The sequence below is a fragment of the Vibrio nereis NBRC 15637 genome (assembly GCF_001591105.1).
GTDB classification, from domain to species: domain Bacteria; phylum Pseudomonadota; class Gammaproteobacteria; order Enterobacterales; family Vibrionaceae; genus Vibrio; species Vibrio nereis.
In genome coordinates this window covers 1-46,313 of sequence record NZ_BCUD01000024.1, presented here as the reverse complement: position 1 = coordinate 46,313, position 46,313 = coordinate 1, and the positions used below count along the sequence as shown (strand labels likewise).

Sequence of the window (46,313 nt, the reverse complement as noted above, 5' to 3'; positions counted from 1 at the left end):
CTTGATTTTTCAAGCAATTGCTTTTCTCTTAGATCAAGCTCTTCTTTTGGCGCAACTAATACCACGTTGCCTTCCACACGCTTGTCCAAACCTTTCACTTGTAAAATGATATCTAACACTTGCTGCCAAGGCACACCGTCTAAACGTAACGTCAGGTTACCTGATACAGAGTCAGACACCACTAGATTGAAGTCGTTGTAGTCCGCGATCAGCTGTAACACATTTCGTACTGGGATATCCTGAAAGTTAATTGAAATCTTTTTACCTTCCCCTTCTAGGATGCTCTTCTGTTTAGGCTTTTCGTCCTTGGAAGGCTTCTTTACAATTACTTCTAAGTAGTTGCCGTTTAGCGTGTAGTCATAGCTGTATTCGCCTTCAATACTCGCCACCAGCAAGGTACTTGGCTCTTTACGAAACACTTCTATTGACTCGACATTGGTCGCAAAGTCTTTGACATCCAGCAGGTATATTTTGTCATCTACCACATTGGTGTTGATCAGCTCAATACTCAGCCCTTCTTGCGCTTTCTGAACGTCTACGGCAACTCTTGGGTTGGCTAATTGCACAATGATCTGAGCGTTTTGCTCGCTATCTACTCGAAAGTCGATGTTTTCCAGTTGGTTGCTTACATCTTCCTGCGCGGCTACTGCAACAGAAAAAAGCATACCTATAACCAGAAATATGCCTTGGGAGGCAAGTCTAGCTAATTGTTTCATTCCTAGTTCCATGATTTCATCTCAATCTACGACATCTATTTAAGCGCTAACTTAACGTTACGTTTATTCCAACAACCTAACCCGTCTGGCAGGGTTTCCTTTATTTGTAAATACTTGTCAGTTACTCGGGTAACCTTACCGTTATTCAAGCCGATATAATGGCCAGCATTGACTCGAACCACATTTCCTTTTGGTGTTTGCACCAAAGCGGAAATTTGCCCGTTACCACTCATGATCCCTGTTAAGCGCAGCTTACTGAGAGGGAACTTTTCCAGCTTACCCGTTTTCCTTCTCTTCGCTGGTTGCCAGCAATCCTTCTTAGCCAAAGGCTGATTAAGAACCAGTGCTGCTTGTGGTAAAACAAACGGCTCACGCGTTTTATGAGCCGCATATTGGGAAATTTTAAAATCGACAACTGGCTCAAGATCCACAACATCTTTACGTGCTTTGAGTTCCACTTGGGCCACGTATTCATCTAGTGGTTCTTGATTGGCTTTACACCCCACGAGAAGCAGCATGAGAGAAAACGCCGCAAAGCTACTATTTTTCATCTTCGACCTCCGGCTTAAATTGGTAGGTATAGGCGCGAACACGGAAATGAAGCGTGCTACTCTCCTGACTGACTCGTTGCCAATCAATATCATCCAAGTTAATGATCCGCGGCAGTTCAGCGATCGCCTGAGTAAAGTCACCAATATTGTGGTAATCGCCCGTTAACTCGATGTTGAGCGGCAGCCGATAAAGAAATTCTTTATTTTGTCTATGACCCCAATCGATTCGAGTAAAAGTCAGTGAGTTTTTTAATCCAACTTCGTTCACCGATGCCAACATGCTCGCCAACTCTTTCTGCACTGGCAGCTGACGCGACAAGAAATCATAACGCTCTGATAACTCATCCAATTGCGCTTTCAGCTTCGGCAGCGTCGCCACCTTGTTCGCCTTGATACGGATGGTGGTTTTTAGGGTTTGCTCTTTCTGAACCAAGCCGTCTAGGCGCTCGATTTGCGGTTTTAAGTAAAACCAATAGCCAAGGCCCTGAAGAAACAAGCCTAAAACTACAATCAACACCAACTGAGGCAAAATTGGCCAATCTGCTATTTCTTCAATATCAAGTTCATTGTACTTAGCCATTCTGGACTCCTTCGCTGGTTACTGTGGTTTCTGGTGCAAAAGAGAACGAGACTTTAAACGTCTGGAATTTCTTACCAAACCTTGGCTTATCATGAACAATGGAGTGCATCTCAACATCACGTATCACAGGAGAGCTTTCTAGATTATCCAACATGGTCGCCAAACGAGACGTTGTGTCACTGATGCCAGAGATCCGGACATGTAACCCGTTCATTTTGATCTTGTCGACGTATACCCCCTCAGGAATCAAGCTTGGAACAACATTCATAAAATCAGTGGCTTTATTGCGCTTTTCTTGCAGCTTCTCAACCACACTTAAGCGCGTTAAAAGGGCTTTATGCTCTTGCTCCACTTTTTTGAGCGCTTCAATCTCACGATCTTGCTGAGCAATATAGGAATTTAAATACTGCAAGCGAGCCTGCTGAGCCTGCTCTTGTTTTTGAAAGTAAACCCCTATTCCCCATTGCAGAAAGACGGCAATAAAAACCCCTAACACCAACATGGAGATAAATCTTTGTTTGTGGCGTGCTCGTAACTCTTCACGCCAAGGAAGCAAATTGACACTATGCAGCATGAGATCGCTCCATCCAGTCCAATCCTCTTAGTGCCAGCCCCGCTGCGGTGGTAAAGATATGACCATTAGACAAATCGATACCTTTTTTCAGGCTTTGAGCGGCAAAGAGGTTTAAGGGGTTCAACAACTCACATTCAAGACTTAAGCGGCGATTAATTTCTTCGGCAACCATTGGCGTTAGGGCACCTCCCCCTGATAGCCAAATGCCTTGAATGTCGGCTCCGCTAACCGATGTCAGAAGCTGAATGTGCCTCTGTAGTTTGTCCACTAAACTTTGGATAAAACGTTCGGTGCTTCCGTGAACGCCATGGGCGACATTTTCATCGGCCTCGATAAACTGAGTACCTAATGCTATTTCCTTAGAAAATGGGGCTTTATCCTTAAAGTCCATACAAACCGATGACTGACTTAAACCGATATCGACGAGCAGCCAATCTGGCCTGTCATAGACCACCGAGGCAAGCTGCCAGATATGCACCAAGCTGTGGGCCTGTACATCTAATAAAACGGGTTTAAAGCCAGCTTTGCTTGCGGCGTTCACACGGCTTTCTACGACGTCGAGTTTGGTCGCATAAACTTGGTAGCCCGCCATGGACTGATTCGGCCCGGAGGTTTTGATCTCGACAAAATCAAGACTAAGTTCTTCGATGGGGAAAGGGGATTGATGCGAAAAAGCCTGAGCGATGGCAAACTCCCGCTCTTGACCTTCTAATCCGCTATCTATCTGTAATACTTTGCTTATTACCGCATTATCGGGAATAGCTAATGCAACATTTTGACTAAATAGTGGTAAAGACTTCCTTAGTTCTTTGAGTTTCTTTACAATTTTCTGATAATTTAACACATGGTTGTCAGAGATAATGTCCGCATCAATTCTGATCTCTTTGTAACCAACAAGATTAAATGTGCCCTTTGATGGCTTGAGCGCAACTGCTTTAATACTGTGGTGACCAATATCAATGCCAATAACTAGAGATTTACCCATACCGCATAGTTCCTTAATATTGCCTAGCTCTATGTACGTAAATCGAAGTTTTATTCGCACATTAACCAAGAGAGCTAAGTTTTTAGCTTAAAGTACAAGGGTTTGCTCAAAGTAGACCTAATCAATCAGGGATTCTCCGGTGAAGTTCATAAAGCGTTTGTTCATTTTTACATTGGTTTGCATGATTCTTGGAGTCGGTACAATTTTCGGCTTCTATCTTTATGTAAAACCAGAACTACCAGATGTAGCGACTATAAAAGAGGTCGAGCTACAAACACCGATGCAGGTGTTCACTCAAGACGGCAAGCTGATCTCTCAGTTTGGTGAAAAACGTCGCATTCCAGTGACGTATGAGGAGATTCCTCAACACTTGATTGAAGCTCTGATCGCGACAGAAGACAGCCGCTTTTACGATCACCCAGGCATCGACCCAATCGGTATTACCCGAGCGGCCATTGTCGTTGCTATGTCAGGTTCGGCGAAACAAGGGGCGAGTACGATTACTCAGCAGCTTGCACGTAACTTTTTCTTGTCTAATGAGAAAAAGATTATGCGTAAGATTAAAGAGATCTTTATTGCGATCCATATTGAACAACTTTTGACTAAGCAAGAGATCATGGAGCTTTACGTAAACAAGATCTTCTTGGGTTATCGTTCTTATGGTTTCGGTGCCGCAGCACGAGTTTATTTTGGTAAAGAGCTGCACGACCTCACGTTGAGTGAAATCGCAACGTTAGCAGGCATGCCAAAAGCCCCTTCGACACTCAACCCGATTTACTCTCTTGAGCGCGCGACCGACCGACGCAACGTCGTACTGAAGCGAATGCTTGAAGAAAACTACATTACGCAAGCCGAGTATGAACAAGCGAAATCAGAAGCGCTTCTATCTCGCTACCATGGCGCTGAAATCGAAGTAAGCGCTCCGTACATTGCTGAACTAGCTCGCGCTTGGATGGTCTCTCGCTACGGTGAAGATGTGTATACCTCGGGGATGAACATCTACACGACGGTCGATTCAAAGCTTCAAGAAGCGGCCAATCGCTCTGCCGTTAATAACCTGCTTGGTTATGATGAACGTCACGGCTACCGCGGCGCAGAAAAAGTGCTATGGGAAGCAGATCAAACACCGCTAGAAGAAAAACAGATCAACAAAGCGTTGGATAAAATGCCAACGTACGGTGAGCTATACCCAGCGGTTGTCACCCAAGTGAATCAAAAAGATGCCACTCTAATCGTGAAGCACCAAGGCAACCAAGTGCTTGAGTGGGATGGTATGAAGTGGGCGAGAAAGTTCATTTCGGATACGCGCCAAGGTTCAGCACCGAAAAAAGCGGGTGATATCCTAGCAGTTGGCGAGGTCATTTTTGTTCGTCAAGCAAACGCAGAAGCCGAAAACGTTCAGTGGCATTTGAGCCAAGTTCCTAGCGCCAACACCGCGTTTATTGCCATGAACCCAGAAAACGGCGCCATCATTTCTCTGGTAGGTGGATTTAACTTCGAGCACAATAAGTTTAACCGCGTAACTCAATCGGTTCGTCAGGTAGGGTCGAGCATTAAGCCGTTCATCTATTCAGCCGGGATCGATAGCGGTTTAACCCTCGCAAGCCTGATTAACGACGCACCTATCAACCATTGGGACGAAAGCCAAGGAACTGCGTGGCGTCCAAAAAATTCACCACCGACGTATGTTGGCCCTACTCGCTTAAAAATCGGCCTAGCCCAATCGAAAAACGTGATGGCGGTTCGTGTACTACGTGAAGTAGGCCTCGAAGAAACTCGCCAATATTTAACCCGCTTTGGTTTTAAGATTGATGAGCTACCGCACTCTGACACCATTGCTCTCGGCGCGGGCAGTTTAACGCCGATGCAAGTGGCACAAGGCTACTCTGTTTTTGCCAACGGTGGCTACTATGTAGAACCTTTCTACATCAGCAAAATTGAAGGCCCATACGGCGATTTAGAGTTCGAAGCTCAGCCAAAAACAATTTGTAAACAAGACTGCGCTGCTCCGGTCACCCCGGCAGAGAATGAGTTCCAAGAGCAAGATGTGGATGTAAATGAAGTAGAATCCCCATACGCGCCTCAAGTGATCTCAGAACAAACAGCATTCCTAGTACGCGAAATGATGTACAGCAACATCTGGGGTGGCGGTGACTGGCGCGCTGGATCGGGCTGGAATGGTACTGGTTGGCGAGCACGTGCACTTAAGCGACGTGACATTGGCGGTAAAACAGGTACCACGAACGACTCTAAAGACGCGTGGTATGCGGGCTATGCTCCGGGCGTTGTTGCCGTTTCTTGGGTCGGCTTTGATAGTCACAACCGTACCCTAGGGCGCACTCGCTACAACAGTAACTTAGGCAAAAAACAAATTACTGGCGGTGAAGCAGGCTCAAAAACAGCACAGCCAGTGTGGATTGACTTCATGCATACCGCTCTTGAAGGTGTGCCAGAAGAGCGTAAGCAGGCACCATCCAATATTGTCCGTGTTCGTATTGATAGAGAGTCGGGCTTACTGACAAAGAAAAAAGACAGTAGCTCGATGTTCGAATACTTCCTGCGCGGAACAGAACCGAGAGAATACGTATCGAGAGAAACACCAGACAGTATCTATATGTCTGAAGACGGCAGTGAAGAGCTCTTCTAAGCCGAAAGATACGAAAGGGGGCGATGTGAATGCATCGCCCCCTTTTCTATTTCTGTAGCGTTTATGCGACTAGCCGAGATTGAATAGCAGCAGCAAGTTTCTCAAAGCGCTCTCTCAGCGGAGAGCCGGGACGATAGGCAAGTACAAGTCGACGAGAAGGCACCGGATTGGTTGCCTTGACATAACACACTCCATCTTTTTCCTTTTCATCTGGTAAAGAGAGCTCTGGCAATAAGGTAATCCCCGCCCCTGCAGCGACCATATTCCTTAACGTTTCCAGGCTAGTGGCTTTAAAGCGCTCATCATCTTTTGCACCTGCGGCAAAACAAAAGCCCAGTGCTTGGTCTCGCAAGCAGTGGCCATCACCAAGCGCCAGTACCGTGCGCCCATTGAGCGCTAACATATCCACTTCATCGAGTGTCGCCCACTCGTGATCACTCGGCACCGCGACACGCATCGGTTCGTCATAGACGTCAATTTCTTTGAACGGTGCGGTTTCAGCAACAGAAGCCAGTACTAAGCAGTCCAACTTTCCTTCCTCCAACTGACTCACAAGCTGATGCGTTTGCGCTTCATGCAAAAACAGCTCTAAGTCCGGGAATTGCTCTTTCAGGGCAGGAACAATGCGCGGCAAAATGTACGGACCAACCGTCGGAATAAAACCGATATGCATTGGCCCTGTCATTTCACCACTTTGGCCATTGGCCATATCCTTAAATGTTTTCACTTCATTCAAGATACGTTTGGCCTGCTCTACTAACTGCAAACCCGAGTCTGTAAACAACACTCGGCGACTGCTGCGCTCTAAAAGCGTGCTGCCAAGCTCATCCTCCAATTTACGGATTTGACCACTCAACGTAGGTTGGCTGACAAAACAGGCTTCTGCGGCTTTACGAAAATGCTTATGTTCGGCCAAAGCAACCAGATATTCAAAGTCACGAATATTCATTTCACTTTCCACTCATAACAAAGATAGAAATTAACTATCAAAACCATAGCATCAAACGATTAGAGCTATCAAAGAATTTTTTCAATAATGGGCTCAACAAAACGAAACAGAGCGAACGAAAGCGTTAAGCTCTAAACGAATCATTTAAAAATTAAAAGGAAATCATTTATGTTCGAATCAAAAGAAGGCCAAAACGTCCCTCAAGTTACTTTCCCAACTCGTCAAGGAGATCAATGGGTGAACGTAACGACCGACGAACTATTCAAAGGTAAAACGGTCATCGTATTTAGTCTTCCAGGCGCATTTACGCCAACTTGTTCATCAAGCCATTTGCCTCGCTACAACGAGCTGTTCCCGGTATTTAAAGACCACGGCGTTGATGAAATTCTGTGTGTATCGGTCAACGACACCTTTGTCATGAACGCATGGAAAGAAGACCAAGAGGCCGAAAACATCACCTTCATTCCTGACGGTAACGGTGAGTTCACAGACGGCATGGGCATGCTGGTTGATAAGAACGACCTGGGCTTTGGTAAGCGCTCATGGCGTTACAGCATGCTAGTGAAAGACGGTGTGGTAGAGAAAATGTTCATCGAACCAAACGAACCAGGCGACCCGTTCAAAGTATCAGACGCGGACACTATGCTGGGTTACGTTGCACCAGATTACAAAACTCAAGAGTCGATTACTGTCTTCACTAAACCGGGCTGTCCGTTCTGTGCAAAAGCAAAACAGAACCTAATCGATAAAGGCCTTCAGTACGAAGAAGTTATCCTAGGTAAAGATGCAACCACTGTCAGCCTACGTGCTATCTCAGGTCGTACAACGGTTCCTCAAGTCTTCATCGGTGGTCAACACATCGGTGGTAGCGAAGAACTAGAAACATTCCTAGGCTAAAACTCTAAGGCTTCGTTCTTCCAGTTCAACATGGATCGGAAGAACGTCGTTCAAATCCTGATATCCAATTCACTCCTCCAAGCATTACGTCATGCGGCTTGGGAATACAACACGAGAGTCAAATATGAAGCAGTTAAACGTTGATGTAGCCGTTATTGGTGGTGGTACAGCCGGTCTTGGTGCTTACCGAACGGCAAAAGCACACACAGACAGTGTCGTTATGATCGAAGGTGGTCCATACGGAACAACCTGTGCTCGCGTGGGTTGCATGCCTTCAAAGCTACTGATTGCCGCCGCAGAAAGTGTTCACCAAATAGAAAAAGCGCCAGGCTTTGGCATACACCCTACAGGTGAGATTGAAATCAATGGCCGTGAGGTGATGGAGCGAGTCAAACGCGAACGTGATCGCTTTGTCGGCTTTGTTTTGGAAGGAGTGGATGAGATCCCTGCAGAAGACAAAATTGCAGGCTACGCGAAATTTGTCGACGACAATACGCTGATCGTTGACGACCATACACAAATCAAAGCAAAACGCGTCGTTATCGCGACTGGTTCTCGCCCTGCTTATCCAGCAGTATGGAATGAACTTGGCGATCGTCTCGTGATCAACGATGACGTGTTTGACTGGGATGACCTACCTGAGTCTGTCGCGGTATTTGGACCTGGGGTGATAGGCCTTGAACTTGGCCAAGCACTGCACCGCCTAGGGGTAAAAGTGAAGCTATTCGGTCTTGGGGGTCAAGTTGGACCACTGACTGACCCAGAAGTCATGGCTTATGCCAACAAAGCGTTCCAAGAGGAATTTTACTTGGATGCGGACGTGCAAGTTGAAAGTATGAAGCGCATAGAAGGCAGCGACAAGGTTGAAATCCAATTCATCAACCATGATGGAGAACTGGAAACGTTCGTCGTTGACTACGTGCTTGCAGCCACAGGCCGACGCCCAAATGTAGATAAGCTCGCAATTGAAAACACCAATATTGCGCTTGATGAACGCGGCGTCCCAACCGCAGATCACTTCACGCTGCAAACATCGGTCGAGAGTATCTTTATCGCGGGCGATGCCAGCAATCAGATGCCACTGCTCCACGAAGCGGCAGATCAAGGCAAAATCGCAGGTGACAACGCAGGTCGTTTCCCTGATATTCGAGCGGGGTTACGTCGTTCTCCCATCTCGGCCGTGTTCTCCGACCCACAAATTGCGATGGTCGGCGAAAGCTACCAACAACTGCAAACACGCTTCGGTGCTTGTGGCTGTTTCGAAACCGGTGAGGTATCGTTTGAAGGCCAAGGCCGCTCAAGGGTGATGCTAAGAAATAAAGGATTGCTTCACGTGTACGGTGAACATGGTACTGGTCGATTCTTGGGTGCCGAAATGATGGGGCCAAACGCAGAACACCTTGCTCACCTACTGGCTTGGGCACACCAAAACAAGATGACGGTTTCCGAAATGTTAGATATGCCGTTTTACCACCCGGTGATTGAAGAGGGTGTACGCACCGCACTACGCGACTTAAACGCGAAGCTGCACTTAGGGCCAGAAATGATCAAACACTGTTTAGACTGTGGTCCAGGCTGTTAAACCGCACCCAACCACAAATAAAAACGAGCCAACTATGTGGCTCGTTTTTTGTTTTACTTCTCGGCTGCAATCACAGAGATTTCAACCAATAGCGCATCACGTGCCATGTCAGCAGTGACACACGCACGCGCAGGTGCGTGGCCTTCCGGTACCCATGCATCCCAAACGGCATTCATTTCTTGGAAGTACTGCATATCTTTTAGATAAATAGTGGCAGACAGCATGTGCTCTTTGTCACTGCCCGCCTCTAGCAGTAGCTCTTCCACTTTATCCAGCATAGTTTGAGTTTGCTCTGTAATACCCTGCGTCGCATCAGCACACACTTGGCCACAAAGGTAGATCACACCATTGTGTTTGACGATACGGCTCATACGCTGTTTAGTTTGTTGACGTTCTATCATTTTTCTCACTTTCACGTTGGGTTACGATATTCTAAGACTGGGTATGTTACAGAATATTTAATCACCATGACATGTCATTACTGTGAGAAACATCATTGGTTTTGGGAAAAAATCGGCCGATGCCAGCGTTGCATTAACCAACTTACCGTACTTTCAGTGCTTTGCTGGCTTGTGTGGTGGTTTCTTTGCCAAGAAAACCCTAAAACGATTGAGTCTATTGCACTGATCTTTGCAGCATTCGCTTTTAACACGTTATTAGCACTCCACCTTTGGATGCGCTACATCTTACTGCCTTGGCGGCAAAGAATCGGAAAGCGTAGATAGAAAAAAGCCCCAAAACCAATTTCGGTTCCGGGGCTCTCTTAGATTTGTCTAAGAAAAAGCAGTGGTACCTCTATAGACCCTGCCTTTTATTGAAGGTTCCCCAAATAAACGATCTTTTTTGATCTTTTCTTGAGCACCTTGCAAGTCAGATAGTTACGCGACGTTTGAGCGCGTAATCGCTTTTTCAACTAAGTTTACTTCTAAGGCCACCTCATCGCACGCATGCTGACGTGGGCATTGTTCGCAATCCTTGAGTACCTTTTCTGGCAACAGCGACTTCGACGTTGGTAAGAAACTTTGCTTCATAAAGAATTCTGGTGTGCGAGTTAACACAAACACTTTCTTGATCGCCATCTGGCGCGCTTTTTCCACCAGATACTGCACAATCGCAGTACCTTGCCCTTGATGCTGCCAGCCAGCTTCAACGCCTAAAGAGCGAATTTCTGCCAAGCCAGAGTCATACATATACAGTGACGCACACCCTGTGACTTCACCATGATGCTCCGCCACGGCAAACGAACCAATATCACGCACGAGCTCGTTTCTAGAACGCGGTAGGTTCTCACCCAAGTTGGCCCAGTACGCCACCATACCTTCGAGTGCTTCAATATCGGTTAAACGCGCAGAACGGACTTTGACGGTAGAAGTATCGCGCTTAATCAAACGCGACTCGGCTTGGTCAACCGCATACGCGACTTGCTTAGGCGATACGCCCCCCAAGGCGCTACGTTTCTCGAGGCACGAGTCAATTGTCAGGATGTCATACACATCGGCTTCAATCACATCCGAGAATTCTTTCAGTTCAGCGATAGACAACTCTTCTAGTGCGCAACCCTTCGCAATCGCGCCCACAACCGCAACACCTACAATATGGTGCGCTTCACGGAATGGAATGCCTTTCGCCACGAGGTAGTCTGCCAGTTCCGTCGCGTTAGCATAACCTTGCTTCGCCGCTTCTAGAGTACGCTCACCGTTAACCTTGATGCCATCAAAGCACAGGGCGGCCATTTCCATACAGTCGTTCCATGTATCCAGCGCATCAAACAGGCCTTCTTTATCTTCCTGCATGTCTTTGTTGTATGCCAGCGGCAGGGCTTTCACCGTCATCATCATGCTGGATAGCGCACCATAAACACGGCCAGTTTTACCACGGATCAACTCAAGTGCATCTGGGTTTTTCTTCTGCGGCATGAGAGAAGAGCCAGATGTCACAGTATCCGCCAACTCGATAAAGTTTGATTCACCCGAGTTATAGAAAATCATATCTTCAGCAAGACGCGACAAGTGCAGCATAGAGATAGACGCCACTGACATCAGCTCCATCACGTGGTCACGGTCAGAGACTGAATCCAAAGAGTTACGAGTTGCACGGCGGAAACCTAAGTTATGCGCTAATGCCTCACGATCGATAGAATACGCCGTACCAGCCAATGCGCCCGAGCCGAGTGGGCAAGTATCTAAACGCTCAATCGCATCGTTTAAACGCGAGTAATCACGTTCAAACATCTCAACGTAAGCCAAACACCAATGAGCAAATGTGACTGGCTGAGCACGCTGCAAGTGTGTGTAGCCAGGCAGAACCGTTTCTTGGTGCACTTTTGCCACTGAAACCATCTGAGATTGCAGACGGTCAAGCGCTATCAATAACTGCTGGCCTTGTTGACGACACCACAGTTTTAAATCTGTCGCGACCTGATCGTTACGTGAACGGCCAGTGTGCAGTTTTTTGCCTAGGTCACCTACTTTGCTGATCAGTTGCTGCTCCACCCATGAATGAATATCCTCAGCATCAGAACGTAGGATTTGATGCGGATCTTCCATCACTTCAAGTTTCAGCTCATTCAGCGCCAGCTCAAGTTTTTGTTGCTCTTCTTCACTCAGCACATCTACAGACAGCAGTGCTTTAGACCATGCAATTGAGCCAACAATATCTTGCTCAGCCAATCGGTAATCGAAGCGCAATGAATCGTTGAATTCTTTGAATCTAGTATCTGCTGCTTGGGTAAATCTTCCGCCCCATAATGCCATCGCGTTTCTCCTGATTACCAGTGTTCGCTGCTGTTACTGACAGCGATGTTGACTATACAATCTCTGAATTGAATTCAGTATTTTTTGATGGTTCAAAGTTACGGCAATTTCAGACAAAAATAAAGTATTAATTCATTATTTTTACATATTTATTCATGACAAATTCGTTCAGTTTTCTGTACGCTAAAAATGACAAAGCCCACCTGAGAACAGGTGGGCTTGATCGAGTAGCAAGAAGTCAGTATTTACAGAGCGTTACTTCTTCTGACTGTTTAGCGCACGGATGCGGCTAGACAGTGAGTAAAGACGGATGAAACCACCCGCATGGCTGTGATCGTAAACATCATCATCACCGAACGTTGCAAACTCTTCTGAGTACAGGCTGTTGTCTGAACGTTTCTGAGTCACTGTCGCTTGGCCTTTGTAAAGTTTAACCACAACTTCACCGTTCACGTCTTTCGCCAGCTCTTCTGTTGCCGCTAGGATGGAGTTACATAGCGGTGTGAACCAACGACCATCGTACACGAGGTGCGAGGCTTTAACGCCCAACTCTTCACGGAATTCAAACGCCGACTTGTCCAGCACCAATTGCTCAACCGCACGCAGTGCTTCCATGATAATGGTGCCTCCCGGAGTTTCGTAACAACCGCGAGATTTCATGCCAACCAGACGGTTTTCTACGATATCGATACGACCAACACCGTGCTTCGAGCCTTTTTCATTTAGGTAAACCAGCGTGTTGTATGGCGTCATTTTCTCGCCATCAACCGCCACAACTTCACCTTGTTCTACTTGCAGAGTGACATACTCCGCTTCATTTGGTGCTTGCTCAGGATCCACCGTCCACACCCAGCAATCTTCGTTCGGCGCATTCCAAGTGTCTTCCAGAACGCCGCCTTCTGTAGAGATGTGCCATGCGTTCGCATCACGCGAGTAGATTTTGGTGAGTGACGCGCTACACGGGATGTTACGCTCCGCTAGGTAATCCAAACATTCTTCACGGCTTACTAGATCCCACTCACGCCAAGGAGCAATCACGTGTAAGTCAGGTGCAAGTGCTGCAAATGCACCTTCAAAACGAACCTGGTCGTTACCTTTACCTGTACAACCGTGACATAGTGCGTCTGCACCTACTTTACGCGCAACTTCTACTTGTGCTTTAGCGATGATTGGACGCGCCATCGACGTACCTAGCAGGTATTTACCTTCATAGTAAGCGCCTGTTTTTAAGGTCGGGTAGATGTAATCTGCCACCATCTCTTCTTTAAGGTCGACAACATAACACTCCGAAGCACCTGACGCTTTCGCTTTGTCTTCGATACCAATCAGCTCTTCATCGCCTTGGCCGACATCGGCAACAAACGCCACCACTTCACAGTCATAGTTCTCTTTCAGCCATGGAATGATTACTGAGGTATCCAGACCGCCAGAGTACGCGACAACTACTTTATTTACTTCAACTTTGCTCATGTTCTTTTCTCCAAAATCCCGGCGCTGCGCTTGGCGGTCAGTGCTACGGGTACATCCTATTTGTTTTATATTTATCTCTTAACGCTTACTGCGGTAAGAATTGAGTTCCAATACTTTGTCCAGCGAATAGCTCAGCGAGCTTCTCGGGGTAGCGCCATGTCGCGACTTCAATCGGGCGACCTAGGTCGTTTGCCGCTTCTAGCGCTGCATTCACTTTGACGATCATGCCGTCGGTAATCACGTGGCCTTTAATTAGGGCTTCCGCTTGCGAATGGTTGAGGCTTTTGATCAAATGGCCTTTGCCATCTAGCACACCGCTTACATCAGACAGTAAAACCAGTTCAGCATCCAAAGCCCCAGCAACGGCTACCGCCGCTTGGTCTGCGTTAACGTTCATCATTTGGCCATTGTCGGTTAGACCAATTGAGCTGATGATGGGCAACGCGCCTGTCGACAAAATAGCTTGCAAAACATCCGATTTACCCGGCGTTGCTTTACCGACCGCACCGAGCTCTGGGTCAAGCTCAGTCACCTGACACAAACCACCATCGGCAAGGCTCAGACCCACGGCGTTCAAACCATCTTTGATTGCTTGGCCTTGCAGCATTTTGTTTGCTGTCCCTGCTAGCGCTCCCGCAATGACACCAATTTGCTCGTAAGGTGTTACACGTAGACCATCTTTCTTCACTGTTTTCAGCTGAAGATTGTTCATTAGATCGTCCACCAGATAACCTCCTCCGTGGACGATCACAATTCGTCGCTGAGCCTGCTTTTGGTATTGCGCTACAGCGCCAAATACCTTGCTTAGAGTCTCAGTACACGACAGTGCAGCACCGCCTAATTTGATCACTAATGGAGTTTGATTGTTATCTGTCATCACTTTTTCCTTTGCCGGCTTGCTTATACAAGGGCAGTTAATTCTGGAAATCCGAAGTGGATGTTTAAACATTGCATCGCTTGACTCGATGCACCTTTTAGCAAGTTATCAATCGCAGACACTACGATGATGTGCTCGCCTTGAACCTTCCAGCCAATATCGCAGAAAGGTGTATTCTCAACGTTTTGAATCGTTGGCAGCTCATCACCTAGAAGGCGAACCGCAGGCTTACCTTGATAAGCCGATTCAAACGCCGCATTCACTTGTTGCTCTGTCGCACCTTGAGCCAACTTCATTGTGATAGTCGCTAAGATGCCGCGTTTAAAGTTGCCCAAATGTGGTGTGAAGATGACATCACAGCCCAGATGCGTCGCAATTTCTGGTTGATGGCGGTGGCTAAACACACCATATGGCTTCAGGCTGACTTCACAAAAACTGTTGTTCATTGTCGCCTTGCGCCCTGCACCACTCACACCGCTGGTCGCGTTAATGACAGGCCACTGCGCCGTGTCGATTAAGCCACTTTCTAACAACGGTTTAATGGCCAGTTGCGACGCGGTTGGGTAGCAACCTGGAACCGCGATTAATGGGCTTTGTTTGATACCCTCAGCGTTCCATTCCACCAAGCCGTATGCGGAGTTATCCAATAAAACGTCATACTTATGCGAAAAGCCGTAATATTTAGGGTAAAAACCTTCTTGCTTAACACGGAACGCACCTGACAAATCAAACACCTGACATTCCTGCTCTAAAAACTGTTGAGCTAAGTCGTGGCTAACTTCGTGAGCCGTCGCTAAAAACACTACGTCACTGCTTTTGGCTACTTGTTCAACATTCGTTAACGGCTGTACCGGCTCATCAACAAGCCCGGTCAGCTTACGATGAAGCTCAGAAATGCTTTTACCTGCATCGACACTGTTGGCGGAGACATACAAACCTGATAGCGTAAGTTCAGGGTGTTTGTGAACCATAAGAGCCAGTTCTGCTCCTGTGTATCCACTTGCGCCAATGATGGTGGTTTTTAGCATTTCAGACATCCGTTTTTTGTTGAAAAAAAGCCACCACTATAGTGACTACAAATTTACCAAAACACAGACTTAATGGTTTTTTATTCATTAAAACTGATTTATTATGTGTTTTACCTTCTTAATGAATTTATGTCAACAGGGAACGTGAACTAATTATGCAATTACCCAGTTTCAAAGAGGTCTATAGCGGCCTGATTTCTACCTCATCTATTAGCTCTACGGATCCAAGTTGGGATGAAGGGAACGCGCAAGTTATTGAAAAACTCGCCACTTGGCTGAAAGATGTCGGCTTTGAGGTTGAAGTAACGGAAGTCGAAGCGGGCAAACAAAACTTAGTTGCCAAGAAAGGCAGCGGTGAAGGTGGACTGCTGTTGGCGGGGCACAGTGATACGGTGCCATTTGATGAAGGACGCTGGAATTTTGATCCCCATGCCCTAACCGAAGCGGACAATCGCTTTTATGGCTTAGGCACCGCGGATATGAAGGGCTACTTTGCCTTTATCATTGAAGCAGTAAAAAAAGTGGATTGGAGCAAACAAACCAAGCCGCTTTATGTGTTGGCTACCTGCGATGAAGAAACCACCATGCTCGGCGCGCGTCATTTTACTCAAAATGCGCCTTTTAAACCGGACTACTGCATTATCGGTGAGCCCACCAGCTTAGTCCCAATTCGCGGCCACAAAGGCCACGTTGCCAATGCCATCCGCATTACGGGAAAATCTGGCCACTCATCTGATCCATCGCTGGGCGTCAACGCGATTGAGATCATGCATGAAGTGATGTTTGCGCTCATGCAGCTACGAGACAAGTTGATCAAAGAGTACCACCACCCGGGATTTGCGATCCCAAACCCTACGATGAACTTAGGTCATATTCATGGTGGAGATAGCCCTAACCGAATTTGTGGTTGCTGCGAGCTGCACTACGATGTTCGCCCACTGCCTGGGATCAGCTTAGATGGGTTAGACAATATGTTGAGAGGAGCACTCAAAGAAGTCGAAGCCAAGTGGCCAGGACGGGTCAAAGTCGTTCCGTTGCATGAAGCCATCCCAGGATTTGAGTGTCAGCACGACCACCCATTTATCGGTGGTGTCGAAGACATCTGTGGAACGGACTCACAAACCGTCAACTACTGTACGGAAGCGCCATTCCTACAGGAGCTGTGCCCAACACTGGTACTCGGGCCAGGCTCGATAGATCAAGCTCATCAGCCGGATGAGTTCTTAGCCTTTGAGTTTATTGACCCAACCATCAATATTCTTTCAAAAGCCATGTATAAGTACTGCTTTTAGTGCTCACCTTCAAGGGGGCCTCTCTTCGCCCCTCTTTTAATTTCTCCGCATTGGGGCAGCCACAACAGCATAATTAGTTCGACAACCAATCTATGGTTCAGCGTAACATCAGCTCTATTTAATTTTGTAATAAATTTTCAACATAATTTAGTCAAAACGGTGGCATATTTAAACCACTCCAAATTGAACAATATTTGCAAACTTTGCATGCGATAATTGACTCGGCGCGACATTTTTAGCTAGATTGGAGCATCAACAAAAGAACATTGGATGTAATTTTTTTACAAGGCAGGATGACAATGAATGAGAAATACTCTGCACTCAGAAGCAATGTGAGCATGCTTGGACATTTGCTCGGGAACACCATCAAGGACGCACATGGTGAAGAACTTCTAGAGAAGGTAGAAACGATTCGTAAACTTTCTAAATCCGCTCTCTCTGGAAATGAAGCCGACAGGGAGAGCTTAATTGAAGAAATTAAGCACCTGCCAAATGATCAACTGACCCCGGTTGCTCATGCTTTCAACCAATTTCTAAACCTGACCAACATGGCAGAGCAGTACCATACTATCTCTCGTCACTGCGATGCTCACGTCTGCGAACCAGATGCCATCAATTCTCTGTTTGCAAAATTAAGCGAAAATAAAATCAGCAAACTGGATACCGCACAAGCCGTCCGTGATCTCAATATTGAACTGGTTCTCACCGCACACCCAACCGAGATCACTCGACGTACCATGATCAACAAGCTGGTCAAAATCAATGAGTGCTTATCTAAACTGGAGCTGGGTGACCTGTCAGTCAAAGAACGTCAAAAGACGGAACGTCGCTTAGAACAGCTTATCGCTCAGGGGTGGCATTCCGACACCATTCGTAAGCAACGCCCAACCCCACTAGACGAAGCCAAATGGGGTTTCGCGGTGGTTGAAAACTCGCTGTGGGAAGCGGTACCTGACTTCCTGCGTGAAATGGATGGCCGCCTAAAAGACTACTTGGATGAAGGCCTACCGATCGATGCGCGCCCTGTTCACTTCTCATCATGGATGGGCGGTGACCGAGACGGCAACCCATTCGTCACACATACTGTGACCCGTGAAGTCATGCTGCTGTCGCGTTGGAAAGCGGCGGATCTTTATCTCAATGATGTGAATGAGCTGGTCAGCGAACTGTCAATGACGCGCTGCAACGAAGCAGTTCGCGCATTAGCTGGTGACAATGAGCACGAACCTTACCGCGCGGTATTAAAAGGGCTACGTTCTCTGCTGACAGAAACCAAAGAAATTCTGGACGCAAAAGTAAACGGACAAAAACTGGCAGTGAAAGCGCCTCTACAACGTGTAGAACAGTTGTGGGAACCGCTGTACGCATGTTACCAGTCTTTGCATGAGTGCGGCATGGGCATCATCGCCGATGGCTCACTGCTTGATACCCTGCGCCGAATTAAAGCGTTCGGTGTTCACCTGGTTCGCTTGGATATCCGTCAAGAAAGCACTCGTCATTCAGATGTACTGTCAGAGCTAACCCGCTACCTAGGCATTGGTGACTACGATCAGTGGAGCGAGCAAGACAAGATCGCCTTCTTAACCAATGAGCTGGCATCGAAGCGTCCACTGCTACCGCGTGATTGGGAACCATCAGAGCCGGTTAAAGAGGTTTTAGACACCTGTAAGATTATTGCTCTTCAGCCGCGCGAAGCCTTTGGTGCTTACGTGATTTCAATGGCTCGCACCGCGTCAGATGTGCTCGCAGTACACTTACTCCTACAAGAGTCAGGCTGCCCGTACCGCATGGACGTGTGTCCTCTGTTCGAAACCCTAGAAGACTTAAACAACGCAGAATCGGTGATCACGCAACTGATGAACATCGACCTATACCGTGGCTTTATTCAAAACCACCAGATGGTCATGATTGGCTATTCAGATTCAGCCAAAGATGCGGGCGTGATGTCGGCTGGTTGGGCGCAATACCACGCGATGGAATCGTTGGTGAATGTCGCGGAAGAAGCCGGCATTGAGCTGACCTTATTCCACGGTCGCGGCGGTACGATTGGTCGCGGCGGTGCTCCTGCCCACGCAGCCCTACTTTCTCAGCCACCGAAGAGCCTTAAAGGTGGTCTGCGCGTGACCGAACAAGGGGAAATGATCCGCTTTAAGCTTGGTCTACCTGAAGTAGCGGTGAACAGTTTCAACCTGTACGCGAGCGCCATCCTAGAGGCCAACCTATTGCCGCCACCAGAGCCAAAACAAGAATGGCGTAACCTGATGAATGTGCTGTCAGACGTCAGCTGTGAGGCCTACCGTAAGGTAGTGCGCGGCGAACCTGACTTCGTGCCTTATTTCCGCCAAGCTACACCGGAACTAGAGTTAGGTAAATTGCCTTTGGGTTCTCGTCCGGCCAAACGTAACCCTAAAGGGGGAGTGGAAAGCCTACGAGCTATCCCTTGGATTTTCTCATGGAGCCAAAACCGTCTTGTTCTGCCAGCATGGCTGGGGGCTGGCGAAGCCATTCAATACTCTGTTGACCAAGGCCAGCAAGCATTGCTGGAAGAAATGTGCCGTGAATGGCCATTCTTCTCGACTCGCCTAGGCATGCTCGAAATGGTGTATAGCAAGTGTAATATCGAGATTTCTCGTTACTACGATGAGCGCCTCGCCGATCCAGAACTGTTACCGCTGGGCGATCGTCTGCGCGCTCAACTACAGAAAGACATCAAAACGGTGCTGAATGTAGAAAACAACGAGAACTTGATGCAGAGCGACCCTTGGGGGCAGGAGTCTATCCGCCTACGTAATATTTACGTAGAGCCCTTGAACATGCTCCAGGCCGAACTCTTATACCGTACTCGCCAGACCGAAGAGACGTCTAATGAGCTCGAAGAAGCTTTAATGGTGACTATTGCAGGTATCGCGGCTGGTATGCGAAATACAGGTTAAGACTCCATTGAATCACCAAAAAGAAGGTTGGCCCCTGTGCCAACCTTCTTTTTATCCCACAACGCCCACACTTAAATTGTAGATACAATCACCACTAGTGGGACATAAAAAACCACAACATCGAACTTAATATCTAAAACATAAAAATATTAAGATAATTATAATTTTTTCGGTCTATTTTGTCCGTCTATTCTACTTTATGCTTATTATTTAGATATACTACTCGCCTGCTGTACCACTAATAACAAAACTCATAGTACAGCGCCTCGAGAAACATGAAGTCTCGATCTAGGTGATAAACGGCTTTTTAAGGTGACATGGCCAACATTGTTGGCACTGCTTAAAATTTTTTACTGATGACAAGTGCCATAGAAGCACAACAGTACCTAAGCAGATTTATTTGAAGTTTATTGACCAATTTGGATTGAAGACATGTCATTACCACACGTAATTCTAACCGTTCTGAGCACACGCGATGCAACTGGTTACGATATCACCAAAGAATTTTCTGCTACTATCGGTTACTTCTGGAAAGCCAGCCACCAGCAAGTGTATCGCGAGCTAAATAAGATGGCTCAGCATGACTTAGTCACTTGTGTGCTAGAACCTCAGGAAGGTAAACCAGACCGAAAAGTTTACTCAATTACTGACGCAGGCCGCACAGCTCTTGGTGAATGGTTTGATCAACCGACTGCGCACCCAACAGTTCGCGATGAGTTTTCTGCGAAATTGATGGCATGTGCTGTTCAACCATCAGAACCATACCGAGTGCAGCTAGCAGAGCTCGTAGAAGAATCTCGCAGATTAGTGGCGCATTACCAAGAAATTGAAAACGCGTACTACTCAACGCCAGCAACGTTAGACAAACAACAACGCTTTGAGCGACTCACACTTCGTCGTAACTTGTTGATTCGTCAAGCTTGGATTGAATGGGCGGAAGAAGTTCTAGCTGAGCTAGAAGCACTCGCATAAACATAAAATGAGTTATCGAAGTTGTCGTTAATGTAATCACTTCCTTAGCGAGGATAACTTCGAACCCCCCTAATATAAAAAGAGCTAACCCAAGGTTAGCTCTTTTTATTTCTGTTCTGTCTTGTTCTGAGCAATGGTTAAATGCCATCACCACCCATAAAGGTCTGAGATTTACCATTAAACTGCTGGTCCATATCCAAAGAAGGTTTGTCCGTTTTAGGACGCCCAACAATTTTCGCGGGAACACCAGCAACCGTAGTATGTTCAGGAACGGGTTGAAGCACAACCGAGCAAGAGCCAATTTTAGCACCCTCGCCCACTTCGATATTACCTAATATTTTAGCACCCGCACCGATCATCACGCCTTCACGGATTTTCGGGTGACGGTCACCGCATTCTTTACCAGTACCACCTAGGGTCACATCCTGAAGAATCGACACATCATTCCCGACGACGGCTGTTTCACCAATAACAATACCTGTTGCGTGGTCAAGCATAATGCCTCGGCCAATCTGAGCGGCGGGATGAATATCAACCTGACACGCCACGGAAATCTGATTTTGCAGATAGGTAGCCAGCGCAATACGCCCCTGACTCCAAAGCCAGTTCGCCACACGATAGCCTTGCAGGGCATGGTAACCCTTTAAGTATAGAAGCGGCATTGAATACATAGAAACGGCAGGATCTCGATTCACTGTAGCACAGATATCACAAGCTGCGGCCTCTGTGATTGTCGAGTCCGCATTAAAGGCTTCTTCTACCACCTCACGTACCGCCATTGCAGGCATTGATGGGGTTTTTAGCTTATTAGCAAGAATGTAACTCAGTGCTGAAGCTAGGCTATCATGTTTAATGATAGTCGCATGGTAGAAGCTCGCTAGCATGGGCTCTTGATCAGACAGCTCACGCGCTTCGCGAACAATGGCTTGCCAGACTTTCTGTTTTTCACAATGTTTCATTAAAGTTCCTAATCCCTAGATATTGTGTCAGCGAACTTATGCTTCCGCTTTCTTATCTCGCGCCAGCAGATCTTTTGCTGCCAGTCTTGCATCTTTTCCTTGATACAATACTTGATAAATTTGATCAACAATTGGCATCTCTACACCCATGCGCTGAGACAACAACCAAACCTCTTTGGTATTGCGATAGCCTTCAACCACCTGCCCAATTTCTGTCTGTGCGGTATCAACATCCTTACCTTGCCCCAACGCGAGCCCAAAGCGACGGTTGCGTGATTGGTTATCTGTACATGTTAGTACTAAATCACCCAAACCAGCCATACCCATAAAGGTTTCTGTTTGGGCGCCAAGAGCAGTACCAAGACGCGTCATTTCCGCCAAGCCACGAGTGATCAATGCCGTGCGCGCATTGGCACCAAAGCCAATACCGTCAGACATTCCCGCACCGATGGCGATAACGTTCTTCACCGCACCACCCAGCTGCATGCCGATAAAGTCGCTGTTGGCATACACACGGAACGTTTTACTGCAGTGGATTTTTTCTTGTAGGTCCGCCACAAACTGCGAATCAGGAGAGGCAACCGAAATCGCCGTTGGCATGCCCATCGCCAGTTCTTTTGCGAACGTAGGACCAGACAACACAGCCAGCGAATAACCTTCACCTAGCGCATCGTGAGCGACATCTTTGAGCAATCGACCAGTCTCAGGCTCTAGCCCTTTCGTTGCCCAGCATATGCGTGAATCTTGACGCAGGAATGGCTTAACATTGTTCAGGACAATGCCAAAAACATGACTGGGTACCACGACCAGCAGATCTCGGCTCGCTTGAACGGCTTTTTCTAGATCAGACTCAACAATCAGTGATTCCGGAAACTCAATCCCAGGCAAAAACTCATGATTCGCGCGATCAGACTCTAGACGCTCCATATGCTGTGGATCATGTCCCCAGATCACCACATTAGCACCATTACGCGCTAATGAAATCGCCAACGAGGTACCGTAAGAACCCGCGCCTAAAACGGTCATCGAAATCTCTTTACCGTAAGCATTATTGGTATTTTTATCTGTCATTGTTCCGCCTGATTGTCGTGTAATTGACTAGAATCCAGTTCTTATTGCCCTTCTTTAAGGACAGTAAGAATTAAGCTCTTGCCTATGTGTTGAAAACAAAAAATGCACATCGCATCAAAATAATAGATGCTCTGTGCATTTCTTCACTCTCTGAAGGCTCAGAGAAAGCGAATTAAGCCTCAGCTTGACCTTCGTCTTGCTGTGCTTGTTGCTGTAGGTAGTTCATAAACAGAGCGTCAAAGTTAACTGGTGCTAGGTTCAGTTGAGGGAACGTACCTTTAACCACTAGGCTAGAAATAGTTTCACGAGCATATGGGAATAGAATGTTCGGGCAGAATGCGCCTAGACAATGTGCTAGTTGGCCCGCTTCCATCTTCTCAGCCGTGAAAATACCGCCTTGTTGCACTTCGCATAGGAACGCTGTTTCTTCTGCGTTTTTCACTGTTACCGTTAGGCGCAGAATGACTTCGTATACACCTTCACCAAGCTCACGGCTTTGAGTATCAAGATCCAGTTTCACATCTGGGTTCCACTCTTTTTGGAACATAGCTGGTGAGTTTGGCGCTTCGAACGATACGTCTTTTAGGAAGATACGTTGAATTGCGAAGTTTTGAGCTTCTTGTTGCGGTGCTGCTTCAGCCATTTTAAAAATCCTTAAATCCTTGAATTAATAGTCTGTTTCGAGACTAACTGAGAGAGGGAACTAAGACTAGGATTCCACTAAAATTCGTGGAAGTGTTCACATCTCTCTAAGTTAAACGCTGACTTTTCAATCAGCGTTTCGAGTAATCTGCGAGTAAATTACTTTTTACCTTTTACCAGCGGTAGATTCGCTTCGTTCCAGGCAATCAGACCATTCTTAAGCACGCTTACTTTTTCAAAGCCAGCTTTTGCTAGAAGGTTCGCGCTCTCTTGAGCTGTCTGACCTGATTTGCATACCACAATGATTGGGTCAGATTTACGGCTTTCAAGGTTACCAAAGTTACCCGCTTTAATATCAGAAGGTAAAATGTGAACTGCATCGGTAATATGACCTTTGCGGAATTCTTCTTGAGTACGCGTATCAGCCACTACCCCGTTCTCACGGTTTAATAGTGTGGTGACTTCCGTTACCGAGATTTCTTTGTATGCAGCTGTGGCTGATTTCACGATGTTCGCGATAAGGGCAATCAATAGACCTACCCATACCAGAGAAAGAATCATGTTCTCTTGAAAAAATGCGATGTACTCTTGCATGTCCTGTGCTCTTCGATGATAGAGCTGCCGCTACACGCTTGGTATAAGACAGCCCTAGGCTAAAATTCAGATTGGGAGTATAACGAGGATAAAGACCCTGCGCGAGTCAAAAGCACTCAGAATAAGAATCTGTTGCACATTTCCTTACGCGATTGGGAACGGAAACGCCGTCACTTGATCAATATGATCACACTCCAGTGACAGCATTATCAAGCGATCGACCCCCAGCGCCACTCCTGCACATTGTGGTAAGCCAGACTCCAGCGCTGCGATAAGGTGATGATCAATCGGCTGAGTTGCTATCCCCATCTCGATTCGCTTGGCGTTGTCTTCTTCAAAGCGCTTCAGTTGCTCTTTCGGGTTATCCAGCTCGTGAAAACCATTAGCTAACTCAATACCTTTAAAGTAAACCTCAAACCTATCAGCAACACGAGGATCTTGCGCATTAATTTTGGCTAATGCCGCCTGAGAGGCAGGAAAGTCATACACAAACACGGGCACGCTCTGACCAACCTTCTCTTCCACACCGACACTAAATAACAGCTGTAGCAGTGTATCGCGATCGTCTTCAGGATCGGCAATATCACTTAAGCCTAGAGAGGCGGCGGCTGTCTTTAACTCAGCCATTGAGGCTTCCAGTGGGCAAACACCAAGTACCTTAAGAAAGGCTTGCTGGTAAGTCATTCGTTCTGCTTGACCACATTGTAAAACCAGTTGGAGCATGGCATCCATTTCATCCATCAGTTGGTGGTGGTCAAACCCCACTCGATACCACTCTAACATGGTGAATTCTGGGTTGTGATAGCGGCCATTTTCCTCATTGCGAAACGATTTACAGATCTGATAAATGCAGCCACTTCCGGCAGCCAACAGTCGTTTCATATGAAACTCAGGGCTTGTCATAAAGTACAGTTTTCGGCCATCAGCGTAACCTGGGCCCACAAATTCGGTTTGGAATGTATGCAAGTGAATATCCGTTACCGTGGCATGGCTCATCGCCGGGGTGTCGACTTCCATCACATTCCGCTGCGCAAAAAATTGGCGAATAGTCTGAACAATATCGGCTCTTTGCTTAAGCTGCTCAATCGTTGCTGTGGGTTGCCAGTTCATCTTTGTTCTCTACCTCAACCTTTCAAATTCCGGCAAAAATTACCACTATTTACACCCTTTGCAAGCAGAGTTTTCAAGACCACCAGCGCACTAAAAACGTACTACAGACAATAATTCACCTCCTGCCATATTGGCAATAACAATACCAAACCATCATCAGTAACAGCGCCGTAACACAAGCCGTTACTAGTAATTAAGTCCATTAAAACAGTCGCCGTGATAACTATCACATATCCTATATTTTCTATGCTCTTGCATGCATTTCCGCAGCAAAAACCTAAATACATCAATTTTTCTATAAAGTTGCTCTTCTACACTAGTTCTACCACTTTTGGGGAGTCTTGCCCCGAATTAACAATAACAAGCGGGCACCACCGCAATTTCACACTGGAGGATAACTGTGAAAACAATTACCACAGATATCGCAGTCATCGGCGCTGGCGGCGCTGGTCTTCGCACTGCTATTGCAGCAGCTGAAGCAAACCCTGAACTAGAAGTCGCACTGATTTCGAAAGTGTATCCTATGCGCTCCCATACGGTGGCCGCAGAAGGTGGCTCCGCAGCCGTTGTCAAAGAGGAAGATAGCCTAGATAACCACTTCAACGACACGGTTGGCGGTGGTGACTGGTTGTGTGAGCAAGATGTCGTTGAGTACTTCGTAGAAAACGCCACTCGTGAAATGATCCAAATGGAGCAATGGGGTTGCCCTTGGAGCCGTAAAGAAAATGGCGAGGTCAATGTGCGCCGCTTCGGTGGAATGAAGGTTGAACGCACTTGGTTTGCCGCGGACAAAACTGGCTTCCATATGCTTCACACCCTATTCCAAACTTCGATGAAGTACGACAACATCAAACGCTTTGACGAATACTTTGTGGTAGACCTAATCGTTGACGACGGTGAAGTACAAGGCCTTATCGCGATCCACATGTCTGAAGGTGAACTCATCACCATCAAAGCCAAATCGGTTGTGCTTGCTACCGGTGGCGCTGGCCGTGTTTATCACTGTAATACCAATGGCGGCATTGTGACTGGCGATGGTATGGCAATGGCGTACCGTCATGGTGTTCCGCTGCGTGACATGGAATTCGTTCAATACCACCCAACCGGTTTACCGGGAACGGGCATTCTGATGACCGAAGGTTGCCGTGGTGAAGGTGGTATCATCGTCAACAAAGATGGCTATCGTTACCTGCAAGACTATGGCATGGGTCCGGAAACGCCAGTGGGTGAGCCGAAGAACAAATACATGGAGCTGGGTCCTCGCGACAAAGTGTCACAAGCGTTCTGGCACGAACAGCAAAAAGGCAACACCATCAAACACCCACTCGGTGATGTGGTACATCTCGATCTTCGTCATTTGGGTGAAGAGTACCTGCAAGAACGCCTACCGTTCATCTGTGAACTGGCGAAAGCTTACGTCAACGTTGACCCAGCAAAAGAACCTATTCCAATCCGTCCGACGGTTCACTACACCATGGGCGGTATTGAAACCGACAAACAATGTGAAACGCGCATTAAAGGTCTGTTTGCGGTGGGCGAATGTGCCTCGGTTGGTTTGCACGGTGCGAACCGTTTGGGCTCAAACTCGTTGGCTGAATTCGTGGTATTTGGCCGCGTTGCAGGTGAGCAAGCGGTTCAACGTGCAGCGGAATTCAAAGGCTGGAACGAAGACGCCATTACTGCACAAGTCAAGGCGGTAGAAGAGCGTATCCAAGCATTGATGCAGCAAGAAGGCGACGAGAACTGGGCCGATATCCGCACTGAAATGGGCCATACCATGGAAGCTGGCTGTGGCATCTACCGTCAAGAAGACCTGATGCAAGCGACAATCGAAAAGCTCGCAGAGCTAAAAGAACGCTACAAACGCATCAGCATTAAAGACAAAGGCAAAGTGTTCAATACCGATCTGCTCTATGCCATCGAAGTCGGTTACGGTCTTGAGGTGGCTGAAGCCATGGTGCACTCGGCGATTTTGCGTAAAGAATCCCGTGGTGCGCACCAGCGCTTGGATGAGGGCTGCGCAGACCGTGATGACGAAAACTTCCTAAAACACTCGCTTGCTTTCTACCAACCAGAATCGGCTCCAAGCATCGACTACAGTAATGTCACTATCACTAAGTCACAGCCAAAAGCCCGCCTGTATGGTGAAGCGGCAGAAAAAGCGGCCGCAGAAGAAGCGGCACAAGCATCAGAAAATAATGCAGAGGAGCAAGCATAATGTCAGCAAATCGCATTCAAAAAGTCGACATCCTGCGTTATGACCCTGAGCACGATGCAGAACCACACCTACAAACGTTCGAAGTACCGTTTGACGAAACCATGTCGGTACTCGATGCCATTGGTTACATCAAAGATAACTTAGACAAAGATCTGTCTTATCGCTGGTCTTGCCGTATGGCGATCTGCGGATCGTGCGGTGTGATGGTCAATGGCGTACCCAAGCTAGCGTGTAAGAGTTTTCTGCGCGACTACCCTTCTGGCGTGAAGATCGAACCCTTGGCGAACTTCCCGATAGAAAAAGATCTGATCGTCGATATGACGCCGTTCATTGAACGCCTAGAAGCGATCAAGCCATACATCATCGGTAACGATCGTACACCAGAAGACGGCACCAACTTACAGACCCCAGAGCAAATGGCGAAGTACAAACAATTCGCTGGCTGCATTAACTGTGGTCTTTGTTACGCCGCCTGCCCTCAGTTTGGCCTCAACCCAGAGTTTATTGGCCCTGCAGCACTGACCCTTGCACATCGCTACAACTTAGATAGCCGTGACAACGGTAAAGATGAGCGAATGAAGTTGATTAACGGTGAAAACGGCGCTTGGGGCTGTACGTTCGTGGGTTACTGCTCTGAAGTATGCCCGAAAAACGTCGACCCAGCAGCAGCGGTCAACCAAGGCAAAGTGGAGTCCTCTATGGACTTTGTGATTGCGATGTTGAAGCCAGATGGCACCCCAGCCAAAGAGGAGGTATAAGGATGAGTAACCGCAAACCTTACGTTCGTGAAATGAAACGAACCTGGTGGAAAGATCACCCTTTTTATCGTTTCTATATGTTGCGTGAAGCCACTGTATTACCACTCGTTCTATTCACCATTTTCCTTACCTTTGGGTTAGGTTCATTGGTGAAAGGTCCTGAGGCATGGCAAGGCTGGCTAGCGTTCATGGCCAACCCTATTGTGGTCGCCATCAATATTGTCGCGCTAGCTGGAAGCCTGTTCCATGCTCAAACGTTTTTCAGCATGATGCCGCAAGTGATGCCTATCCGTTTTAAAGGCAAACTGATCGACAAGAAAGTGGTTGTGTTGACTCAGTGGGCAGCCGTGGCGTTTATCTCACTCATTGTCCTCATTGTGGTGTAAGGAGCTTTAACTATGAAACCGAATTACTCTGTAGATAGAGCGCCAAAACGTTCAGATGAACCAGTATGGTGGAGCCTATTTGGGGCAGGGGGCACTTGGTTTGCCATGATCACTCCCGTCACCATCTTAGTGTTGGGCGTACTTGTGCCACTGGGCATCATTGACGCTGAAGCGTTAAATTACGCGCGAGTGTCTGAATTCGCCACCAGCATTATTGGTGCGCTGTTTATCATCGGTACACTTGCCCTGCCAATGTGGCATGCCATGCACCGTGTTCACCACGGGATGCATGACTTGAAATTCCATACTGGTGTCGCGGGTAAAATCGCTTGTTATGCGCTGGCAGGATTCATCTCGGCTTTAGCTATCATCTTTATCTTAATGATATAAACTTCTGATTTTTAAATTAAAAAAGCTGGTTTGATACCAGCTTTTTTATTACCTAGACTTTTTGACCACCTATGATCCTTTTGCTTTTTAAGCATTTGACCACCAGTAGGCCTATTGCTGAACGACCTTCTTAGTTTGGTCCATTAACCCTAGCGCCCCAAAGCCGGTAATCACATCCAAGTTGGTTTTTAGGCCTGTTTCATCGCCACCCCCAATGTAGTTTTGTGGCATCTGTACTTGGAAGTTTTGCAGGTTGTTATACAAGGAGTTCGCGACCTCACGGTTAAGCTCAGCCAAATACACTTCTCGGTTTGCGCCAAGTGCCGCGTACTTCGCTTTTAAGACTTCGGCTTCTGCACGACCTTTTTCCAAGATGGCCTTCGCTTCAAATTCCGCAGACAAGGCGTTGGCTTTTTGAATTGCTAAGTTTGCTTCTGCAATCGCCAGCTCTTTCTCTTTTTCGACCTCGGCAAGTCGCTTGGTCTTTTCTACTTCAACGATTTCTCGTTCTGCGATCTGGCGGGCCACTTCCACTTCTTTTTGTTGTGAAATAATCGCCAGTTCTTTTTGACGCTGAGCATCTTGCACTTCACGAGTACGCTGAATCTCTTTACGAAGCTGCTCCGTCTCGGCTTGCGCTTTTGACGTTTCTTGCTCCTGAATCGCACGAATTCGGTCTGCTACCAAGCGTTTCTTGTCGGCGAGCAGTTGATCCAATTGCTTCTCTGGTTGCGGATCACCAATCGTTACCTGTGTCACCTGAATGCCATATTGCTGCAGAGGATTATCTTGGCGAATTGGCTGACCCGTATTGTCCACCACAGGAACCGTTTTCCATACCAGTTGATTGGTACGTTGCAACTGGTTGGCATTCGATTGTTCAATGCCGACGGGCGCTAGGTCTAACTGTTCCACTTCTACCTGTCTGCGCTCGGTGGTGTAAATGCCGTTTCGTAGCTGGTCTCCAAGCTTGGACTTGAATTGGTTTAACCCACCTTGGAAGAATTCTTCACCCGTGTATTGAGTCGCGGTAATGACAGTCACGTTACGTGCGTTCTTTACCAATAGAGCATCGATGAGGTTGCTGTTATTACGAAACTCTTTATGCATTTTTTCTACCGCTTCTGGATCATTGCTCAACTTAAAGCGGAAAGTGACCGGTATCTGGCCAATATAGGTATCAGCAAAACGCACCTGAACTGGGTCTAGGCGCTGATAGAAGTCTTCTCCTTTGCTGTTGCCAAACGATACGGTGATGACTTGGTCATACTGGGTGATTTTGGATAAAAACGGCATTCGGAAATGAATACCTGGTTCCGTGAACACATCAAGTTCACCAGTAATGTTGTTTTGATGTACGTAACTGTAGCCAGCATCTGTCATTAATACCGAGCTGTTCACTGTTAACCCTAATGCCAGCAAAGGAATACCATATACCGCTGCTTTTAAGCCTTGATGTAACACCTTACGTCGTTTGTCCACGTTTGAACCTTGTCCCAAGCCAATATCATTCATTGTTCTTTTCTCCTTTCTGCGTTGCATAAAATACTTAGAACAATAAAAACAGCGAGTTATAAGCATTCCATCAACCTGGAGAAATTTACCAGATTATTTGATCAAGAAGTAATCGAGCGATAAGTAATCCATATGAAATGTTTCTCAAATATCAGACTTTCTGCTAGTTATCTTTTAGGTATAAAAAAGCCGACCCTGAGGTCGGCTTAGTAACTGTTTTCTGGCAATTAAAGAATAAAGCGGCTTAAGTCTTCATCTTCGACAAACTCGCCTAAACGTTCTTGCACGTATGCCGCGTCGATGGTCAGTTTTGAACCTGACTTATCGGTCGCTTCAAAGGAAATATCATCCATTAGACGCTCCATCACGGTGTGAAGACGACGCGCACCGATATTCTCTGTGCTTTCGTTCACCGTCCATGCCGCTTCAGCAATCTGCTTAATACCGTCTTCGGTAAACTCCACATCCACTTCTTCGGTCTTCATTAAAGCAATGTACTGCTCGGTCAGAGACGCTTTAGGCTCCGTTAAGATACGGTTGAAGTCGTGGCTAGATAGCGCTTCAAGCTCAACTCGAATAGGCAGACGACCCTGAAGTTCAGGGATCAAATCCGATGGTTTTGCTACTTGGAACGCACCTGAAGTAATAAACAGGATGTGATCCGTTCTGACCATACCGTGCTTGGTAGATACGGTGCTGCCTTCAATCAGCGGTAGTAAGTCACGCTGAACACCTTCACGTGACACGTCCGGACCTGAGCTTTCACCGCGCTTACAGATCTTATCAATCTCATCAATAAACACGATGCCGTTGTTTTCTACGTTGTAGATCGCCTGCTCTTTGAGCTCTTCTTGGTTAACCAGTTTCGCCGCTTCTTCTTCCGTGATCGCTTTGAACGCGTCTTTAATTTTCAGCTTGCGTTTTTTCTTGGTATCGCCCGCTAAGTTCTGGAACATGCCTTGCAGCTGGTTGGTCATCTCTTCCATGCCAGGAGGAGCCATGATTTCCACACCCATTTGTGGCGCTGCTACATCGACTTCGATTTCTTTGTCGTCTAGCTTGCCTTCACGCAATTTTTTACGGAACACTTGGCGAGTGGTTGAGTTATCTTCTGCTTGCTCATTCTGCCCCCAAGCATCACGCGCTGGCGGTAGCAGAGCATCAAGAATGCGCTCTTCTGCTTGCTCTTCCGCGCGGAATTTTACTTTTTCCATTGCCTGTTGGTGCGTCATTTTTAGCGAGACGTCGGTTAGATCGCGGATGATCGTTTCTACTTCTTTACCAACATAACCGACTTCGGTAAATTTCGTTGCTTCAACTTTGATGAACGGCGCATTGGCCAACTTCGCCAAACGACGAGCAATCTCAGTCTTACCAACACCTGTCGGGCCAATCATCAGAATGTTTTTTGGGGTCACTTCCGCACGCAGACTTTCTTCAAGCTGCATACGACGCCAGCGGTTACGTAGCGCGATCGCCACAGAACGTTTTGCTTTCTCTTGACCAATGATATGGCGGTTCAGTTCATGCACGATTTCGCGCGGAGTCATTTCAGACATAATCAATTTCCTTTAAATCTTTAAGCCACTATCTTTGGTTTTATTCAGCAATTTTATCTGCTGGGATTTCTAGTTCTTCAATAGTGTGGTTATGGTTGGTGAATACACAGATATCGCCCGCAATTTTCAGTGATTTCTCTGCGATTTCACGCGCATCTAAGTCGGTATTTTCTAATAGCGCAGTTGCAGCAGCTTGGGCGAAGTTACCACCTGAGCCGATCGCAATCAGGTCATTCTCTGGCTGAACCACATCGCCGTTACCGGTAATAATCAGGGATGCCGTTTCGTCAGCGACGGCCAACAAGGCTTCCAACTTGCGCAGTGCACGATCACTTCGCCAGTCTTTTGCCAGCTCTACCGCGGCCTTGGTTAAATGGCCTTGGTGCATTTGCAGTTTGCTTTCAAAACGTTCAAACAGCGTAAAGGCATCAGCCGTACCACCAGCGAAGCCTGCCAGTACTTGGTTATTGTAGAGGCGACGCACTTTGCGCGCATTGCCCTTCATTACTGTGTTACCTAGAGATACTTGTCCATCACCAGCGATGACGACTTTGTTATTACGACGTACAGATACAATGGTAGTCACGAGTAGGGCCTCATAATTGTTTTAATCTCAGTGTTAAAAACTATATGAGGTTATCGGAGTGAGAATTCAAGGGGAGAAGGTGTAACAGAAAAACCCACGTTGCTAGTTGAACACCGTGGGCTTTAAAGTTTTCAATTTACTGTGTTTCTTTCCAGATTGCGCAAGGCTCTATTTTGGCGCGCTGGAGTTTATGCTTATCTCGCTCAGCATCACGCTTAAACTTATACGGGCCAAGTACCACGCGGTACCAACTGCTGCCTTCTTTCTTACGGATCTGGCTTTTTATGCCTTGGAAAGCAATATCCAGCTTACGGGCCTCGGCCTGCTGCGATGTTTTGTACGCGCCGCACTGCATGACGTACGGGATCGCCGACACCACTTGCTCTTTCGCTTTGACTTCAATCTCGCGATTAGGCAAAGATTCAACGTACCCCCACTTTTCCTGAGGCGGAGGTGGAAGCACTTTTTGCGTTTTAGGCTTGCTGGCTGGTTTGGTTTCTTTTACCACAGGTGCAGGTGGCTCAGGATCACTGCTTAACGTATACAGGCCATAGCCGAAGCCACTGACCAATAAGATAGCGAGTAAACCACTTCGCCATGGTTTTTTACGTGGGGCAGCTTTCTTCTTTGCAGAAGCTCGTCCGCTGTTCCCGTGACCACGTTTTACATAATCTCTGTTTGCCACTGTTGTACATCAATCATTTATTAGCACTGCCATAATGTTAATGCAGATCGTCATTGGATGACAGAGGAGAAATCAAAGCGATGCGTAAAAGCATCGCTAGATGAGGTGTTAAACAACGCGAGGTGGCGCGGCACTTTGTCGTACCACTAACTGAGTTTCCAGTAGACGGGAACCGGCTCGAACATCATGCCCACGTAGCAGCTCCAGCATCATCAACATCGCTTGGCGACCAATCTCGTAGCGAGGCTGAGAGATCGTCGTCAACGGTGGATCGCAGAACTGTGCAAACTGAATGTCATCGAATCCGACGACCGATAGGTCTTGTGGAATGCGTAAGCCAAGCTTTTTAGCTTGCTGCATCGCCCCTATTGCCATCGCGTCATTGTGACAGAACACAGCGGTTGGCGGTTCCGGTAAGGCTAATAACTGTCGAATCGCTGCTGAGCCCGCTTCAAAAGTAAAGTCACCGTAAGCGCTGTAGTTCGGGTTCATTGTGACACCAGCACGACGTAGCGCTTGCTGATAACCTTGCTGACGGAACTGACACAGCACCGCCGACTCCGGCCCCGAGATTTGCGCAATGCGTTTATGACCCATTTGTGTCAAATAATTTACCGCTTCGAAGGCAGATGTCAGGTTATCAATGTGGACCGTAGGTAGCTCTAACTCGGGCGCAAACTCGCAAGCCATAACCATCGGCGGCAAATTCTTTTGCTCAGGTTTACTCACATCAAACGGTAAATCCGTTCCTAATAAGAGCATACCATCCGCTTGTTTAGTAAAGACTAAGTTTACAAATGAACTCTCACGTTTATTGTGCTGGCCACTATCACCGAGCAACACAATATAACCATGCTCCATGGCAGCGTCTTCGATGCCACGGATGATCTCCGTATAATAGGGATCGCAGATATCTGGGATGATGGCAATGATGGTCTTAGATTCATTGCGACGCAGATTTCGCGCCAAAGAGTTTGGTGAATATCCAGCCTCTAAAACGGCATCTTCAACGCGTTTTCTCGTCGATGAAGACACTTTTTCCGGATTCATCAACGCTCTGGATACCGTCGCTGTCGAAACTCCCGCTAGCTGGGCAACATCCTTCATTGTCGCCATAAATTTATTACCCTCTTCAATTTCCAACAATGGTAGCCGTAGCCACCTAAACCTGAATAAACCGTACATTAAACGAAATAAAATGCACTACGATGATGGACTTAAGCCCATTCTTATCGATTACTCACACAGGCAAACGTTTAACCTTGCGTGAACACTAACGTTTATATAAATATGCAGTTCCTAGTTTATTCATTTCGTGGCACAAAGTTACGGGAGAATTAACAAAATTCACGGTCTTAACAAGATCTAATTCACAAATAAATGAAAAAAGTGTAATCAAGGCAAACAATACGCACGACAACGCTACTCCAGTGCACCAGATTACGATTCAAATACAGTTATTTAGCTGAGATCTTGTGGCTCTATATCCAGTGTCCAGCGTACTTTCTTAGCCGCGGGTAACATTTGAATCGCAGGCTTAGCACTGGAGAGTAACTTATGCATCGTCGAGCGGTGCTGTGTCTGAAGCAACAGTTGCCAGCGATATTTGCCTGCTCTTTTCGCCAACGGTGCGGGAGTCGGGCCCAATACCTGACAGTACTCATCAAACAGCGGATGAGCTTCAAGTGTATGACGAACCTGCCTTAAGAAATCTTCAACCTGCTCAGTGTGATTCGATTCGGCGCGAAACATGGTTAAGAATGAAAAAGGCGGCAACATCGCCAACTGACGCTCTTGCAGGGCGGTGTCGGCAAAATGACGATAGCTCTTGGTCAGCAAAGCTTGCAATAAACTGTGCTCCGGGTGGTGGGTTTGCAGGATCACTTCTCCGGGTTTACTTGCACGTCCCGCACGGCCAGCGACCTGAATAAACAGTTGAGCCAAGCGTTCGGAAGCACGGAAATCACTGCTATACAGGGAGCCGTCTACATCTAACAGTGCCACCAGCGTTACATCCGGGAAATGGTGCCCTTTTGCCAGCATTTGTGTACCAATCAAAATTTGGTATTCACCGTTTCTGATCGCCGATAGTGCATTCTCTAAACTGCCTTTTCGACGAGTACTATCGCGGTCAATGCGAATCGCTTTGAATTCGGGGAATAAGTCTGCCAGTTGTTTCTCCAACTGCTCGGTGCCGACCCCAACGGTGACCAAGTGTGTTGATCCACAACCTTGGCATTGATGAATAATGGGCTGTTGCGAGCCACAATGATGGCAGCGAATTTCATTGCTGTATTGATGATAGGTGTAATAGGCGTCACAGCGTTTACACTCGGCGATCCAGCCGCATTCATGGCACATTAACGCCGGAGAAAACCCCCTGCGATTGAGAAACAGCATCACCTGGTTGCCAGCTTGTAAGTGTCTACGCATTTCTGCAATCAACGGGGCTGACAATCCGCTCTCTAAGTACGCCCCTTTAATATCCAAAACCTTATTGGTGGTCGGTACCGCACTGCCGGCTCTTTGCGATAAAACAAGGTGATGGTATTTGCCCGCGAGTGCATTGTGCAGGGTTTCCAGCGCTGGTGTGGCCGAGCCAAGCACAATGGGGATCTGTTCTTTATTCGCTCGCATGACCGCCACATCACGGGCGTGATAGCGCAAACTGTCTTGCTGCTTATACGAGGAATCATGCTCTTCGTCGACAATGATAATGCCCAAGCTAGCAAAGGGCGTTAGTAACGCAGATCGTGTGCCAATCACGATGCCTGCAGCATTATCTCTGGCAGACAACCACGCATTGAGCCGTTCGGTATCATTTAAACCAGAGTGAATCACTTCCACTGGGACGTTAAAGCGTTTTTTAAAGCGGTTGATGGTTTGTGGAGTCAGGCCTATCTCTGGTACCAACACCAAAGCTTGCTGCCCACGCTCAAGAACTGGCTTGATCAGGTTGAGATACACCTCAGTTTTCCCCGAGCCCGTTACCCCCTCGAGTAAAAAACAGCCAAACCCGTCGGAGCTATTCACGCTCGCGATCGCCACCGCTTGCTCGGTATTTAGCTTCGGCTTATCGACACTGGCTTCAACATCATGACGCCAGTCGCGGATCACTGGCTTCTTCTCGACAGATTCGATCCAGCCTTTCTCTGACAGCGTTTTTAATACGCTTGAACCTACCTCTTCATCAATAAACGCTTGATGAGGCACTGAGCCCGCCTCCAACATATGCATCACTTTCGCTTGCTTTACGGCGCGGCCAAATCCAACCATCAGCTGATTGCGCCCTGCATCTGTCAGTTGCCACTCGACAAGCGCGGTAAAGTCAGCCTCTTTGCCTTTACGCAACGCACTCGGCATGGCGTTGAGTAAGGTCTCTCCCAATGGGTATTGATAAAACTGGCTACACCACTGCAACAGTTGGTAGAGACTCTCAGGCCATACTGGTTGATTATCTAATACCTGTTTGATGGATTTCAGCTGCTCTTGACTGAATTCAGAATGGTTCACTAAAGCCGTGACTACACCCACCAGCGTTTGCCTGCCAAACGGTACTGAAACACGACCACCAATAATTGGAAACAGATGGGGTGGTATCAAATAATCAAACTGTTTATCGAGTGGAACAGGCAAAGCCACTCGGGCAATCGTCGGTCGCATAAAAGCCATTAGAAGTGAGGAGAATCAACAGAATAAGTCTAAGGGAAAAGTAAGAGTCGGGAAAGCACGGGATAGATGGGATTCCCTTGCCCGCCTATCGACGTAAATCAGGTAAGAAACGCACAAAAAAGTACCAATTTATTGGGCAAATTGGTTGATCCGGACAAGCGTATTCATTACTATATCGCGCCTTAGTGATATGGCGGCGTTACGCGACGCGGTATCAAAGATAATTTTTTATTCACTACGTGTGGTGTCCGGCCAAGATTCGGATAGCGACACGGCCTATATTAGAGGTTCTCCCATGAAAGCTGGTATCCACCCAGAATACAAAGCAGTCAAAGCGACTTGTTCTTGCGGCAACTCTTTTGAGTTCAACTCAACTCTAACTAAAGAGTCTATCCACCTAGACGTATGTGACAAATGTCACCCATTCTACACTGGTAAGCAACGTATCGTTGATACAGGCGGCCGTGTTGATCGCTTCAACAAGCGTTTCGGTGCTCTATCAAGCAAGAAGTAATTTCTTCTTTGTAACCAAATATAAAAAGGACGCTACGGCGTCCTTTTTTATTTTAAGCCTTAAAACAGAGCTTTATCATTACAGAAAAGCCAATTAGCAGCGGTATATTTGCTAATCTGGTCTTATCTGCAGTGAATTCCTACATTTTGTGGTGATTGGTCGCATTACAACCTTTGCAGCTTGATTTAGTTACTCTAAAATGGGATCCCCCTTTCCTTATAATTATTAATGAGTACCCACATCCATGTCAGAAGACAATCGCCAAGAACTATCCCCTGAAGAACAATTCCGTCAGCAGGCGCTTGACTACCATGCATACCCAACGGCAGGTAAGATTTCCGTTGAGTTAACGACGCCAGCAGAAACTGCCCATGATCTTGCGCTCGCATACAGCCCTGGTGTTGCTGAGCCAGTACGTGAAATTGCACAAAACCCAGAGAACATCTACAAATACACCTCAAAAGGTAACATGGTCGCGGTTATCTCAAACGGTACGGCGATTCTTGGTCTAGGTAACTTAGGCCCAATGGCTTCAAAACCAGTCATGGAAGGTAAGGCGCTCCTGTTCAAGCGTTTTGCAGGTCTAGACTCTATCGATATCGAAGTCAAACACCGTACTATCGAAGAGTTTGTGGATACCGTAGCCAACATCGCGGACACTTTTGGTGGTATCAACCTAGAAGACATCAAAGCCCCTGATTGTTTTGAAATCGAAAAACAGCTTATCGAACGTTGTGACGTTCCTGTCTTCCACGATGACCAACACGGTACCGCGATCGTAACCGCAGCAGGCATGCTGAACGCGATTGAACTGCAAGGTAAGAAGCTAGAAGACGCAACCATTGTATGTTTGGGTGCAGGAGCAGCGGCTGTCGCATGTATGGAACTGCTGATTAAATGCGGTGCTATGCGTGAGAAAATCTACATGCTTGACCGTAAAGGTGTGATCCACACGCGCCGTGAAGACCTAAACGAATACAAACAGCTTTTCGCTAACAACACCGATAAGCGTACTCTTGAAGACGTTATCGAAGGCGCAGACCTATTCTTAGGTGTATCAGGCCCTAACCTGCTGTCACCAGAAGCACTGAAGCTAATGGCCGACAAACCAGTCGTGTTTGCGTGTTCAAACCCAGACCCAGAAATTAAACCAGCACTCGCACACGAAGTACGCGATGACCTAATCATGGGTACGGGTCGCAGTGATTACCCGAACCAAGTGAACAACGTACTTTGTTTCCCATTCATCTTCCGTGGTGCTTTGGACGTACGTGCAAGTGAAATCAATGATGAGATGAAACTGGCCGCAGTTGAAGCAATTCGCCAACTTGCGAAAGAAGAGGTACCAGCCGAAGTATTAGCAGCTGCTGGTGTCGATAGCCTGGAGTTTGGCCCTGGCTACATCATTCCAAAACCAATGGACTCACGCCTACTGCCTCGCGTAGCAAAAGCAGTCGCACAAGCCGCTGTCGATTCAGGTGTGGCTCGCATCGAAATGCCAGAAGGCTACATGGAAGCTTAATCCTAAAGCTTAATCCTAAAGCTCAAACAAAAGCCGCTGATCGTGATCAGCGGCTTTTTTGTTGAGCGGTAACCAGCATCAGCGAAATAATGGTGCGCTTGTTACTGTACCTTACCTCTCACGACAACACATCGTGAGCGATGATCACTCGTCGTCAAACGCTTCAAATTCAATGCCCATCTCCGTCATGATCTGCTTCGCTTCTGTCGGAATATCGTCTGGGCGGTCTTTACGCAAATCTTCATCGGTCGGCAACGGCTGACCTGTGTACGCATGCAGAAATGCTTCGCACAATAACTCACTATTTGTCGCATGGCGTAGATTGTTAATCTGGCGGCGTGTACGCTCGTCAGTGAGTACCTTTAATACTTTTAATGGAATAGAAACCGTAATTTTTTTTACTTGTTCGCTTTTCTTTCCATGCTCAGCGTATGGGCTAATGTATTCGCCATTCCAGTCTGCCATTGCGCACCTTTAATCTATTTTGAATGTTTAGAAATTGGAAAGCGCAATTTTAGCGGGATTTATGGCCACAAGCAAAGACATACAGACGTCTAGAAGTGTTGACGTCCTTAAAAATGAGAAGTAAAGTGGTTAACCATGGAATTAGAGTTACATATATCTAACATACTCAGGTATAGCGTACTCTCTAAAAGATGTCACCAACGTCCGGAAGGAAACACTTATGAGCGCCCGCAAACCAGCCACAATCGCGGTACGTACTGGTATTGAGTCAGACACTCAACACCACGCCGTTGTCCCACCCATTTATCTTTCGACTAACTATGGTTTCCCCGCTTTTGGAGAGGTACCGACCTATGACTACACGCGCTCCGGCAACCCGAATAGAGGCTTATTAGAGACCGCACTCTACGAATTAGAGTCTGGTAAAGGCGCCGTGGTGACAAATTGTGGTACCTCTGCCCTAAATCTTTGGGTGTCTGCTTTTCTCGGACCCGACGACCTGATTGTCGCCCCCCATGATTGCTATGGTGGCACATATCGCCTATTTAATACTCGCGCTCAAAAAGGGGACTTCAATGTTCTCTTCGTCGATCAATCAGACCAACAAGCCCTATCGCAAGCGCTGGCGAAAAAACCCAAGCTCATTTTATTAGAGACCCCTTCTAACCCATTAGTTCGCGTAGTAGACATCGAGAAAGTTTGTACAGAAGCCAAACAAGTGGGCGCACTGGTGGCCGTAGACAATACCTTTTTAACCCCCGTGTTCCAAAAGCCTTTAGAGCTTGGAGCGGATTTTGTTATCCACTCCACCACTAAGTACATCAATGGCCACTCCGATGTTATTGGCGGTGTCATCGTGACAAAAACAGAGCAGCACGCTGAAGAGCTAGCTTGGTGGGGAAACTGCATTGGTGCAACTGGCACACCGTTTGATAGCTACATGACCTTACGTGGCATACGCACACTGGGCGCACGGATGAAAGTACACGAAGAAAGCTCAGCGCAAATTTTGCGTTACCTCCAAGAGCAAAAGCTCGTCAGCACCATTTATCATCCTAGCTTGCCGGATCATCCTGGGCATGAGATCGCGAAAAAGCAGCAATCCGGCTTTGGTTCAATGCTCAGTTTTGAGCTCGCGGGTAGCTTTGAGCAACTGAAAGTCTTCGTTGGAGCACTAGAACTATTTTCTTTGGCTGAATCTTTAGGCGGCGTCGAAAGCCTGATTTGCCACCCCGCCTCCATGACGCACAGAGCAATGGGAGAAGCCGCCCTTGCTGAAGCAGGAGTATCCCAGCTACTTCTTCGTCTATCCGTCGGTTTAGAGGATACCGAAGACCTAATTTCTGATCTTGAACAAGCCTTCATCAAAGCTAAGGAGAGCATCTAATGCCAGCTTCACGTCAGCTGCACAAATTTGGTGGCAGCAGCTTAGCCAACTCTGACTGCTACCGCCGTGTGGTTAATATTCTGAAAGAGTATTCCGGCCCCGAAGACTTAATTGTTGTATCGGCTGCGGGCAAAACAACCAACCGCTTATTAGAGTTTTTAGATGCGCTATACAAAGACGGACGTGTCGCGCATGAAACGCTGCACTCTTTACGACAATTCCAACTATCGCTGATAGACGAATTAATCGGCGACGACGAAAAAACATCTCTGCTGGCTACATTAAGCGACGAGTTTTCTACGTTAGGTGAATTAACCGCACCTCTGACTGAGGCACAAAAAGCCGCGGTATTAGGACACGGTGAAATCTGGTCATCACGTCTGTTATCAGCCCTCCTGGTTCAAGAAGGACTCCCGGCCGTCGCTCAAGACTCACGAGCGTTCTTACGTGCAGAAGCAAACACACAGCCGGAAGTGGACCGTGGTGCTTCATACCCATTGGTTAAAGAGATACTGGCTCAACACGCTCACCACAGAGTGGTTATCACTGGCTTCATGGCCCAAAACCAACAAGGCCAAACCACGTTACTAGGACGTAATGGCTCAGATTACTCGGCAACCGTCATTGGTGCGCTCGCTGAGGTATCCAGAGTGACGATTTGGAGCGACGTGGCCGGGGTATTCAGCGCCGACCCGCGCATTGTGTCTGACGCCTGTTTATTGCCTCTACTTCGCCTTGATGAAGCCAGTGAGCTGGCGCGCTTGGCAGCTCCTGTGCTGCACAGCCGAACATTGCAACCTGTTGCTCAAAGCACCATGGATCTGCACCTACGCTGTAGCTACGAGCCAGAATCAGGCTCTAGCCGCATAGAAAGAGTTCTGGCTTCTGGTCGCGGCGCAAAAATCATTTCTTCTCTCGATGAAGTGCTGATCATCAAATTGATTTTTGCACCAGGGCATGACTTTCAACGTCTCGAAAAAGAGGTGCTGGAAAGCCTTAAAAGAGCACAGTTAGAGCCACTGACTTATGAACTCCAAAAAGACAAGCATAGCCTGAGATTGGTTTATACCGCAGAGATCGTGGGTGGAGCATTGGAATACTTGCAAGACGCGGCATTCGGAGCGGAGATTAAGCTTAAAGAGGGCTACTCACTTATCGCCGCTGTGGGGGCTGGGGTTACCAAGAATGCGAACCATTGCTACGGATTTTACCAAAAGCTCAAATCGGCACCCGTCGAGTTTGTATCTGAATCACACTCTGGATTGAGCTTAATCGCGGTCATCAGACGCTCTGATACCGCGCCTCTCGTTTCCTCGATCCACAGCCAACTGTTCCAAGCCCAAAAGCGCGTCGGCATCGCTTTGTGTGGCAAAGGGAATATCGGCGCTAGCTGGTTAACCTTGTTTGCTGAACAAAAAGCAGAGCTGGAAAAACGCCGAGGAATGAACTTTGAGCTCGTCGCTGTAGTCGATAGCCAGACTTACTGGTTTAACCCTGAAGGTATCGATGCCATCAGCGTCAGCGAGCATTTCGATGAAGAGTCTATCGCATACCAAGACGGTGAATGGATCCGCCAACTCGGTGCCATACAAGGCTTTGACGACGTTGTTGTTTTGGATGTGACAGCAAGTAAAGAACTCGCGTCAAAATACCTCCAAATCGCAGAACAAGGCATGCACCTTATTTCAGCCAATAAAGTGGCGGGCTCAGCCCCTAGCACTTATTACCACGAGGTACAGGATGCATTTGCCAAGATCAACCGCTATTGGCTCTATAACGCGACTGTTGGCGCAGGTCTACCAATTAATCATACCGTTCGCGACTTGCGGGAAAGTGGTGATGAAATTCAAGCGCTCTCGGGCATTTTCTCTGGAACTTTATCTTGGCTCTTTCAGCAGTACGATGGCTCCGTTCCTTTTGCTGAGTTGGTAGATTTAGCCTGGCAACAAGGGTTAACAGAGCCAGATCCACGCAGCGACTTGGACGGCTCAGATGTCATGCGTAAGCTGGTGATACTCGCGCGTGAAGCAGGCTTAGAGCTGGAGCCTGAATCCGTCAAAGTAGAGAGTTTAGTGCCAGCGGAATTAGCCGACCTATCCTTGGATGATTTCTTGGACAAAAGCCAATTACTCAGTGAACTGCTAGCCGAACGATTAGAGAAAGCCAAACGCGAAGAAAAGGTCTTACGCTATGTGGCTCGACTAGAGAAAAATGGCAAAGCGACCGTAGGCGTCGAAGCGCTCAATAAAGAACATGCTTTGGCCAACCTATTGCCGTGTGACAATATCTTCGCCATAGAGAGCAAATGGTATAAAGATAATCCACTCGTCATTCGCGGCCCTGGCGCGGGTAGAGAAGTGACCTCAGGCGCGATCCAGTCAGACTTAAACTTACTCTCTAGCTTCTTATAACACCGCTAATCCACTAAGAATAAAGGCTTAATACAACACAATCTGTATTAAGCCTTTTTTCAATAGCACACCTGAAAAATGATCTTCAATCTATCTCATACTAAACTTGAGAAATATTCATAATCGTAGTGTTGACATTAAATCGTATTCAATTCATTCTGTGGACATATAGACGTCTAAACGTCAATTCAGGGATTATGGAGTTTGTGGTCAAGGTCACCACAGGGAGAGAGTAAGATGGGATACACACACGCGAGTCATATTGATGCCTTAAACCAAAATATTGCCGATCTATCTGACAATATAAACGTGTCATTTGAGTTTTTTCCACCGAGCAGCGAAAAGATGGAAGAAACCCTTTGGAATTCAGTACACCGTCTTAAAACACTAAAGCCCAAATTTGTCTCTGTTACTTATGGAGCAAACTCTGGCGAGCGCGACCGTACTCACTCCATCATCAAGGAGATAAAAACGGAAACAGGATTAATCGCAGCCCCACACCTGACTTGTATTGACGCCACCCGTGAAGAACTTATCCAAATCGCAGATGATTATTGGCACAATGGTATTCAAAATATCGTCGCCCTACGTGGTGATATTCCAGCCGGAGGCGGCAAACCGGATATGTATGCTTCTGACCTAGTTCAACTGCTAAAAGCGCGTCATGACTTTGATATATCTGTCGCAGCTTTCCCTGAAGTGCACCCTGAAGCAAAAAGCGCCCAGTCCGATCTCCTGAACCTAAAACGTAAAGTTGATGCAGGAGCAAACCGAGCGATCACCCAGTTCTTTTTTGATGTGGAAAGCTACCTGAGATTTCGTGATCGTTGTGTTGCAGCAGGAATTGATGTGGAGATCGTGCCAGGAATCCTGCCTGTATCAAACTTCAAACAAGCCTCTCGCTTTGCCGCACAGAACAATGTCAAGGTACCAAGCTGGATGGCCAAACAATTTGAAGGTCTAGATGATGACCCAACAACGCGCCAATTGGTTGGGGCTAGCCAATCTATCGATATGATCCGTATCCTCAGTCGTGAAGGAGTGAAAGATTTCCACTTCTATACACTCAACCGCGCGGAAATGACGTACGCTCTTTGTCATACTCTAGGCATTCGTCCCTCTGCGGAATAAATGACAAAAGAAAAAGGTTGGCCAATGCCAACCTTTTTAATCTTCTAATAAGAGCATTGCTTTACTCTACTTCATCCATTTTACCCAGCAAGCTACGGATACGCTCTTGCCATGCAGAATGCTCTTGCTGCATTTGCTGCGCTTTTTGCTCTAGTTCTTCACGGTTTGAACGAAGCTCAGTTGCTTCTGCAGATAGCTTTTGTTTTTCTTCTTTTAGCTCTTCCACTTCCATTTGAAGAAGGGCAATCGTATCAACAGCAGTTTGGATTTTCGCTTCTAGTTGTTCTAGTACTTCAAAAGACATTGTCGCCTACCTTTAGTTATTCATTTAATGTGAAGGGCTCTCCACTCAATACCCTCATTCTACTCAGCCAGAGAATGATAGACACGTCCTATATTCGAAATTTTGCACCATTCGGTCAAAAAAACAGCACGCATTAACAATCCGCTGACGCAAACAAGTCGAGGTACAAGATTCCCTCAATTTATACACTGTTTTGATCGAGTTCAATTCAAACAATCTAAAATAGCAAACGTTTACTTCTCGTTGTGTTAGAATCCTGCCGTTTTCCTTTTTCTTACTTTGGAGTCATCATGAAACGCGATTTAGCAATGGCCTTTTCACGGGTAACAGAAGGTGCTGCACTGGCTGGCTATAAATGGCTAGGCAGGGGGGACAAGAACGCCGCCGACGGAGCAGCAGTAGAAGTTATGCGTACTTTGCTCAATAAAACTGAAATCAGCGGTGAAATTGTTATTGGTGAAGGTGAAATTGATGATGCACCGATGCTCTACATCGGAGAAAAAGTCGGCCTGAGCGGCGATGAGGTAGATATCGCAGTTGACCCAATTGAAGGTACACGCATGACAGCGATGGGGCAGTCTAATGCTCTTGCAGTCCTAGCCGCTGGTGAAAAGGGAAGCTTTCTCAAAGCACCCGACATGTATATGGAAAAGCTTGTTGTCGGTCCTGGAGCCAAAGGCTGTATCGATCTCAACAAACCACTGAAAGAAAATCTAGAGAATATCGCGACAGCGTTAAACAAGAGCCTAGATACGTTAGTGGTCATTACGCTAGCCAAACCCCGCCATGATCAAGTCATTGAAGAAATGCAAGCCATGGGGGTACGCGTATTTGCCGTGCCTGATGGCGATGTAGCAGCGTCCATCCTTACATGCATGCCAGATAGTGAAGTAGACGCCATGTACTGCATTGGTGGCGCTCCTGAAGGCGTTGTCTCTGCAGCGGTTATTCGCGCTCTAGACGGAGATATGCATGGCCGTCTTCTTCCACGTCATGAAGTCAAAGGCGATACAGAGGAAAACCGTATTTATGGTACCGCTGAGCTAAAACGTTGTGCAGAAATGGGCGTCGAAGCTAATGTAGTGCTTAAGATGGAAGATATGGCACGCAGCGACAATGTTATCTTCTCAGCAACTGGGATCACCAAAGGTGACTTACTTGAAGGCATCACACGCCAAGGCAATATTGCGACAACTGAAACGCTACTCATCCGTGGCCGTTGCCGCACGATTCGTCGCATCAAATCGATCCACTATTTAGATCGCAAAGACCCAGAAGTGAGAGAAAACATCCTCTAGTATCGTATATCTTCATTAAGGCCAGCAGAATGCTGGCCTTTTTTATATCTAAATATCTTTTATCGCTGTTTCCAAGCCCAGCGAAGATTATCGCTCTCCCAGAACAGCCGCTTTATAGTGATGAGTACAAGAAACCAACATCGCACTGACAACTTTACAGGTGTGAGTAAATGCCATTCTCTGCAATAGGCAAATACTAGGGGGAAGCAAACTTAGGTAAAATAATGACGTATACGAAAAAGCCCTAGCATTTCTGCCGGGACGCGTAGTTTAGGGCTTTGTCTAAATAAGTGGCTGACGGCGGGGACGCCTAGTTCGGGGTTGGGACAA

General features: G+C 47.2%; 41 protein-coding genes. 17 read left to right on the top strand and 24 right to left on the bottom strand.

The features are described from left to right. The 5 genes from VNE01S_RS17520 to pilM all read right to left on the bottom strand — a co-directional run. On the bottom strand, positions 1-665 hold a 665-nt coding region (locus VNE01S_RS17520), incomplete at its 3' end, for a secretin and TonB N-terminal domain-containing protein (RefSeq protein ID WP_373278603.1). Positions 666-751: 86 nt separating this feature from the next. Continuing rightward, a complete protein-coding gene (locus VNE01S_RS17515; RefSeq protein ID WP_053396541.1) occupies positions 752-1,267 on the bottom strand; it encodes a pilus assembly protein PilP in 516 nt (171 codons plus the stop codon). Further along, a complete protein-coding gene (locus VNE01S_RS17510) occupies positions 1,257-1,847 on the bottom strand; it encodes a type IV pilus inner membrane component PilO (protein ID WP_053396540.1) in 591 nt (196 codons plus the stop codon). Before VNE01S_RS17510 ends, VNE01S_RS17515 begins: the two co-directional genes overlap by 11 nt. After that, complete coding sequence (locus tag VNE01S_RS17505; protein WP_053396539.1) at positions 1,840-2,421, bottom strand: PilN domain-containing protein; 582 nt, start codon at positions 2,419-2,421, stop codon at positions 1,840-1,842. Before VNE01S_RS17505 ends, VNE01S_RS17510 begins: the two co-directional genes overlap by 8 nt. Continuing rightward, positions 2,411-3,406 carry a type IV pilus assembly protein PilM gene (pilM, locus tag VNE01S_RS17500; RefSeq protein WP_053396538.1) on the bottom strand — a complete coding sequence of 332 codons (996 nt, stop codon included), beginning with the start codon at positions 3,404-3,406 and terminating at the stop codon, positions 2,411-2,413. The genes VNE01S_RS17505 and pilM overlap by 11 nt, the downstream gene beginning before the upstream one ends. Positions 3,407-3,545: 139 nt before the next feature. Here pilM and VNE01S_RS17495 point away from each other — a divergent pair, with 139 nt between their 5' ends. After that, positions 3,546-6,053, top strand: coding sequence for a penicillin-binding protein 1A (locus VNE01S_RS17495; RefSeq protein ID WP_053396537.1), 2,508 nt, complete (start codon positions 3,546-3,548; stop codon positions 6,051-6,053). 61 nt (positions 6,054-6,114) lie between these two features. On the opposite strand, the gene oxyR is transcribed toward VNE01S_RS17495, so the two are convergent. Continuing rightward, complete coding sequence (oxyR, locus tag VNE01S_RS17490; protein ID WP_053396536.1) at positions 6,115-7,002, bottom strand: DNA-binding transcriptional regulator OxyR; 888 nt, start codon at positions 7,000-7,002, stop codon at positions 6,115-6,117. Positions 7,003-7,170: 168 nt separating this feature from the next. Between oxyR and VNE01S_RS17485 the strand changes: the two genes are divergently transcribed. After that, positions 7,171-7,899: a glutathione peroxidase gene (locus tag VNE01S_RS17485; protein ID WP_053396535.1), complete on the top strand. Its 729-nt coding sequence runs from the start codon at positions 7,171-7,173 to the stop codon at positions 7,897-7,899. A 124-nt stretch (positions 7,900-8,023) separates the two neighbouring features. Then, positions 8,024-9,481 carry a dihydrolipoyl dehydrogenase gene (locus VNE01S_RS17480; protein WP_053396534.1) on the top strand — a complete coding sequence of 486 codons (1,458 nt, stop codon included), beginning with the start codon at positions 8,024-8,026 and terminating at the stop codon, positions 9,479-9,481. 53 nt (positions 9,482-9,534) lie between these two features. On the opposite strand, the gene VNE01S_RS17475 is transcribed toward VNE01S_RS17480, so the two are convergent. After that, positions 9,535-9,882, bottom strand: coding sequence for a RidA family protein (locus VNE01S_RS17475; RefSeq protein WP_053396533.1), 348 nt, complete (start codon positions 9,880-9,882; stop codon positions 9,535-9,537). 66 nt (positions 9,883-9,948) lie between these two features. Here VNE01S_RS17475 and VNE01S_RS18965 point away from each other — a divergent pair, with 66 nt between their 5' ends. Further along, entirely contained in the window at positions 9,949-10,206 is a 258-nt protein-coding gene (locus VNE01S_RS18965) for a DUF3624 domain-containing protein (RefSeq protein ID WP_082331715.1), read from the top strand. A 153-nt stretch (positions 10,207-10,359) separates the two neighbouring features. Here VNE01S_RS18965 and argH read toward each other — a convergent pair whose 3' ends face one another. From argH to argC, 4 genes are all read right to left on the bottom strand, one after another. After that, positions 10,360-12,234, bottom strand: a complete 1,875-nt coding sequence (argH, locus tag VNE01S_RS17470; protein ID WP_053396532.1) for an argininosuccinate lyase — start codon at positions 12,232-12,234, stop codon at positions 10,360-10,362. 255 nt (positions 12,235-12,489) lie between these two features. Beyond that, on the bottom strand, positions 12,490-13,704 hold the full coding sequence (locus VNE01S_RS17465) for an argininosuccinate synthase (RefSeq protein ID WP_053396531.1): 1,215 nt from the start codon (positions 13,702-13,704) through the stop codon (positions 12,490-12,492). A gap of 85 nt (positions 13,705-13,789) precedes the next feature. Next, positions 13,790-14,581: an acetylglutamate kinase gene (gene argB / locus VNE01S_RS17460; RefSeq protein ID WP_053396530.1), complete on the bottom strand. Its 792-nt coding sequence runs from the start codon at positions 14,579-14,581 to the stop codon at positions 13,790-13,792. Between the two features lie 23 nt (positions 14,582-14,604). Then, positions 14,605-15,609 carry an N-acetyl-gamma-glutamyl-phosphate reductase gene (gene argC, locus VNE01S_RS17455; RefSeq protein WP_053396529.1) on the bottom strand — a complete coding sequence of 335 codons (1,005 nt, stop codon included), beginning with the start codon at positions 15,607-15,609 and terminating at the stop codon, positions 14,605-14,607. Positions 15,610-15,764: 155 nt separating this feature from the next. Between argC and argE the strand changes: the two genes are divergently transcribed. From argE to VNE01S_RS17440, 3 genes are all read left to right on the top strand, one after another. After that, a complete protein-coding gene (argE, locus tag VNE01S_RS17450; RefSeq protein WP_053396528.1) occupies positions 15,765-16,901 on the top strand; it encodes an acetylornithine deacetylase in 1,137 nt (378 codons plus the stop codon). Positions 16,902-17,200: 299 nt separating this feature from the next. Beyond that, a complete protein-coding gene (gene ppc, locus VNE01S_RS17445; RefSeq protein WP_053396527.1) occupies positions 17,201-19,834 on the top strand; it encodes a phosphoenolpyruvate carboxylase in 2,634 nt (877 codons plus the stop codon). A gap of 432 nt (positions 19,835-20,266) precedes the next feature. Then, positions 20,267-20,806, top strand: a complete 540-nt coding sequence (locus VNE01S_RS17440; RefSeq protein WP_053396526.1) for a PadR family transcriptional regulator — start codon at positions 20,267-20,269, stop codon at positions 20,804-20,806. 137 nt (positions 20,807-20,943) lie between these two features. Here VNE01S_RS17440 and cysE read toward each other — a convergent pair whose 3' ends face one another. The 5 genes from cysE to epmA form a co-directional block, all read right to left on the bottom strand. Further along, a complete protein-coding gene (cysE, locus tag VNE01S_RS17435) occupies positions 20,944-21,765 on the bottom strand; it encodes a serine O-acetyltransferase (protein ID WP_053396525.1) in 822 nt (273 codons plus the stop codon). A gap of 36 nt (positions 21,766-21,801) precedes the next feature. Then, positions 21,802-22,836: an NAD(P)H-dependent glycerol-3-phosphate dehydrogenase gene (gene gpsA, locus VNE01S_RS17430; RefSeq protein ID WP_053396524.1), complete on the bottom strand. Its 1,035-nt coding sequence runs from the start codon at positions 22,834-22,836 to the stop codon at positions 21,802-21,804. Between the two features lie 172 nt (positions 22,837-23,008). After that, positions 23,009-23,479 (bottom strand): protein-export chaperone SecB, encoded by a 471-nt coding sequence (secB, locus tag VNE01S_RS17425; protein WP_053396523.1) that lies wholly within the window; start codon positions 23,477-23,479, stop codon positions 23,009-23,011. A gap of 158 nt (positions 23,480-23,637) precedes the next feature. Next, entirely contained in the window at positions 23,638-24,072 is a 435-nt protein-coding gene (locus VNE01S_RS17420; RefSeq protein ID WP_053396522.1) for a rhodanese-like domain-containing protein, read from the bottom strand. Between the two features lie 144 nt (positions 24,073-24,216). Then, positions 24,217-25,182 (bottom strand): elongation factor P--(R)-beta-lysine ligase, encoded by a 966-nt coding sequence (gene epmA, locus VNE01S_RS17415; RefSeq protein ID WP_053396521.1) that lies wholly within the window; start codon positions 25,180-25,182, stop codon positions 24,217-24,219. 400 nt (positions 25,183-25,582) lie between these two features. Here epmA and frdA point away from each other — a divergent pair, with 400 nt between their 5' ends. Genes frdA through frdD form a run of 4 tightly spaced genes read left to right on the top strand, consistent with a single transcriptional unit; the run spans position 25,583 to position 28,934 of the window. Next, on the top strand, positions 25,583-27,400 hold the full coding sequence (gene frdA / locus VNE01S_RS17410) for a fumarate reductase (quinol) flavoprotein subunit (RefSeq protein ID WP_053396520.1): 1,818 nt from the start codon (positions 25,583-25,585) through the stop codon (positions 27,398-27,400). Then, entirely contained in the window at positions 27,400-28,158 is a 759-nt protein-coding gene (locus VNE01S_RS17405; RefSeq protein ID WP_053396519.1) for a succinate dehydrogenase/fumarate reductase iron-sulfur subunit, read from the top strand. Before frdA ends, VNE01S_RS17405 begins: the two co-directional genes overlap by 1 nt. A gap of 2 nt (positions 28,159-28,160) precedes the next feature. After that, a complete protein-coding gene (gene frdC, locus VNE01S_RS17400) occupies positions 28,161-28,544 on the top strand; it encodes a fumarate reductase subunit FrdC (RefSeq protein WP_053396518.1) in 384 nt (127 codons plus the stop codon). 12 nt (positions 28,545-28,556) lie between these two features. After that, on the top strand, positions 28,557-28,934 hold the full coding sequence (frdD, locus tag VNE01S_RS17395; RefSeq protein WP_053396517.1) for a fumarate reductase subunit FrdD: 378 nt from the start codon (positions 28,557-28,559) through the stop codon (positions 28,932-28,934). Between the two features lie 111 nt (positions 28,935-29,045). Here the strand turns inward: frdD and VNE01S_RS17390 are convergent, their stop codons facing one another. From VNE01S_RS17390 to priA, 6 genes are all read right to left on the bottom strand, one after another. After that, positions 29,046-30,449, bottom strand: a complete 1,404-nt coding sequence (locus VNE01S_RS17390) for an SPFH domain-containing protein (RefSeq protein WP_053396516.1) — start codon at positions 30,447-30,449, stop codon at positions 29,046-29,048. 227 nt (positions 30,450-30,676) lie between these two features. Next, entirely contained in the window at positions 30,677-32,008 is a 1,332-nt protein-coding gene (gene hslU / locus VNE01S_RS17385; protein ID WP_053396515.1) for an ATP-dependent protease ATPase subunit HslU, read from the bottom strand. Positions 32,009-32,048: 40 nt separating this feature from the next. Continuing rightward, positions 32,049-32,594, bottom strand: coding sequence for an ATP-dependent protease subunit HslV (hslV, locus tag VNE01S_RS17380; protein WP_053396514.1), 546 nt, complete (start codon positions 32,592-32,594; stop codon positions 32,049-32,051). A 136-nt stretch (positions 32,595-32,730) separates the two neighbouring features. Then, positions 32,731-33,279 carry an SPOR domain-containing protein gene (locus VNE01S_RS17375; protein WP_053396513.1) on the bottom strand — a complete coding sequence of 183 codons (549 nt, stop codon included), beginning with the start codon at positions 33,277-33,279 and terminating at the stop codon, positions 32,731-32,733. A gap of 108 nt (positions 33,280-33,387) precedes the next feature. Further along, on the bottom strand, positions 33,388-34,395 hold the full coding sequence (cytR, locus tag VNE01S_RS17370) for a DNA-binding transcriptional regulator CytR (RefSeq protein WP_053396512.1): 1,008 nt from the start codon (positions 34,393-34,395) through the stop codon (positions 33,388-33,390). 345 nt (positions 34,396-34,740) lie between these two features. Then, positions 34,741-36,942 (bottom strand): primosomal protein N', encoded by a 2,202-nt coding sequence (gene priA, locus VNE01S_RS17365; RefSeq protein ID WP_053396511.1) that lies wholly within the window; start codon positions 36,940-36,942, stop codon positions 34,741-34,743. Between the two features lie 304 nt (positions 36,943-37,246). Here priA and rpmE point away from each other — a divergent pair, with 304 nt between their 5' ends. Together rpmE and VNE01S_RS17355 are read left to right on the top strand one after the other, a co-directional pair. Continuing rightward, entirely contained in the window at positions 37,247-37,465 is a 219-nt protein-coding gene (rpmE, locus tag VNE01S_RS17360) for a 50S ribosomal protein L31 (protein WP_006963341.1), read from the top strand. A 244-nt stretch (positions 37,466-37,709) separates the two neighbouring features. Further along, the gene (locus VNE01S_RS17355) at positions 37,710-38,987 is read left to right on the top strand and encodes a malic enzyme-like NAD(P)-binding protein (RefSeq protein ID WP_053396510.1); all 1,278 of its coding nucleotides are present in this window, start codon (positions 37,710-37,712) and stop codon (positions 38,985-38,987) included. A gap of 144 nt (positions 38,988-39,131) precedes the next feature. Here VNE01S_RS17355 and metJ read toward each other — a convergent pair whose 3' ends face one another. After that, entirely contained in the window at positions 39,132-39,452 is a 321-nt protein-coding gene (gene metJ, locus VNE01S_RS17350; RefSeq protein ID WP_053396509.1) for a met regulon transcriptional regulator MetJ, read from the bottom strand. Positions 39,453-39,672: 220 nt separating this feature from the next. Between metJ and VNE01S_RS17345 the strand changes: the two genes are divergently transcribed. The 3 genes from VNE01S_RS17345 to metF all read left to right on the top strand — a co-directional run bounded on the left by VNE01S_RS17345 (position 39,673) and on the right by metF (position 44,381). After that, positions 39,673-40,839 (top strand): O-succinylhomoserine (thiol)-lyase, encoded by a 1,167-nt coding sequence (locus tag VNE01S_RS17345; RefSeq protein ID WP_053396508.1) that lies wholly within the window; start codon positions 39,673-39,675, stop codon positions 40,837-40,839. Then, complete coding sequence (locus VNE01S_RS17340; RefSeq protein ID WP_053396507.1) at positions 40,839-43,250, top strand: bifunctional aspartate kinase/homoserine dehydrogenase II; 2,412 nt, start codon at positions 40,839-40,841, stop codon at positions 43,248-43,250. Before VNE01S_RS17345 ends, VNE01S_RS17340 begins: the two co-directional genes overlap by 1 nt. A gap of 237 nt (positions 43,251-43,487) precedes the next feature. Continuing rightward, positions 43,488-44,381, top strand: a complete 894-nt coding sequence (metF, locus tag VNE01S_RS17335) for a methylenetetrahydrofolate reductase (RefSeq protein WP_053396506.1) — start codon at positions 43,488-43,490, stop codon at positions 44,379-44,381. 61 nt (positions 44,382-44,442) lie between these two features. Here the strand turns inward: metF and zapB are convergent, their stop codons facing one another. Further along, positions 44,443-44,685 carry a cell division protein ZapB gene (gene zapB, locus VNE01S_RS17330; RefSeq protein ID WP_053396505.1) on the bottom strand — a complete coding sequence of 81 codons (243 nt, stop codon included), beginning with the start codon at positions 44,683-44,685 and terminating at the stop codon, positions 44,443-44,445. Between the two features lie 290 nt (positions 44,686-44,975). On the opposite strand from zapB, the gene glpX reads away from it, so the two are divergent. Continuing rightward, positions 44,976-45,983: a class II fructose-bisphosphatase gene (glpX, locus tag VNE01S_RS17325; protein ID WP_053396504.1), complete on the top strand. Its 1,008-nt coding sequence runs from the start codon at positions 44,976-44,978 to the stop codon at positions 45,981-45,983. Positions 45,984-46,313: the final 330 nt, after the last annotated feature.

What these genes read in the sequence shown, in the direction of transcription:
- VNE01S_RS17515 (WP_053396541.1), bottom strand. Translation starts at nt 1,267, where the DNA reads ATGAAAAATAGTAGCTTTGCGGCGTTTTCTCTCATGCTGCTTCTCGTG.
- VNE01S_RS17510 (WP_053396540.1), bottom strand. Translation starts at nt 1,847, where the DNA reads ATGGCTAAGTACAATGAACTTGATATTGAAGAAATAGCAGATTGGCCA.
- VNE01S_RS17505 (WP_053396539.1), bottom strand. Translation starts at nt 2,421, where the DNA reads ATGCTGCATAGTGTCAATTTGCTTCCTTGGCGTGAAGAGTTACGAGCA.
- pilM (WP_053396538.1), bottom strand. Translation starts at nt 3,406, where the DNA reads ATGGGTAAATCTCTAGTTATTGGCATTGATATTGGTCACCACAGTATT.
- oxyR (WP_053396536.1), bottom strand. Translation starts at nt 7,002, where the DNA reads ATGAATATTCGTGACTTTGAATATCTGGTTGCTTTGGCCGAACATAAG.
- VNE01S_RS17485 (WP_053396535.1), top strand. Translation starts at nt 7,171, where the DNA reads ATGTTCGAATCAAAAGAAGGCCAAAACGTCCCTCAAGTTACTTTCCCA.
- VNE01S_RS17480 (WP_053396534.1), top strand. Translation starts at nt 8,024, where the DNA reads ATGAAGCAGTTAAACGTTGATGTAGCCGTTATTGGTGGTGGTACAGCC.
- VNE01S_RS17475 (WP_053396533.1), bottom strand. Translation starts at nt 9,882, where the DNA reads ATGATAGAACGTCAACAAACTAAACAGCGTATGAGCCGTATCGTCAAA.
- VNE01S_RS18965 (WP_082331715.1), top strand. Translation starts at nt 9,949, where the DNA reads ATGACATGTCATTACTGTGAGAAACATCATTGGTTTTGGGAAAAAATC.
- argH (WP_053396532.1), bottom strand. Translation starts at nt 12,234, where the DNA reads ATGGCATTATGGGGCGGAAGATTTACCCAAGCAGCAGATACTAGATTC.
- VNE01S_RS17465 (WP_053396531.1), bottom strand. Translation starts at nt 13,704, where the DNA reads ATGAGCAAAGTTGAAGTAAATAAAGTAGTTGTCGCGTACTCTGGCGGT.
- argB (WP_053396530.1), bottom strand. Translation starts at nt 14,581, where the DNA reads ATGACAGATAACAATCAAACTCCATTAGTGATCAAATTAGGCGGTGCT.
- argC (WP_053396529.1), bottom strand. Translation starts at nt 15,609, where the DNA reads ATGCTAAAAACCACCATCATTGGCGCAAGTGGATACACAGGAGCAGAA.
- argE (WP_053396528.1), top strand. Translation starts at nt 15,765, where the DNA reads ATGCAATTACCCAGTTTCAAAGAGGTCTATAGCGGCCTGATTTCTACC.
- ppc (WP_053396527.1), top strand. Translation starts at nt 17,201, where the DNA reads ATGAATGAGAAATACTCTGCACTCAGAAGCAATGTGAGCATGCTTGGA.
- VNE01S_RS17440 (WP_053396526.1), top strand. Translation starts at nt 20,267, where the DNA reads ATGTCATTACCACACGTAATTCTAACCGTTCTGAGCACACGCGATGCA.
- cysE (WP_053396525.1), bottom strand. Translation starts at nt 21,765, where the DNA reads ATGAAACATTGTGAAAAACAGAAAGTCTGGCAAGCCATTGTTCGCGAA.
- gpsA (WP_053396524.1), bottom strand. Translation starts at nt 22,836, where the DNA reads ATGACAGATAAAAATACCAATAATGCTTACGGTAAAGAGATTTCGATG.
- secB (WP_053396523.1), bottom strand. Translation starts at nt 23,479, where the DNA reads ATGGCTGAAGCAGCACCGCAACAAGAAGCTCAAAACTTCGCAATTCAA.
- VNE01S_RS17420 (WP_053396522.1), bottom strand. Translation starts at nt 24,072, where the DNA reads ATGCAAGAGTACATCGCATTTTTTCAAGAGAACATGATTCTTTCTCTG.
- epmA (WP_053396521.1), bottom strand. Translation starts at nt 25,182, where the DNA reads ATGAACTGGCAACCCACAGCAACGATTGAGCAGCTTAAGCAAAGAGCC.
- VNE01S_RS17405 (WP_053396519.1), top strand. Translation starts at nt 27,400, where the DNA reads ATGTCAGCAAATCGCATTCAAAAAGTCGACATCCTGCGTTATGACCCT.
- frdC (WP_053396518.1), top strand. Translation starts at nt 28,161, where the DNA reads ATGAGTAACCGCAAACCTTACGTTCGTGAAATGAAACGAACCTGGTGG.
- frdD (WP_053396517.1), top strand. Translation starts at nt 28,557, where the DNA reads ATGAAACCGAATTACTCTGTAGATAGAGCGCCAAAACGTTCAGATGAA.
- VNE01S_RS17390 (WP_053396516.1), bottom strand. Translation starts at nt 30,449, where the DNA reads ATGAATGATATTGGCTTGGGACAAGGTTCAAACGTGGACAAACGACGT.
- hslU (WP_053396515.1), bottom strand. Translation starts at nt 32,008, where the DNA reads ATGTCTGAAATGACTCCGCGCGAAATCGTGCATGAACTGAACCGCCAT.
- cytR (WP_053396512.1), bottom strand. Translation starts at nt 34,395, where the DNA reads ATGGCGACAATGAAGGATGTTGCCCAGCTAGCGGGAGTTTCGACAGCG.
- priA (WP_053396511.1), bottom strand. Translation starts at nt 36,942, where the DNA reads ATGCGACCGACGATTGCCCGAGTGGCTTTGCCTGTTCCACTCGATAAA.
- rpmE (WP_006963341.1), top strand. Translation starts at nt 37,247, where the DNA reads ATGAAAGCTGGTATCCACCCAGAATACAAAGCAGTCAAAGCGACTTGT.
- VNE01S_RS17355 (WP_053396510.1), top strand. Translation starts at nt 37,710, where the DNA reads ATGTCAGAAGACAATCGCCAAGAACTATCCCCTGAAGAACAATTCCGT.
- metJ (WP_053396509.1), bottom strand. Translation starts at nt 39,452, where the DNA reads ATGGCAGACTGGAATGGCGAATACATTAGCCCATACGCTGAGCATGGA.
- VNE01S_RS17345 (WP_053396508.1), top strand. Translation starts at nt 39,673, where the DNA reads ATGAGCGCCCGCAAACCAGCCACAATCGCGGTACGTACTGGTATTGAG.
- VNE01S_RS17340 (WP_053396507.1), top strand. Translation starts at nt 40,839, where the DNA reads ATGCCAGCTTCACGTCAGCTGCACAAATTTGGTGGCAGCAGCTTAGCC.
- metF (WP_053396506.1), top strand. Translation starts at nt 43,488, where the DNA reads ATGGGATACACACACGCGAGTCATATTGATGCCTTAAACCAAAATATT.
- zapB (WP_053396505.1), bottom strand. Translation starts at nt 44,685, where the DNA reads ATGTCTTTTGAAGTACTAGAACAACTAGAAGCGAAAATCCAAACTGCT.
- glpX (WP_053396504.1), top strand. Translation starts at nt 44,976, where the DNA reads ATGAAACGCGATTTAGCAATGGCCTTTTCACGGGTAACAGAAGGTGCT.